The organism is Vibrio sp. D173a (genome assembly GCF_030248475.1).
Genome location: NZ_JAHGAH010000093.1, coordinates 1 through 53,026 on the forward strand (window position 1 = coordinate 1; position 53,026 = coordinate 53,026).

The 53,026-nt window shown below is 45.9% G+C and carries 45 protein-coding genes and 1 riboswitch; of the genes, 20 read left to right on the forward strand and 25 right to left on the reverse strand.

What is annotated here, in order from left to right; translation table 11 throughout:
• Positions 1-218: 218 nt before the first annotated feature.
• The 9 genes from nqrM to bolA all read right to left on the reverse strand — a co-directional run bounded on the left by nqrM (position 219) and on the right by bolA (position 8,269).
• Positions 219-452 (reverse strand): (Na+)-NQR maturation NqrM, encoded by a 234-nt coding sequence (nqrM, locus tag KIV40_RS10535; protein ID WP_005427386.1) that lies wholly within the window; start codon positions 450-452, stop codon positions 219-221.
• Positions 453-474: 22 nt separating this feature from the next.
• A complete protein-coding gene (locus KIV40_RS10540; protein ID WP_285349070.1) occupies positions 475-1,479 on the reverse strand; it encodes an FAD:protein FMN transferase in 1,005 nt (334 codons plus the stop codon).
• Positions 1,480-1,635: 156 nt separating this feature from the next.
• On the reverse strand, positions 1,636-2,859 hold the full coding sequence (gene nqrF, locus KIV40_RS10545; RefSeq protein WP_005427299.1) for an NADH:ubiquinone reductase (Na(+)-transporting) subunit F: 1,224 nt from the start codon (positions 2,857-2,859) through the stop codon (positions 1,636-1,638).
• 33 nt (positions 2,860-2,892) lie between these two features.
• Entirely contained in the window at positions 2,893-3,489 is a 597-nt protein-coding gene (gene nqrE, locus KIV40_RS10550; RefSeq protein WP_005427385.1) for an NADH:ubiquinone reductase (Na(+)-transporting) subunit E, read from the reverse strand.
• A 7-nt stretch (positions 3,490-3,496) separates the two neighbouring features.
• Positions 3,497-4,129, reverse strand: coding sequence for an NADH:ubiquinone reductase (Na(+)-transporting) subunit D (locus tag KIV40_RS10555; RefSeq protein ID WP_012128720.1), 633 nt, complete (start codon positions 4,127-4,129; stop codon positions 3,497-3,499).
• The gene (locus KIV40_RS10560) at positions 4,129-4,914 is read right to left on the reverse strand and encodes a Na(+)-translocating NADH-quinone reductase subunit C (RefSeq protein WP_012128721.1); all 786 of its coding nucleotides are present in this window, start codon (positions 4,912-4,914) and stop codon (positions 4,129-4,131) included. The genes KIV40_RS10555 and KIV40_RS10560 overlap by 1 nt, the downstream gene beginning before the upstream one ends.
• The gene (locus KIV40_RS10565; RefSeq protein ID WP_012128722.1) at positions 4,904-6,145 is read right to left on the reverse strand and encodes an NADH:ubiquinone reductase (Na(+)-transporting) subunit B; all 1,242 of its coding nucleotides are present in this window, start codon (positions 6,143-6,145) and stop codon (positions 4,904-4,906) included. The genes KIV40_RS10560 and KIV40_RS10565 overlap by 11 nt, the downstream gene beginning before the upstream one ends.
• Before the next feature lie 3 nt (positions 6,146-6,148).
• A complete protein-coding gene (locus KIV40_RS10570; RefSeq protein ID WP_285349074.1) occupies positions 6,149-7,489 on the reverse strand; it encodes a Na(+)-translocating NADH-quinone reductase subunit A in 1,341 nt (446 codons plus the stop codon).
• A 471-nt stretch (positions 7,490-7,960) separates the two neighbouring features.
• Positions 7,961-8,269 (reverse strand): transcriptional regulator BolA, encoded by a 309-nt coding sequence (bolA, locus tag KIV40_RS10575; RefSeq protein WP_285349076.1) that lies wholly within the window; start codon positions 8,267-8,269, stop codon positions 7,961-7,963.
• A 205-nt stretch (positions 8,270-8,474) separates the two neighbouring features.
• Between bolA and KIV40_RS10580 the strand changes: the two genes are divergently transcribed.
• From KIV40_RS10580 to KIV40_RS10595, 4 genes are all read left to right on the forward strand, one after another.
• Positions 8,475-9,632 (forward strand): methyltransferase, encoded by a 1,158-nt coding sequence (locus KIV40_RS10580; protein WP_285349078.1) that lies wholly within the window; start codon positions 8,475-8,477, stop codon positions 9,630-9,632.
• Between the two features lie 39 nt (positions 9,633-9,671).
• Positions 9,672-10,241: a YajG family lipoprotein gene (locus KIV40_RS10585; protein ID WP_285349080.1), complete on the forward strand. Its 570-nt coding sequence runs from the start codon at positions 9,672-9,674 to the stop codon at positions 10,239-10,241.
• Positions 10,241-10,786 (forward strand): peptidylprolyl isomerase, encoded by a 546-nt coding sequence (locus KIV40_RS10590; RefSeq protein WP_285349082.1) that lies wholly within the window; start codon positions 10,241-10,243, stop codon positions 10,784-10,786. The genes KIV40_RS10585 and KIV40_RS10590 overlap by 1 nt, the downstream gene beginning before the upstream one ends.
• Positions 10,787-10,857: 71 nt before the next feature.
• On the forward strand, positions 10,858-12,210 hold the full coding sequence (locus KIV40_RS10595) for an MFS transporter (RefSeq protein WP_285349083.1): 1,353 nt from the start codon (positions 10,858-10,860) through the stop codon (positions 12,208-12,210).
• A 62-nt stretch (positions 12,211-12,272) separates the two neighbouring features.
• Here KIV40_RS10595 and KIV40_RS10600 read toward each other — a convergent pair whose 3' ends face one another.
• The 4 genes from KIV40_RS10600 to KIV40_RS10615 are packed head-to-tail and all read right to left on the reverse strand — an operon-like array spanning position 12,273 to position 15,511.
• Positions 12,273-12,932 carry a ChrR family anti-sigma-E factor gene (locus KIV40_RS10600; RefSeq protein ID WP_285349085.1) on the reverse strand — a complete coding sequence of 220 codons (660 nt, stop codon included), beginning with the start codon at positions 12,930-12,932 and terminating at the stop codon, positions 12,273-12,275.
• Positions 12,929-13,513, reverse strand: coding sequence for an RNA polymerase sigma factor (locus tag KIV40_RS10605; protein WP_005529413.1), 585 nt, complete (start codon positions 13,511-13,513; stop codon positions 12,929-12,931). The genes KIV40_RS10600 and KIV40_RS10605 overlap by 4 nt, the downstream gene beginning before the upstream one ends.
• A gap of 46 nt (positions 13,514-13,559) precedes the next feature.
• Entirely contained in the window at positions 13,560-14,918 is a 1,359-nt protein-coding gene (locus KIV40_RS10610) for a DUF4397 domain-containing protein (RefSeq protein ID WP_285349086.1), read from the reverse strand.
• Positions 14,915-15,511, reverse strand: coding sequence for an LON peptidase substrate-binding domain-containing protein (locus KIV40_RS10615; RefSeq protein WP_285349087.1), 597 nt, complete (start codon positions 15,509-15,511; stop codon positions 14,915-14,917). Before KIV40_RS10615 ends, KIV40_RS10610 begins: the two co-directional genes overlap by 4 nt.
• Positions 15,512-15,834: 323 nt before the next feature.
• Here KIV40_RS10615 and KIV40_RS10620 point away from each other — a divergent pair, with 323 nt between their 5' ends.
• From KIV40_RS10620 to csdA, 4 genes are all read left to right on the forward strand, one after another.
• Positions 15,835-16,656 (forward strand): outer membrane protein OmpK, encoded by an 822-nt coding sequence (locus KIV40_RS10620; protein ID WP_012128732.1) that lies wholly within the window; start codon positions 15,835-15,837, stop codon positions 16,654-16,656.
• Between the two features lie 107 nt (positions 16,657-16,763).
• The gene (gene panE, locus KIV40_RS10625) at positions 16,764-17,654 is read left to right on the forward strand and encodes a 2-dehydropantoate 2-reductase (protein WP_012128733.1); all 891 of its coding nucleotides are present in this window, start codon (positions 16,764-16,766) and stop codon (positions 17,652-17,654) included.
• Positions 17,651-18,250 carry a DJ-1 family glyoxalase III gene (locus KIV40_RS10630; RefSeq protein WP_285349090.1) on the forward strand — a complete coding sequence of 200 codons (600 nt, stop codon included), beginning with the start codon at positions 17,651-17,653 and terminating at the stop codon, positions 18,248-18,250. The genes panE and KIV40_RS10630 overlap by 4 nt, the downstream gene beginning before the upstream one ends.
• Entirely contained in the window at positions 18,250-19,461 is a 1,212-nt protein-coding gene (gene csdA / locus KIV40_RS10635) for a cysteine desulfurase CsdA (RefSeq protein WP_285349091.1), read from the forward strand. The genes KIV40_RS10630 and csdA overlap by 1 nt, the downstream gene beginning before the upstream one ends.
• A 101-nt stretch (positions 19,462-19,562) precedes the next feature.
• On the opposite strand, the gene csdE is transcribed toward csdA, so the two are convergent.
• From csdE to KIV40_RS10655, 4 genes are all read right to left on the reverse strand, one after another.
• Positions 19,563-19,991, reverse strand: coding sequence for a cysteine desulfurase sulfur acceptor subunit CsdE (gene csdE / locus KIV40_RS10640; RefSeq protein ID WP_134976471.1), 429 nt, complete (start codon positions 19,989-19,991; stop codon positions 19,563-19,565).
• Positions 19,992-20,012: 21 nt separating this feature from the next.
• Positions 20,013-20,822, reverse strand: a complete 810-nt coding sequence (gene tcdA / locus KIV40_RS10645) for a tRNA cyclic N6-threonylcarbamoyladenosine(37) synthase TcdA (RefSeq protein WP_012128736.1) — start codon at positions 20,820-20,822, stop codon at positions 20,013-20,015.
• A 102-nt stretch (positions 20,823-20,924) separates the two neighbouring features.
• Entirely contained in the window at positions 20,925-22,037 is a 1,113-nt protein-coding gene (gene mltA, locus KIV40_RS10650) for a murein transglycosylase A (RefSeq protein WP_285349093.1), read from the reverse strand.
• Positions 22,038-22,302: 265 nt separating this feature from the next.
• Positions 22,303-22,758 (reverse strand): DUF2850 domain-containing protein, encoded by a 456-nt coding sequence (locus KIV40_RS10655; RefSeq protein ID WP_285349094.1) that lies wholly within the window; start codon positions 22,756-22,758, stop codon positions 22,303-22,305.
• 164 nt (positions 22,759-22,922) lie between these two features.
• Between KIV40_RS10655 and argA the strand changes: the two genes are divergently transcribed.
• Both argA and KIV40_RS10665 read left to right on the forward strand, forming a co-directional pair.
• Complete coding sequence (argA, locus tag KIV40_RS10660; protein ID WP_285349096.1) at positions 22,923-24,260, forward strand: amino-acid N-acetyltransferase; 1,338 nt, start codon at positions 22,923-22,925, stop codon at positions 24,258-24,260.
• Between the two features lie 253 nt (positions 24,261-24,513).
• A complete protein-coding gene (locus tag KIV40_RS10665; RefSeq protein WP_005427310.1) occupies positions 24,514-24,699 on the forward strand; it encodes a hypothetical protein in 186 nt (61 codons plus the stop codon).
• 40 nt (positions 24,700-24,739) lie between these two features.
• On the opposite strand, the gene KIV40_RS10670 is transcribed toward KIV40_RS10665, so the two are convergent.
• The 5 genes from KIV40_RS10670 to recC form a co-directional block, all read right to left on the reverse strand.
• Entirely contained in the window at positions 24,740-25,111 is a 372-nt protein-coding gene (locus KIV40_RS10670; protein ID WP_285349099.1) for a hypothetical protein, read from the reverse strand.
• On the reverse strand, positions 25,099-26,115 hold the full coding sequence (locus tag KIV40_RS10675) for a LysM domain-containing protein (RefSeq protein WP_285349101.1): 1,017 nt from the start codon (positions 26,113-26,115) through the stop codon (positions 25,099-25,101). Before KIV40_RS10675 ends, KIV40_RS10670 begins: the two co-directional genes overlap by 13 nt.
• A 162-nt stretch (positions 26,116-26,277) precedes the next feature.
• Positions 26,278-28,455 carry an exodeoxyribonuclease V subunit alpha gene (gene recD / locus KIV40_RS10680; RefSeq protein ID WP_285349103.1) on the reverse strand — a complete coding sequence of 726 codons (2,178 nt, stop codon included), beginning with the start codon at positions 28,453-28,455 and terminating at the stop codon, positions 26,278-26,280.
• Positions 28,455-32,093, reverse strand: coding sequence for an exodeoxyribonuclease V subunit beta (gene recB, locus KIV40_RS10685; RefSeq protein ID WP_285349105.1), 3,639 nt, complete (start codon positions 32,091-32,093; stop codon positions 28,455-28,457). Before recB ends, recD begins: the two co-directional genes overlap by 1 nt.
• Positions 32,094-32,414: 321 nt before the next feature.
• Positions 32,415-35,888 (reverse strand): exodeoxyribonuclease V subunit gamma, encoded by a 3,474-nt coding sequence (gene recC / locus KIV40_RS10690; protein WP_285349141.1) that lies wholly within the window; start codon positions 35,886-35,888, stop codon positions 32,415-32,417.
• A gap of 366 nt (positions 35,889-36,254) precedes the next feature.
• On the opposite strand from recC, the gene KIV40_RS10695 reads away from it, so the two are divergent.
• The gene (locus KIV40_RS10695) at positions 36,255-38,078 is read left to right on the forward strand and encodes a DUF3413 domain-containing protein (RefSeq protein ID WP_285349107.1); all 1,824 of its coding nucleotides are present in this window, start codon (positions 36,255-36,257) and stop codon (positions 38,076-38,078) included.
• Between the two features lie 254 nt (positions 38,079-38,332).
• Here KIV40_RS10695 and KIV40_RS10700 read toward each other — a convergent pair whose 3' ends face one another.
• Positions 38,333-39,307, reverse strand: a complete 975-nt coding sequence (locus KIV40_RS10700; RefSeq protein ID WP_285349109.1) for a TDT family transporter — start codon at positions 39,305-39,307, stop codon at positions 38,333-38,335.
• A 111-nt stretch (positions 39,308-39,418) separates the two neighbouring features.
• Here KIV40_RS10700 and KIV40_RS10705 point away from each other — a divergent pair, with 111 nt between their 5' ends.
• The 5 genes from KIV40_RS10705 to dapD all read left to right on the forward strand — a co-directional run bounded on the left by KIV40_RS10705 (position 39,419) and on the right by dapD (position 44,339).
• Positions 39,419-40,336, forward strand: coding sequence for a LysR family transcriptional regulator (locus KIV40_RS10705; protein WP_012128747.1), 918 nt, complete (start codon positions 39,419-39,421; stop codon positions 40,334-40,336).
• Positions 40,337-40,501: 165 nt separating this feature from the next.
• Entirely contained in the window at positions 40,502-40,801 is a 300-nt protein-coding gene (locus KIV40_RS10710) for a YebG family protein (protein WP_012128748.1), read from the forward strand.
• 156 nt (positions 40,802-40,957) lie between these two features.
• Positions 40,958-41,032, forward strand: a riboswitch (Fluoride riboswitch).
• 260 nt (positions 41,033-41,292) lie between these two features.
• Positions 41,293-41,985 carry an iron-sulfur cluster assembly scaffold protein gene (locus tag KIV40_RS10715; RefSeq protein ID WP_041853471.1) on the forward strand — a complete coding sequence of 231 codons (693 nt, stop codon included), beginning with the start codon at positions 41,293-41,295 and terminating at the stop codon, positions 41,983-41,985.
• Between the two features lie 23 nt (positions 41,986-42,008).
• Positions 42,009-42,992: a GGGtGRT protein gene (locus tag KIV40_RS10720; protein ID WP_285349112.1), complete on the forward strand. Its 984-nt coding sequence runs from the start codon at positions 42,009-42,011 to the stop codon at positions 42,990-42,992.
• A 324-nt stretch (positions 42,993-43,316) separates the two neighbouring features.
• Entirely contained in the window at positions 43,317-44,339 is a 1,023-nt protein-coding gene (gene dapD / locus KIV40_RS10725; RefSeq protein WP_285349113.1) for a 2,3,4,5-tetrahydropyridine-2,6-dicarboxylate N-succinyltransferase, read from the forward strand.
• 125 nt (positions 44,340-44,464) lie between these two features.
• Here the strand turns inward: dapD and glpQ are convergent, their stop codons facing one another.
• Together glpQ and glpT are read right to left on the reverse strand one after the other, a co-directional pair.
• On the reverse strand, positions 44,465-45,535 hold the full coding sequence (gene glpQ / locus KIV40_RS10730) for a glycerophosphodiester phosphodiesterase (protein ID WP_285349114.1): 1,071 nt from the start codon (positions 45,533-45,535) through the stop codon (positions 44,465-44,467).
• A gap of 54 nt (positions 45,536-45,589) precedes the next feature.
• The gene (gene glpT, locus KIV40_RS10735; RefSeq protein ID WP_005427324.1) at positions 45,590-46,957 is read right to left on the reverse strand and encodes a glycerol-3-phosphate transporter; all 1,368 of its coding nucleotides are present in this window, start codon (positions 46,955-46,957) and stop codon (positions 45,590-45,592) included.
• Positions 46,958-47,829: 872 nt separating this feature from the next.
• On the opposite strand from glpT, the gene KIV40_RS10740 reads away from it, so the two are divergent.
• The 4 genes from KIV40_RS10740 (at position 47,830) to glpD (ending at position 52,980) form a co-directional block, all read left to right on the forward strand.
• Positions 47,830-48,684: an MIP/aquaporin family protein gene (locus tag KIV40_RS10740; protein ID WP_285349117.1), complete on the forward strand. Its 855-nt coding sequence runs from the start codon at positions 47,830-47,832 to the stop codon at positions 48,682-48,684.
• A 58-nt stretch (positions 48,685-48,742) separates the two neighbouring features.
• A complete protein-coding gene (glpK, locus tag KIV40_RS10745) occupies positions 48,743-50,260 on the forward strand; it encodes a glycerol kinase GlpK (protein ID WP_005450894.1) in 1,518 nt (505 codons plus the stop codon).
• Positions 50,261-50,449: 189 nt separating this feature from the next.
• The gene (locus KIV40_RS10750; protein WP_005536115.1) at positions 50,450-51,241 is read left to right on the forward strand and encodes a DeoR/GlpR family transcriptional regulator; all 792 of its coding nucleotides are present in this window, start codon (positions 50,450-50,452) and stop codon (positions 51,239-51,241) included.
• 179 nt (positions 51,242-51,420) lie between these two features.
• Positions 51,421-52,980 (forward strand): glycerol-3-phosphate dehydrogenase, encoded by a 1,560-nt coding sequence (gene glpD, locus KIV40_RS10755; RefSeq protein ID WP_285349139.1) that lies wholly within the window; start codon positions 51,421-51,423, stop codon positions 52,978-52,980.
• Positions 52,981-53,026: the final 46 nt, after the last annotated feature.

The following is a 53,026-nucleotide window of genomic DNA, read 5'->3' on the forward strand; positions in this document are numbered from 1 at the left end:
TGTTCTTCGAGGGTCTTTAAGTTGTGCTTGTCCAAATTGTTCTTGTGCCCAAAGTTTAGCGTCTGAGTGTGTCATCTTAGTGTTTCAGTAATGATTGCTAAGTGTTCAGATCACACACACTTGAAAGAGTTCAAAAAAATCCCCAAGCTACAAGCTTGGGGATTTGTGTATAAGAGACAGGCCGCTGGCTGGGTTTTTTCATTCTGACTATAGCTCAATTAAGCAATACGGTCTTTTTCCCACGCAGCTAGCTTTTCAGCGCGCAGTGCTTCACGTGCCTCACGCTTTTTACGTGCATCACATGGTTCTGGGCAGTTACATACTTTTTCAATACCAACCGCACCAAGGCCGCCGCAGCTACCTTTTACGACCTTCTTTTGGAAGATGTAACCCACTGCCATCGCTGCAATTACCGCAACAAAGACAGCAAAAGTAATTAGAAATGTACTCATAAGGACATGCTCACTTTTGTTGTTATTTCTTCATGAACGGCTTGTATGCTTCCGAAGCCAGCTCTTTAAAACCATCGTCCGTTTTCACAATCATGAAAACTGGGATGTTATTTTCATTCGCGATTTCCATGCCTTTGTCTTCACCTAGCACCATAATACCAGTAGCAAGGCCATCAGCCGTCATCGACGATTTATCCAGTACCGTTACAGACACTACCTTATGATGAATAGGTTTGCCTGTTTGAGGATTGATGATGTGAGAGTATCGCACACCATTGCTCTCAAAGTAATTACGATAGTCACCACTTGTTGCAATTGCCATGTCGCCAGGCTCAATAATTTCTTGAATTGAGCGCTCATCAACGGTCGGCTTTTCAATGGCAATACGCCATGGCACACCTTCACGGTTAATGCCTTTCAAACGCATTTCACCGCCAACTTCTACCATGTAGTTGTGAATGCCTTGTGATTGTAGATAATCCGCAACCACATCAACCCCCCAACCTTTTGCGATAGTCGATAGGTCAACGTACAAGTTTGGAATGTCTTTCGACATTTTATTGCCTTCAACCGAAAGGTGGTGAATACCAGTGTTTGCTTTACGAGCTGATAACTCCTCATCCGTCGGAGCCACATCTGGACGAGCCTCTGGACCAAAGCCCCATAGGTTCACTAGGGGACCAACGGTTACGTCTAGTGCGCCTAGAGTAAGACCGTTCAAGCGAATCGCTTCTTTCACTACCGTTGCCATTTGCGGTGATACTTCAAATGGCTCACTGGTTTGATGCTGGTTGAAACGGCTAAGCTCTGAGTCTTCGCGGTAAGTCGACATCTGATCGTTCACTTCCTCAAGCAAGCGATCGATTTCTATTTGCAACACTTCAGGCGATGGCAGGCCATCTTGCTCGATGTATTTAATGTTGTATGTGGTGCCCATTGTTGGGCCACTTAAATGAACTTGATCTGCTGGCTGTTCACAACCAGCTAAAACCAATAGAGAAGCGAATGCAACAAGCCACTTTTTCACTTGTTTACTCCTATTGTCGTTAAATTGATATGGAAAATGGGTTCTTTCAAGACAAACCGATTTCCTATAGCAACTGTTGAATATGGTTTTTATTTCTACAAAAAAATAATGGCTAGCTCTTAGAGAGCTAGCCATAGATTCAATCACTTGCGGGGATTAACCACCGAAGTCATCTAGAAGGATGTTTTCATCCTCTACACCTAGATCTTTCAGCATGCCGATTACAGCAGCGTTCATCATAGGTGGACCACACATGTAGTATTCACAGTCTTCTGGCGCTTCGTGATCACGTAGGTAGTTCTCGTAAAGAACGTTGTGAATGAAGCCAGTGTAACCATCCCAGTTATCTTCTGGAAGTGGATCAGACAGTGCACAGTGCCATACGAAGTTATCGTTGTCAGCCGCTAAGCCGTCGAAGTCTTCTACGTAGAACATTTCACGCTTAGAACGTGCACCGTACCAGAATGACATCTTACGCTTAGAGTGCAGACGTTTCAGCTGGTCGAAGATATGAGAACGCATTGGAGCCATACCTGCACCACCACCAACGAATACCATCTCAGCGTCAGTATCTTTCGCGAAGAACTCACCGAATGGACCAGAGATCGTACACTTGTCGCCTTCTTTTAGAGACCAGATGAACGATGACATGATACCAGGTGCAACGTCTGGGTTGTTCGGCGGCGGAGTTGCGATACGAACGTTAAGCATGATGATACCGTGCTCTTCTGGGTAGTTAGCCATAGAGTATGCACGAATTGTCTCTTCATTAACTTTAGACTCGTAGCGGAATAGGTTGAACTTCTCCCAATCCTCACGGTATTCCTCAGGAATATCGTAATCCGCGTATTTAACGTGGTGAGCTGGCGCTTCAATCTGGATGTAGCCACCAGCACGGAAAGGTACTGATTCGCCATCTGGGATTTGTAGCTTAAGCTCTTTGATGAATGTTGCTTTGTTATCGTTAGAGATAACTGTACATTCCCACTTCTTAACGCCGAAGATTTCTTCAGGAAGTTCGATGTCCATGTCAGTTTTCATTGCAACCTGACACGCTAGACGCTCACCTTCACGCGCTTCACCTTTAGTAATGTGGTCAAGCTCGGTAGGTAAGATGTCACCACCACCTGATTTAACTTTTACGCGACACTGACCACAAGAGCCACCGCCACCACAAGCAGAAGATACGAATACGCCAGCGCCCGCTAGCGCAGATAGTAGCTTACCACCTGGTTGTGTAACGATCGCCAGTGATGGGTCATCGTTCACAGAAATTGTAATGTCACCTGTTGGTACAAGCTTAGACTTAGCGAAAAGAATCACTAGTACTAGCGCAAGTACGATCAGAGTAAACATCACTACACCAAGAATAATGTCCATTGACTATTCCTTAATTGTTGCGGTTTACCCGACTTACAGTTGAACACCAGAGAAAGACATAAAGCCTAACGCCATTAGACCTACAGTGATGAACGTGATACCTAGACCACGTAGACCAGGAGGTACATCTGAGTACTTCATCTTCTCACGGATACCTGCAAGAGCGACGATCGCTAGCATCCAGCCCACACCAGAACCGAAACCGTAAACGATAGATTCAGCAAAGTTGTAGTCACGTTGTACCATGAAAGATACACCACCGAAGATCGCACAGTTTACTGTGATCAGCGGTAGGAAGATGCCAAGCGCGTTGTACAAAGGTGGGAAGAAACGGTCAAGAACCATCTCTAGAATCTGTACAAGTGCAGCGATTACACCGATAAAGGTGATGAAGTTTAGGAAGCTAAGGTCTACGCCCTCAACTAACGCGTTCTCTTTCAGAACTAGGTTGTAAACTAGGTTGTTCACAGGAACCGCGATAGTTAGTACTACCACAACTGCAACACCCAGACCGAAAGAGGTCTTAACTTTCTTAGATACGGCAAGGAAAGTACACATACCTAGGAAGAAAGACAGTGCCATGTTTTCGATGAAAATCGATTTAACTAGCAGACTGATGTAATGTTCCATGACGCCCTTACTCCTTCGCTTCTACTTGTTCTGGCTTCAGAATACGGATTACCCAGATCAGGAAGCCGATTAGGAAGAATGCAGATGGTGCTAGTAGCATTAGACCGTTTGGCTGGTACCAACCACCGTTGCTCACTAGTGGTAGAACTTCCATACCGAATAGCTTGCCTGAACCAAATAGTTCACGGAAGAAGCCTACAGTGATAAGAACGAAGCCGTAACCTAGACCGTTACCGATACCGTCGATTAGCGATGGTACTGGTGCAGATTTCATTGCGAATGCTTCAGCACGACCCATTACGATACAGTTCGTGATGATAAGACCTACGAATACAGATAGCTGTTTAGAGATATCGTATAGGTAAGCTTTAAGCACTTGGTCTACCACGATTACTAGCGATGCGATGATTGCCATCTGTACGATGATACGCACACTGTTAGGAATGTGGTTACGGATTAAAGAAACAGAGAAGTTAGACAGTGCAGTTACGAAAGTTACCGCTAGTGTCATTACAAATGCTGTTTCTAGTTTAGTTGTTACTGCAAGAGCAGAACATACACCAAGAACCTGCAGCGCGATCGGGTTGTTGTCCAACACCGGCGCCATAATGCTCTTTTTAATGTTTTGTGCGCTAGACATTAGTTCAGACCTCCGTCACGAACTTTTGCTAGGAAAGGACCAAAGCCCATATCACCTAACCAGAAGTCAAATGTACCTTGAACACCGTTACCAGTTAGTGTCGCACCAGATAGGCCATCAACGCCGTGTTCAGAACCTTCTGGAGCACCACCTTTAACAATCTTGATTGCTGGTTTGTGGTTCTCGTCGAATAGTTTCTTACCAACGAATTGAGCACGCCATACTGGGTTTTCTACTTCACCACCAAGTCCAGGAGTTTCACCTTGCTCGTAGTAAGTAATACCAGACACAGTGTTACCGTCAGTTTCAACCGCAACGAATGCGTACATCATTGACCATAGGCCGTTACCGTGAACTGGGATGATAACTTTAGAAATGTCATCACCGTTTTTCACTAGGTAAACGATACCTGTGTTAGCACGACGTAGGATCTTAGCTTTGTCTTCATCAGCCGTTAGCTTGATTGACTCTGCTGGATCTTTCGCTGCTTTACGTTGGTCGTAGTTAGCTGCTGTCGAGCCGTCTTCAGCCTTCTCGACAAAATCACCAGTTTTGAAGTCAACTAGACGAGGTTCGATGTACTCAGCAAAAAGCTCAGGAACTTTCTTACCTTCAGCGTCGATACCCGCAACTTCTACAATCTTTGATTGCTTATCTAGTACAGCGTTAGCTTTTTGCTGGTCACGCAGACCTACTGCTGCTGTTGATACGATGATTGAACAAACAAGGCTCAACCCGACAACAACACCCAGCGTCTTTTTAATGCTGTCGTTATTACTTGCCATAGCGTGCTAGTCTCCGCTTGATGTTCTTCTCGATAACTACATGGTCGAACAGAGGTGCGAATAGGTTCGCGAATAGAATCGCCAGCATCATACCTTCTGGGTAAGCTGGGTTAACTACACGGATCATCACACACATTGCACCGATTAGGATGCCGTACCACCATTTACCGCTGTTGGTAAATGAAGCTGATACTGGGTCTGTTGCCATGAAGAACATACCGAATGCAAAACCACCTAGTACTAGGTGCCAGTGCCATGGCATGTTGAACATTGGGTTGGTGTCAGAACCGATCACATTGAATAGTGTCGATACTGCAATCATACCGATCATTACACCTGCGATGATGCGCCATGAAGCGATTCGCATGTAAACGATCATCGCTGCACCGATCATTAGAGCAAGCGTTGATACTTCACCAATTGAGCCAGGGATGTTACCGATGAATGCATCCATCCAAGTGATAGGAGCGCCAGTGATGTTGTTGATCAACGCGCCGCTACCGCCGTGAGCCCATTGGCTAAGAGCAGTTGCACCAGAGAAGCCGTCAGCCGCAGTCCATACTACGTCACCCGAGATTTGCGCTGGGTAAGCGAAGAATAGGAAAGCACGACCTGCAAGAGCAGGGTTCAGGAAGTTACGACCTGTACCACCGAAGATCTCTTTAGCTACAACAACACCAAATGTGATACCTAGTGCCGCTTGCCACAGAGGTAGCGTTGGTGGAACGATAAGTGCGAATAGAATAGAAGTTACAAAGAAACCTTCGTTAACTTCGTGCTTGCGCACCATACAGAAAAGCACTTCCCAGAAACCACCAACAATAAATACTGTTGCGTAGATTGGTAGGAAGTAAGTCGCACCTAGTAGCATCATACTGCCAACGCCCGCTTCTGCACCGATGGTGCCGCCAAGCATTTCTGTTAGCCAGTAGTGCCAGTTACCTGCGATAACTGTCGCTAGTTGATCACCAGCGTACATGTGGTTAAGTGCTGCAATAGCTTGGCCACCCGCGTTGTACATACCCCAGAACATTGCTGGGAATACTGCGAACCAAACCATGATCATGATACGTTTTAGGTCAACGCTATCACGAACGTGCGAGCTACGTTTTGTTACTAGACCTGGCGTGTAGAATAGTGTCGCTGCTGCTTCGTACAGTGCAAACCACTTTTCGTGCTTACCGCCTGGTTCAAAATGATGCTCGATATCCTCAATGAATTTCTTAAGCATGGATTACCCTTCCTTCACGATGGTATCTAGGCATTCACGAAGTAGCTGACCGTACTCGTATTTACCAGGACATACAAAGGTACACAATGCTAGATCTTCTTCATCCAGTTCAAGCGCACCCAGTGTTTGAGCACTGTCTGTATCGCCTGCACATAGATCACGAAGTAGCAAAGTCGGTTCCATATCAAGCGGCATTACGCGCTCGTAGTTGCCGATTGGAACCATTGCACGGTCACTACCGTTGGTCGTTGTTGTCATGTTGAACAACTGACCCTTGAAGATGTGACCAAGGAAAGATTTCGTGATTGAGAACTTGTTTTTACCAGGTGTAGCCCAGCCAAACAGTTCTTTGTCACGACCTTCGCGTAACACAGAAACTTGTTGGTGGTAACGACCTAGGTAGGCATGTGGACCAGACGCTTGAGTACCAGAAAGTACCGAGCCTGAAATCACACGAACTTCACCAGGCATCAACTCGCTGTCAGTTAGGTCTTCAAGAGAAGCACCTACAACTGTACGAAGAAGGCGTGGGTTGTTCACAACAGGACCAGCTAGAGACACAACACGATCAGTGTAAAGCTCACCCGTTAGGAAAAGCTGACCGAACGCGATAACGTCTTGGTAGTTGATGCTCCACGCCACATTTTCTGCATTCACTGGGTATAGGAAATGCATGTGGGTGCCAGCAAGACCTGCTGGGTGAGGACCATCGAAGACGTGTTCTTCTACGTTTGACTGAGAAGAGCTTGGCAAGCTAGTGCCAGACTTACATACGTAAACCTTGCCTTCTGTCAGGGCTGAAAGAATGTCTAGACCTGCAACGAATGCTTCTTGTTGTTCAGTGATGATCAACTCAGGCTGTGCTGCTAGTGGATTAGTATCCATCGCAGTTACGAAAATAGCCTTAGTAGCAGACTCGATTGCTGGAACCTTGCTGAACGGACGAGTACGTAAAGCGGTCCAAAGGCCAGATTCAACCAATTGAGTCTTGATCACTTCGCGATCTAGACCTGCTAGTTGAGCTGCTTCGAACTTATCAAACGTAACCTGCTCTTCGCCTGCTACTTCAATCACAACTGATTGAAGTACACGCTTAGCGCCACGGTTAATTTCGATCACTTTACCGGCTGCTGGAGCAGTGAACTTAACGCCAGGGTTCTTTTTGTCTTCAAAAAGAACTTGCGCTTTTTTCACTTCATCGCCAACGCGGACATGCATGGTAGGACGCATGCCAACGTACTCTTCGCCAAGCAAGGCGACTTTTTTGATGGTCTTACCATCATTAATCACCTGGGATGGAGCTCCTGCGATAGGAAGATCCAAGCCCTTCTTTATTGTAATCATACGCACTTGCACTACTTTTATCGGGAAAAAGATTCTTTTGATTGCGTAACTTTTAGACACGACATCAGTGTCCGGTTTTGATGCTGTTTAAAACATCAAAATCGCAACATCCTATTAATTATCTCGTCACAAATATTAGGCGAGATTTATCAGGTGCCGTAGTCTAGCATTTTTTGGGAACTTGATGCCATGACCAATCTTAGGAAAGGAGGGTTTATTTTGGAAGAACGAGCTCTAAAAGGTTAAAGAATAGTCATAAGTTTGACCGAACGCACAAATGCCAAATCCCATATATTCGCTATGGAAATAAAACACTCACACTTTGAAATATGCATTAATTTTCAGTCATTTGTTGAAACACTGTTAACACATTTTTTAACCTTTATTTGTGCCACATTGTTGTCCCGAAAATATGTAAAACAAAAAAAGATGGCCGAAACCATCTTTTTAAATCAGTGTTTTAATCGCTTTCTAGCGACCGCCCCCCATACACATAGGGCTATCTGGAGCACCATCTTGTTCTTGTTTCCACTCTTCATTGGTATAAGTGTGAATCGCCAAGGCATGGATGTGATTATCAAGCTCGTCGGCCAGTACAGTGTGTACCTGACGGTGACGTCCAATGAGGCGCTGACCAGCAAATGCATCACTGACCACAATCACTTTGAAGTGGCTCTCAGAACCCGGCGAAACATTGTGCATATAGCTCTCATTGATCACTTTCAAATAGTTAGGTTGCAGCTCACTATGCAGTTTCTTTTCTATGATTTCTTGTATCATATTCAGTCCTCATTAATACTAATCAGGTAAGTATATACTCTAGTTCAGCAAATGAAATCAACGAAACGTCCCTGCTCCCTCTTTCACAATCCACACAGTTCGCTGAAAGCCGGTGAAAATCAGTAAATTTGACAGCTTTTTGTATCTTGAGCCTTCATCATTTGCGACAATAATCACTAATTTCCAAATCGACTTACGTTTAGTTATGAAAACCGAATTAGACCTTCACGATCGTAGCCTCACACTGCATCGTTTCCCAAAGCGATCCAACGAAACTCTTCAAGCATGGGATGCGGGTGACGAGTACCTTATCAATCACGTAGAAGAATTAGCGCTGCCAGAGAATCAAAACATCGTGGTTATCAATGATAACTTCGGTGCGTTGGCATGCTGGTTTTCAGACAAGCACAATGTAACGTTGATAAGTGACTCTTTCATCTCCCACAAGGGTGCGAAACAAAACCTTGCAGATAATCGTTGTAAGCCTATTTCTTTTCTTTCTACGATGGATGACATTCCTACCAATACTGATTTAGTTTTGCTGCAACTGCCAAAAAGTAACCGCCATCTAGTTTGGTTGCTCAGTCAACTGCGTAAAGCGTTGCCAGCATCCTGCCCTATCGTTGCGGTCAACAAAGCGAAAGAGATCCATACGTCGACACTCAAACTGTTTGAGAAGTACTTAGGCGAGACTAAAACCTCTCTGGCGTGGAAAAAGCATCGTTTGGTATTCTCAAGTGCCAATGCTCAACCAGTAATAGATGTCGACCCAATGCCGATTTGGGGCGTTGAAGGTGAGAGTATTCAACTGAAAAACCTACCAAATGTATACTCAGGCGAAAGCTTAGATCTCGGCGCACGTTTTATGCTGCAACACCTTCCTCAAGATCCAACGTTGAAACACGTCATCGACCTTGGCTGTGGTAATGGTGTGTTGTCAGTAAAAATGGGGCAATTAAATCCTCAAGCTCGCTTAACCAGCGTGGATGAGAGCTTTATGGCTATCGAGTCAGCAAAACAAAACTTGATCGATAACCTAGGCGACGCCCGCGATATTCAATGTATTGTGAACAACTGCTTAGATGGTTTCACACCAGAGTGTGCAGACATAGTTATGTGCAACCCACCGTTCCATCAGCAGCAGGCGATCACTGACCACATTGCGTGGCAAATGTTCTGCGATGCTAAACAAATACTGAACCAAGGCGGTAAGTTATTGGTCATAGGTAACCGTCACCTTGGTTATGATGCGAAGCTGAAACGTCTGTTTGGCGACAAAAATGTTAAATTAGTCGCTTCTAACAATAAGTTCTTGATTTTACAGGCAACGAAAAATCCTGCTAAATTAGGCGCCAAGCAATAAAGTCCTGACTTTAGCAATATGTTTAAAAGGAATAATAAGATGAAAAAACTGGTACTCGCGGCTTCGCTTGCTTTGCTTGCTGCATGTTCGGCGCCACAACAGCCTCAACTGAACCTGATGCCTGAGACGACGCTAAGTACGAACCCGATCGTACAAGGCAAGAGCTACAGTCTAACCAGTAAAGACGTACGTGCGGCTCAGTATGTTGCTCTTGTCGATAACGGTCGTTCAAATATTTTGCCTCTTCATGCGAAACAAAATCTACGTATTTCTCTTGAAGAAGCATTAGAGAAGCAATTCTCTTCTCAAGGTTTCCATTCAGATCTGAACAGCGATAACTCGATTGAGCTTGAAGTGCAAGAAGCATTGGTAAACGTGAAGCACTCTGTAATGGAAAACGAGATGGATGCGAAAGTCGTTCTAGAAATTACCGCAGAAACTCCGCAAGGTAAGCTTGTTAAGACCTATACTGGTACTGCTAAACGTTCAGGCACACTAAGCGCTTCAGACTCTGACATTGAAGAAACATTGAATGATGTCGTGGCTCTAACTCTAAAAGAGATCGCGAATGACCCTGAACTTCGCCAATACATGCAGGAGCGATTCTAATGCTACGCAAAGCGATTCTTTCTCTCGCACTTCTAAGCTGCAGCGTTTTTGCTGGTCCTAAAGTGGCGTTTGAAACTACGTTAGGTAACTTCACCGTAGAGTTAAATGAAGAAAAAGCGCCCGTAACGGTCGCGAACTTCCTTAAATATGTGGAAGATGGTAGCTACGAAGGTACGATTTTTCATCGCGTGATTCCTGGTTTTATAGCGCAAGGTGGTGGCTTTAACCAAGACATGCAAATGGTTAAGACCTACGCACCAATCAAAAACGAAGGGAATAACGGTTTGAACAATGACCGTGCCACTATTGCAATGGCGCGCACCAATGCTCCTGATTCGGCAACACGTCAGTTCTTCGTAAACTTAGTCGACAATGACTTCTTAAACTACGGTTCTCGCCCACCGGGTTATGCAGTATTTGGTGAAGTCACCGAAGGCTTCGATGTCATTCAAAAAATGGCGGCTCAGCCAACCAAATCCATCGGTCGCATGCGCGATGTCCCAGAGACACAAATCGTCATCACCAAAGCAGCACTACTGAAGTAGCCAAAATCATAAGCCCTTTGAATATTCGAAGGGCTTTCTCTTTTAGTGGCTCTATTTTAACGGATTGATTTATGTCTTCATTACCTTCCATCACTTGGTTGGAAACGGTAAAAAGTTACCTCGATAAACGCTTACTTTGGGTTTTCATGCTTGGCTGCTCAAGTGGCTTTCCCTGGGTGCTTATTGGTTCAAACATGTCAGGCTGGCTGAAAGATGCTGGTTTGACGTTATCAGCAATCGGCTATTTTGGTAGTGTGTTTGCTGTTTATGCGATCAACTTTTTATGGGCGCCATTGGTCGATCGCGTCAAACTGCCTGTGTTGCACCGCTTACTTGGGCAACGTCGTAGCTGGATTTTCCTATGCCAGAGTATCGTGCTTGTTGCTACTCTGTTTATTGCCGGTGTGAACCCCGCTGAAAACCTGATTTTCACATCACTTCTCGCATTGTGTATTGCAACAGCCTCAGCGACACAGGATATTGCGATTGATGCGTTCCGTATTGATACCTTTCCTAAGACGGAAGAATCGAAACTTCCGCAAGCTTCTGCTATGGCGGTAATTGGTTGGTGGACAGGTTATTCACTACCAGGTTATTTAGCGTTCATTAATGCCGATGGCATAGGCTGGAATAGTGTCTATTACGGCATGGCTTTTATCGTTGTGCTCTTGATGATTTTCACTCTTTTAGTGGGAGAGCCAAAAACACAACGTGAACAACTGCAGTTGGAAGCAGAACAACGTCATAAAGAGGTCGTGGGCTCCAAACTGCTGGCTTGGTTTACCGTTACCGTTGTGGAACCTTTCTTGGACTTCTTCAATCGTAATGGCGTTCGTGTTGCCATCACGCTTTTGTTATTTGTTTTCCTATTCAAAATTGGCGAGGCGTTCTTAGGACGCATGTCGATTGCCTTCTATAAGGAGATAGGTTTTAGCAATGAACAAATTGGCTACTACTCGAAACTGATTGGCTGGGGCGCAACCATGCTGTTCACCTTTGTTGGCAGCATGTTTAACGTTAAGTTTGGTATTGTGCGCGGCCTGATGATTGGCGGTATCGCGATGGCAGCGAGCAACTTGATGTTTGCTTGGATTGCGAAAGTCGGCCCGAATGAGCATCTGTTTTTAGCAACGATCATTGTCGATAACTTCACAACCGCTTTCTCGACCGTCGCTTTTGTTTCGTTCTTGACTATCCTGACTGGACAAGCTTTCTCAGCTACTCAATATGCGTTACTAGCTTCACTGGGTAACTTTGGACGAACGACGATAGCATCATTCAGCGGCGAGTTAGTTGTTTATCTAAATGACTGGACAACATTCTTTGCGATTACCGCAGTTATGGTCGTTCCGAGTTTAATCATGCTTTATTCATTGCGACATTATTTCACTGACTTGCTAGAAAAAGCGAGACAGAGAAACTAAGAAAAGAAATGAAAAAAACCACCGCTATGTGGTGGCTTTCTGCTGCTGAACCTGGACACTCGTTAAGGGTACATACCTTTACCAAACATATTAAATATTCTGGCTACACCTTGTGTGAAGATCATTGGCTCTGTCAATACAGTTAGGCATAAGCAGTCTTCGCCAGGCTTGGTGAATGGGCTATGTTTTGCAGATGCATCTCGTACAAGTACATCTCCAACTTCGTAATGCCCGTCCTCATCACTGAAGCCACCTTGTAAAACTAGCGTTGATTCCTGGCCTTTGTGCGTGTGCTGCGGAATCCTTACGTCTTCGCTTATATACATAAGGTTGACGCGCGCTTCTTCCCCTAGATCAATCTGTGCACTGTAGACTTTGCCCCCATAGCTCTTCCACTCGCCCACCAAGTCTGAGAAACGGCTCAGTGTTTTCGGTAGTTTGAAATCTTTGCCTGCGACCATAACTTTGGCGACATCTCTAATAATGATGCTGTCAGACGTTGGTTCTGAGGTGATTATGTCGTTGAACATACTATCAAACTCAGCGTCATAAATAGACGGTATATCGTTCACCAAACTGGCCTGAGCCGCTTCTAGTTGATTGACATAAGCTCGGCATTTGGGGCAGGTTTCTAGGTGAGTGGCAACCACCAGGCCAGAAACTGCATCAATACTTCCGGAAGCATATGCCTCTAACAATATTTTGTCTGGATGTTTGTTCATAATTGCTCCGTGTGCATCGAATGCCTTAGCTTTTCTACCGCTAGCCTCAAGCGAGACTTCACGGTGCCCAAAGGTATGTCGAACAACTCTGCGACCTGTTGGTGTGGAAGTTCTTGAAGGTACACCGCTTGGAGTACTTCTCTTTGGTTTTTCGGCAGTATGTCTAAAAATTTGACTACCTGTTCTTTGAGCATGTCTTGCTCAGGTGAATAATGGTCAACCAAATCAGGTGGATAGTAGTCTGACGGCCAAATGTCATCAGAATGAATGTGTAAGTCCTTACCTTTCTGTTTCCTTAAAAGGTCGAAGCAAAGGTTACGGATGATGGTATAGATCCATGTCGACAAGGCACTTTTTGTGCCGTCATATAAATGAGCTTTTTGCCAAACAGTCGCCATGGTTTCTTGCACCATTTCCATTGCAACTTGCTCATTACCAACATGTTTGTAGGCGAACTGCTTAAGCTTTGGTGCATAAAAACGAAATACGAAGGCAAAAGCGTCTTTGTCTCGCGCTTTCACTTTGTCCATATAATCGTTCCATTCGCTTCGCCCGAGCTTTTGTGGGCTTTCACTCATCATAATCAGCCTTAATCATTGGGAGGAGCTTCCCCCTCCCCCTTTCGTCCTAGTCGGTGATGTCACCAACAATAAGATTGAAGCCACCGTTATTGCCATCATCGATGGCGACTACTTGATATACGACGCCGTTCATTACCGTTACAGGCGCAGAATCGATCGCTACCGTATCTGCGTCTCCCGCCACTGTCACAGTGACAAAATAAGAACCTTCGGCAACGTAAACGCCTTGCACACTATCTTTATACGCGAAGTTTGCTATTGCTGGATCACTTCCGTCAATTCCTGCGCTAGTTGTGAGATAGATGTCTACCATTTCAGCCACTGGATTCGCTGCTGCGTGCGTAACATTTAACGTTGCGCTGGTTGCGACTGCACGACGCATGTCTTCGACTACCAGCGGTTCAATTGCGATTGCAGGTGCGACAACGCCAACAGCATAGATGCTGTAATCCATACCACCTTTCACTTCTAAACCGTCAACGTCGATAATTGGATCCGTCGTTGTACCATCAACATACACATCAATATCGTATGCTTTTGGCGCAAGGTCCAAGTACCCGCGAATTTGTTTGAATTCCAAATCCGCAAGCGGAGCAAACGCAGCACCGTCGACATGAACATCAACAACAGGTGCACCATCGACTAAATGACCAACGCGCACTTCTGCTTTGCTTCCCTTATCTTCAAGTATAGAAGAGCCAGAACCATTCAATACCATTAACTTCACCGGAGAAGTACTGTTGGAATCCCCTGTCTTAATAGCGGCGATCGTCAAGTTAGCATTGGCTGGTAGAGGGATAGTGCCCGAATCAAACGCTACTGTGTCACCGACAGCTAGTCTCACTTGATAATCGCCTGCAGGAATGTTCAGCACATCCGTCGACGCTTTATAAGCCAGATTAGTAATCGGTGATGAGTCTGCCAACGCCACTCCAGGCTCAGTGACGTAAAGATCTACAGCTGGCACGCCAGAAGCAGCATGTACTACCTGAACATCTAAACTGTTTGCATCAGCCATGGAAGTCGCGCTTCGAGTCACGATAAGAGGCTCAACAGGGTTTGGTGCTCCAGAAGCGTCACCCACGACAAATGCGGTGTAATAAAGATCCGAGTCCAGATCGAGCGTTGTTTTATCTACGACTGTCGCGACATCTCCACCGGGCAACTGCACATCAACTTGAACTGAGTTTACCCCTTCAGGTAGCCTCACGTAACCAGAGCCAACGCCATAATCGACGTCCGTCAAAGCGGCTTGGTCGTTAATCCATACATTTGCAAGAGGCGCATCAGAAGAAGCATGTACCGCTTGCAAATTCGAATACTCAATCGAATCACTGTCTGACCCGCACGCAGCAATCCCTAGCACAGCAACCAAAGTTACTGCGGTTTTTGTAAGTCCTTTCATATCCTAGTCTCTCTTTGAAGTGGGGCTTCTATAGCATCATTGAGAAAATGCAATGCAGGAAGACAATCCTCTGCTCCAACCAACTGCTCAAACAGCTCACAATCTAGTGGAAGAAGTTCAAGCCATCTTTGAGCGACCCATGATGGATCGTCGTAAAAGCGGTGTTGGTAAAGCGTCCCTAATTGAGGAAATTGTTCGTACACATGAGCGAGTTGATGACTTAGATAGAGGAATTCGGGATGAGACCTTGGCTCTTGCCAATTGTCTAACCACTCGACTTCAGCGTGGCGAAGGCCATCAGAATCAGCCCTCACCCTTTTGACAATAAAACGTCTCTCTCCCGCCACGGTAATACCAAGAAGCCCATCACTGAGTGTTTCAAAATCAACGATAGTGACCAAGGTTCCGATGGATGACACGTTTCCCACAGCTTTCGGATCGACGTCGTTACCAACGAGACAAACGCCAAAACCTGAATCTTGGAGGCTGCATTCTTTCACCATGCGTTTGTATCTAGGTTCAAAAATACGCAGATTCATTTTGCCTTCTGGTAAAACGACTGAGGTTAATGGGAATAACATGACTTCTTTCATTCAAACGTCCTCTTTGGTTCATCATTTGATACGAATGGCCTATTAGTCAGATCACTAACGATTTGTGTTGGTTAATCGACTGGCTTAAAAAGTCATAAAAACGATTACGAAAAGGACATTCGTCACATATTTATTGCAAATCAATGCAACAAGCAAAAGGTTCCGTGAAATAAACTTGTTTCGTGACAAACCTCACGAAAAACCTTCATTTTTGCATCCTTTATCACTTTCATTTGGGATTTTTATCGCTATTATTCCCGCCAATTGGAAAGCGCAGCACAGATTGCGTGTTCTGAATCATTACAAACATAGAGAGTCCCCTTATGCGTAAATCACTTTTAGCTCTTAGCCTTCTAGCGGCTACTTCAGCTCCAGTTATGGCTGCTGACTACTCAGATGGCGACATCCACAAGAACGATTACAAGTGGATGCAATTCAACCTAATGGGTGCATTCGATGAGAAAGGTGCAGGTCCAGAATCTAGCCACGATTACCTAGAGATGGAATTCGGCGGTCGCTCTGGTATCTTCGACCTATACGGTTACGTTGACGTATTCAACCTAGCTTCTGACCCAGGCAGCGACAAAGCTGGCGCAGAAAAAATCTTCATGAAGTTCGCTCCACGTATGTCTCTGGACGCACTAACTGGTAAAGACCTGTCTTTCGGTCCAGTTCAAGAGCTATACGTTGCAACTCTTATGGAATGGGGTGGTAACTCTGGCGTAAACAACCAAAAAATCGGTCTAGGTTCTGACGTAATGGTTCCTTGGTTGGGTAAAGTAGGCCTAAACCTATACGGTTCATACTACGGCAACAACAAAGATTGGAACGGTTTCCAAATCTCGACTAACTGGTTCAAACCATTCTACTTCTTCGAGAACGGTTCATTCATTTCTTACCAAGGTTACATCGATTACCAATTTGGTATGGAAGACAAAGAAGGCAACAAGTTCAACACTAACACGTCAAACGGCGGTGCTATGTTTAACGGTATCTACTGGCACTCTGATCGTTTCGCAGTTGGTTACGGCCTGAAACTATACAAAGACGTATACGGCTTTGAAGATGGTAAAGCACTACCATGGACTCAAACTGTTGACTCTTCAGGCGTAGCACACTACGTTGCTGTAACTTACAAGTTCTAATAGAACCGATAAGTTCCCCAAAAATGGCGCCTCTTGGCGCCATTTTTATTTGCTTTCCTTTTTTCCCTCATTATCCTTGCAGCAAACCTTTTTAATGAGAGCGTTTGGTGAATATTCTCATCTTAGGTCCAGGAGCCGTTGGCTCACTTTGGGCGACTAAATTCAAACTTGCTGGGCACAATGTCTCCCTATGGGGAAGAAGCTCAAACAGCGAGCAATTGCTCCAACTTGATGACCATCCAGCAATCAGTTTTTCTAATCAACACATCTCTTCTGTTCAAAGTGCAGATCTGATTGTTGTGACAGTAAAAGCATGGCAAGTGGAAACCGCGATTGAGCCTCTTCTTCCGTATATCAGCACCGACACCATCATGGTGTTGATGCACAACGGAATGGGCACTGCACCGCTACTGGAAGTAAAACTGCCTGATAACCCATTAATCGTTGCCACAACAACACACGGTGCTTACAAACCAAGTAAAGAGCAGGTTCTTCACACTGGTCTGGGGAATACTCAACTGGGTGGTTTTAATGCTAAAGGTGCTCAATGTGACTTCTTAGCAGATGTGATGAACCACGCTTTGCCCGAGGTAAATTGGAACCCAAACATCAACGCTGCCTTGTGGACTAAACTCGCGATCAACTGTGCTATCAACCAACTGACAGCCATCCATCAATGCAAAAATGGTGATCTCGCTGCTCCTGAGTTTGCAGTGACATTAAAAAGCATCACTTATGAGTTGGTAGCAGTCATGAACAAAGAAGAGATAAAGATCGATTTTGACTCTTTACATGCCACAATTATGCAGGTGGTTAACGCTACAGCTGCAAACTATTCTTCTATGAGACAAGATGTCCTTCACCAACGTCGTACCGAGATAGACTTTATTACTGGTTATTTGCTGCAAGCTGCCGAAAAACACCAAATTAGTACGCCAGAGAACGCAAAACTCTATCAACACATCAAACAGATTGAACAAAGCTGGACAGAACAATGAACAAAAAGATCTTAGTACCTATCGCTCCGGGCACAGAGGAAATGGAAGCGGTAACCGTTATCGATATGATGGTTCGTGCGGGCTATGACGTAACGGTCGCAAGCGCAGATTTCGATGGTGCACTGACTATGAAAGCGTCTCGAGGCGTGACACTTACCGCGGATTGCAAGCTGGTTGATATTGCCGATGACGAGTTTGATGCGATTGTTCTGTCTGGTGGCGTTGGAGGCGCAGAAACCTTCCGTGATAGCACCATCATGATTGAGATCCTGAAACAGCACATGTACGAAGGTAAGCTGGTTGCGGCAATTTGTGCAGCTCCTGCTTTGGTTTTGCAACACCACAACCTTTACCCTGAGGCCTTGATGACATGCCATCCAAGCTTCCAATCTCATATTCCTGAAGACAAATGGCGAGCTAAACGTGTCACCATGGATGTGAATCACAACCTACTGACAAGTCAGGGACCAGGAACCGCACTTGAGTTCGCGATGGAAATCATTATCAAACTTTCTGGTAAAGAGCATGGGTGGATGGTCGCAGAGCCGTTAGTCACAATCCCAACACTGCATTATCACGAGTTCGGTGACGAATAATGTTTGACGTAAACGCTGTACGCGAACAGTTCCCCGCCCTAAATCAAGACGTCAACCAATCGCCTTTGGTTTACCTTGATAGCGCAGCAACAACACAAAAGCCACAGTGCGTGATCGATGTGATTAGCCGTTACTACAGTGCACAAAATGCTAACGTGCACCGTGGCAGTCACAGCTTAACAGCCAACGCGACCAGTCAATTTGAAGCGGCTCGTGAAACCGTTGCGAAGTTCATAGGAGCAAGCAGTTCAAAAGAAATCATTTGGACTAGAGGCGCAACCGAAGCACTAAACCTAATCGCACAAACTTATGCTCGCAGCACACTCCAAGCAGGTAATGAAATCCTGATCAGTGAAATGGAACACCACGCGAACATCGTGCCTTGGCAAATTGTCGCGGAGCAAACGGGCGCGAAAATCGTTAAAGTTCCGATGACCTCCGATTGCCAATTCGACATCAATGCATTTGAAGCACTGTTGTCGGAGCGCTGTAAAATCGTAGCATGCGCACAAATCACCAATGTGACAGGCTCTCGTCAACCTATCGAGAAAATCATCGCCATGGCACATGCGGTAGGCGCTGTTGTTGTTGTCGATGGTGCACAAGGTATTGTTCATGAACCGTTGAACTTGGCAGAGCTCGATGTCGACTTTTATGTCTTCTCTGGCCACAAGCTGTATGCACCCGCTGGGATTGGCGTTCTGTATGGCAAGCTTGAACTTTTAGAAGCGATGCCACCATGGCACGGCGGCGGCAAAATGGTTGAAAGAGTCTCGTTCGAGAAAACCACCTTCTCTGCCTTGCCGGGTAAGTTTGAAGCGGGTACACCGAACGTCGCCGGCGCAATTGCCCTAGCGAAAGCCATCGATTGGTACCAAGGCTTTAACCAAACCGAAGTAGAGGCACATCTGCATTATCTGCAGGACAAAGCTTACCAAGCACTGACTCAGCTCGACGACATTCAAATCCTCGGTTATCAGCCGAACGCTTCAGTGCTTACTTTTGTGATGGACGGCGTTCACCACCAAGATATTGCTACACTGCTTGATCAACAAGGTATCGCTGTTCGTGCAGGGCATCACTGTGCTCACCCTCTGATGGATGCGCTCAGGGTTAAAGGCACGGTGCGTGTTTCTTTTGGTATCTACAATACGTTAGAAGATGTTGAGAAGCTGATTGCTGCCGTCGAGAAAGCGGTCGATATGCTTTAACAATAAAAATACCACTATAGATTTATAGAAAAAGGGTTGAAACCGTTTGGCTTCAACCCTTTTCTTTATTCTGTTCTTTGCGCAGTGTTAACTAATCGCTATTACAGAGCCTGTGTTTTTATCTGCTCAACAATCGCTTTCAAACCATTGCCACGCGATGGGCTTAGGTGAGCAATTAAGCCCAGTTTTTCAAAGTAAGCGTCAATATCAAACGCTTGTATTTGCTCTGCCGTTTTACCGTCGTAAGCCGCCATCACCAAGGCAATCAGACCACGAACGATGCGCGCGTCAGAATCAGCACAGAAGTGCCATACGCCTTCTTGCTCTTTGCTCACCAGCCACACTAGGCTCTCACAACCAGATACCGTAACTTGCTCTGATTTAAGCTCTTCAGGCATTTGAGGCAGCTTTTTACCCCATTGAATCACCTGACGGTAGCGGTCTTCCCAACCTTTAAATTGCTGCATGGTTGCGGCGATGTCTTCACTGGTGATGTCAGTGCCAAACGGCGAGACAGGAAAATCAGTCATTGGTGCGCTCTCTTCTTTGAACTACTTCTTATGCTTTTGAATCAGCTTTTCAACGATGCGTGATACCGCAACAAAACCGAACGTTGCTGTTACGACCGTCGCCGCACCAAAACCACTCGCACAGTCCATACGTTTTGGGCCTTCTGCTGTCGATTTCACGCCACATACTGAACCATCGGCTTGTGGGTACTTCAATTGCTCCGTAGAAAAAACACAATCAATACCAAACTTACGCGCTGGATTTTTCGGGAAGTTATGATGACGACGCAATGTATCTTTGATCTTTTTAGCCAGTGGATCTTGGATAGTCTTGGTCAGATCCGCCACCATGATTTGAGTTGGATCGATTTGACCACCAGCACCGCCGGTTGTGATCACTTTGATCTTGTTGCTACGACAGTAAGCCAGAAGAGACGCTTTTGCTTTTACGCTATCTATCGCATCCAATACGTAATCGAACTCTTTGCTCAAGTACTCGTGCTGGTTATCTGACGTGATGAAATCGTCAATCAGATTGACCTTACACTCAGGGTTAATCAGCTTAACGCGCTCTGCCATCACTTCAATTTTGCTTTGACCAACCGTGCCAGTCATCGCGTGGATTTGACGGTTAATGTTAGTCACACACACGTCATCCATATCAATCAGCGTCAGCTCACCAATACCAGTACGTGCCAGCGCTTCTACCGCCCAAGAACCTACGCCACCAATACCAATCACACACACGTGTGCAGCACGAAGAATTTCTACTTCGCTGTTGCCGTAGAGACGACGAGTGCCACCAAAACGTTGGTTGTAGCTGTCAGATGCCGGAGTATCGAGTTCACGCATATTGAAGTTCCAGATGATCGATAGAAAAACAAAGAGTGCGATTTATACGCACTCTTTGAGGAAATGTCTAGATGATGAGAGGCGATTCCTCTCGCTAGGCGCTTATTGTAACTTCTCTGGCGGCAAAGCCCAAGGTGCTTGCGTTGGCGTGTTTTCTAAGCCCAACTTCCATACTCGACCAAAGTGCTTGTAGTGACCCGCATCTGTACCCGCGCGTGGTCCCATACCATGGTATAGGTCAAGATGGTTTTGTTTCACCGCACCGCCAGTGTCTAACACAATAAGAAGACGAAGCTGGTGTGCTCCACTCCATGTACCATCTTTATTAAGTAGCGGCACTTCCGCCAAAATTGGCGTACCCATAGGCAGAATCGAACGATCGCCTGCTACCGATGCCATTGGCAGTAAAGGAATGCCCGCAGAGCCCGTTACTGGTGCGTCGGCTTGTGGCGCAAAGAAGACATAAGAAGGGTTCTGCTCTAACAACTCGCGAACCGTTGCTTCATCATTCTTCATTACCCAATCTTTGATAGCTTTAAGTGACATCTCTTCACGTGGCACTTCACCACGCTCAATTAGAATTCGACCAATACTCACGTACGCTTTGTTGTTCTTGCCTGCGTAAGCGAAGTATTCCAGCGTATCGTCATCTTCAAAATGAACAAAGCCGCTGCCCTGCACTTCCATCATAAACGGGTCAATCATATTAGGTGCATAGCCAAGCTCGAGACCTTGTCCCTCTAGCGCACCGTTATAGATCTCGGCACGTGTCGGACAGTTTGAGCTGCAAACCGGCTTGCCATACACCGGGTATTTAAACGTTTCGTTTGGTTCGTGACGCAATTCCATCACTGGTGAGAAGTAACCGGTGAACAACACGTTACCCTTCTTGTCACCGCCACCAAGCTGCGCGGCTTGAATGCCGTAAGCACTGAGCGCAGTCGTATCACCACTCTGCAATGCCCATTCACTCAACTTCTCGTAAAGTGGCTGGTACATTTTTGCCATTGAAGGCGACTTAATCACAACCTGTTCTGCTTGTTTGTTGAACTCTGTGAAATCTTGTGGCTTGTTCGATTCAACGACATCGGCTTTATTCAAAATATGCGAAAACTCGCCATCATAATCTTGCTTGGCAAGTAGGTTTTGTTCTGGCTCAGCCGCACAACCGAATAGCAGACTTAAAGAGACAATAGGAAGGAGTTTTTTAAACACGTGTTTTTTCCGTAAAAGAAGATAGCAAAAGGATGGCAAACAAATGCAAACGACGCAATTGAAAAGCTGCGACAAAGTGTATCAGCGTTAAGGCAAAGACTTGGTTCGCTGCCAATTTATCCATTTAAACTGGGTTGAGGATAATAACAGCAATGGAATCAAACGATTGTCCGGAAAATGTTTGTGAAAAGTCGCAAGAACATAAAGATGTGACAAAACGCGATCCCCTGCCACACGCAACGAATCACGCTTTGAGAAACAGGGGTTAGCGAACCGCTAAATTAGAATGACCTTCCAGACGAAACACGGGAAGGTAATGAGCATTTGAGTCCAGTTTTATCTCAGCGTAGTGCTGATCTGTAAACTCAAATGTGCGTACCGTAGAGCCCACTTTATATGACAACGTATCACCATCAAACTTAAAGTCCGTCGCAACAGTTGATCCGCGTACCGTTACTCCTCTCTCACTCAGAACAAACTCTTCTCGAGCATAGGGAGCAACATCTTGCTCGACCCATTTTCCATAAATCACTGACCTAGAAACTGGTGGATTGATATAGCGCGTAATCAAATCACTGTACATCATCAAAACGGCAAAAGTACCAATGAGCGCCGTCAGCATAAGTGAACGTTCGACCCACTTTCGAAGTGTCGATTTGGTTGAGGAGTTTTGCTCGGTTTGAGCAGCGATCGCAGCATTCTTATTTACAACTGAAGACATGAGGCTCACGTGGTTGAACTAGACCCATGCATTGTACCCCCATCGACCAAACACAACCAAGCACCACGCTCACGATGTTTGTGCTTTATTCCAAAAAATTGGCTTGCCAACAATTGAATAAGAAGACAATATTAAAGCATAAATAAACACAAGGAATGGCTGTAGTGAAAATTCGTAGTACTGCTCTGGTTAAAGGATTCCGTCAATCCACACCCTATGTGAATGCACACCGTGGAAAAACCATGGTATTGATGCTTGGGGGCGAAGCGGTTGCTGATAAAAACTTTGGCAACATTATCAACGACATTGCTTTAATGCATAGCTTGGGCATTAAAGTGGTTGTGGTGTATGGAGCTAGACCTCAGATCAATCAACTACTGGAGAAACAGGACCTTACCACGCCATACCACAAAAACGTTCGTATCACAGATGAAGCAGTCCTTTCAGTAGTTATGCAAGCCGCAGGGCAGCTTCAACTGGCCATTACTGCACGCTTATCTATGAGTCTAAATAATACGCCAATGGCAGGTACTCAACTAAACGTCGTGAGCGGCAACTTTGTCATTGCTCAACCGCTCGGTGTTGATGATGGCGTCGACTATTGTCACAGCGGCCGCATTCGTCGAATCGATACTGATGCTATCCATCGCACACTCGATCAAGGTTCCATTGTGTTACTTGGCCCAATTGCCAGCTCAGTCACAGGCGAATGCTTCAATCTGCTTTCAGAAGAAGTGGCCACCCAGTTGGCGATAAAGCTTGGAGCCGACAAACTGATTGGCTTCTGCTCAGAACAAGGTGTGATTGACGATAACGGTAACGCCGTCGCTGAACTGTTTCCTATCGAAGCAGAGCATGTCATTAAGAAGCTTACTGAGAACACCGCACCAGACACCGACTATAACTCCGGTACATTACGTTTTCTTAAAGGCTCTATTGCAGCTTGCCGTGCAGGAGTGCCACGAAGCCACCTTATCAGCTACAAAGTGGATGGCGCACTCATCCAAGAATTGTTCTCTTTCGATGGTATCGGTACACAAGTAGTGATGGCCAGTGCCGAACAGGTACGTGAAGCGGACATCGACGATATTGGCGGTATTTTAGATCTAATTCGCCCATTAGAAGAGCAAGGCGTGCTAGTAAGGCGTTCTCGCGAACAACTTGAGCAAGAAATTAATAAATTCACCATCATCGAGAAAGATGGTCTGATCATCGGTTGCGCGGCTTTGTACCCATATATTGAGGAGCAAAAAGCGGAGATGGCTTGCGTGGCGATCCATCCAGACTATCGCGACGGTAATCGTGGATTATTGCTACTCAATTACATGAAGCACCGCTCTAAGTCAGACGGTATCAATCAGATTTTTGTCCTGACGACACACAGTCTGCATTGGTTTAGAGAACAAGGTTTCTATGAGGTGAGCGTCGATTATCTACCTGGGGCAAAGCAAGGGCTGTACAACTTCCAGCGTAAGTCGAAAATCCTCGCGTTAGACCTATAGGGAGGAACGAAACTCAGTACGTTCTACGACTAAATAATTATGCAAAGCTTTACATTGACATTGGTCGCAATTTAACCTTTTCAATATACATGCTGTTGGTTATACTCTGCGCAACAAACGGTCGTATTTCAAACAATCGACAAATGGATCTAGGTGAATAACTATCACCCTAAAGTGCGGAGCAAGCTTAGCTGCTTTGCATGACGCATCAAGGACAGTTGTTACTCTTACAATGAATAAGATGAGCACTGTTATGAAAACCATTATTTGTAACTCACTTCAAAGCTTCTGGGATATGGCGGATAACCATTTTCTGGAAGGGCTAGACGTCCATTGCGTATTCCCCGTCAATGACGCCATTAAAGATTTTATCTTGGCTTACCAACAGCAGTACAAAATTCGCAGCGTGTCATTTACCAATGCGTTTACACAAAATTAAAAAAGACCGAGCATCGCGCTCGGTCTTTTTGTATGTATGTTCAATAAAAGGCCATAATTAATAACGTCGAGAATATAACGAATAGAATGATTAGCAGTATCAACCAATAAACCAAGCTAACTTTAATCAGCCATTGAGGACTTATACTGCGTACATCGCTCAGTCCTCTTTTTCGAACAAGTCGAGGAAACGCGATGGCAGCAAGCAATGCAAGGCCATGTATCAAGGCTCCAAAATGGAAGCCAGAAACCAAAGCCAGCTCTACCGCTGTATAGTGCTTACCTGTGTAAGCGTATTCTTTAACCTGATCTGGTGTAACGTATATCAGAAATATGCCTACAACTAGATACCAAAAGACTAGCAAACCACCTGCGATAAAAAATGCAATAAAAGATAACTCTAATAACTGCATACTTCTCCAACCCTAGTTTTCTTGACCAAGTCGACATCGCTATATAGTTCTTTATATACATTAGCGACAACTTTGCCGGAAGCGTAACTCGCAATACCAGATGTAACACCTAACGCAAGGGCACCAATCCAACCAACCGGAGTCGCCAGTACGACTAGCGATATAACAGCACCTCCAGCTAGACCAACCACAGTGCTTACCGCGGTATCTAGTAATATTTCATTTTTCTCCACATCAGTTTTCGCACGCGCTATTTGGTTACAAGCCAACCCAAGATTCACAGCAGTAAGAACTGTGCCACCTTTAGCAGCCGCTTTTGACAACTTAGCAAGTTTGTCTGTATTTTTCTTTATAGCAGATGTTGCTGGAACTCCACCCCTCCTTGAAATCCTCATTGATTCTCGTGCTTTCTGACCGTTAAAGAAGAGCTTTTCTGTGGGACCTAGATTTTTTGCGACCGTCTCCAACAGCTTTCTTCTGCGATAGTCATACTGACCTTTTGTTAATCTACCGGCTTTATAGTCTTGATAAAGTCCATCGAGCTTTTTGAGTTCTGATATGTTCCCTTTGGATTCACTCCCTAACAAAAATCCCATTGAAGCAAAACTAGCACCTATTCCAGCACTTGCAGGTCCCCAGTTATCATCTAACCAAGACAGCGCCCAAAAAGCTTCTCGCTCAGGTATAGATAATGCTTTAACTGTAGAATCAAACTGTTTTTGGTCTGCTTCAGAGAGAGTTTGGGCATTTGCACTAATAGGTCGACTTTCAACACTAGTTTGAGTATCTAACTTTCTTAGAATGAGCGATTGTCCAATCTTTATCTTATCGGGGTCATTGACTTGAGGGTTATCTGAGGTAATTTGCTGAAGTGCAGCTTTATATTCATTACTTCCATATCTGACTTGATAAAACTTGAGTATTATTTTTGATAAGGTATCGCCTGGTTTTACGCTATAGACCGAAGTGTATCGATTAACGCTATTGAAGTGAGTTGTATTCATGGAAAGCCTCATAATGCACTAAAGTGCATAAAATGATATCGCCAAGAATTCCAACACTTCAATTTTGAATAAGACTTGCAGACATAAAAATGGCGGGATTACGACCCGCCACATAAAAACATATTCAGCTCATGAAAACTTCTCATTTTTGAATGAGTAAACTCAATTTCTAACTCGCTCAACCAACCCACTCGCTCGAGTAGTTTTTACTTTAATACCACGCTTGAGAACATTCATCTCGGCGTACATCGCAAGGCGTTTCTTTGCACGAGTAATACCTGTGTAGATCAGCTCGCGAGTGAGGATTGGACTGAAATCTGGCGGCAAAATCATTAGCGTGTATTCAAACTCACTGCCCTGTGATTTATGAATGGTCATCGCATATGCGGTTTCATGCTCAGGGACTCGGCTTGGCAGCACCGACTTCACGCTGCCGTCTGGCAGTTCGAAGAACACTTTGAGACGCGGTTCGCCTTCGCTGTCATCTCGCATGCAAATGCCGATATCACCGTTATACAATCCCAAGCCATGATCGTTACGCGTGACCATCACTGGCCTGCCGTGATACCAAAGTTCATCTTGGGTTTGAATCAGCTTACGTGCTGCTAGTGCTTTTTCAATACGTTGGTTTAAACCTGTCACACCAAAATCACCTTCACGAATAGCACACAACAAGCGGCATTGATTAAAAGTATCCAGCACAGCTTTGGCTTTGTGGGTCAGCGTTTCTGGTTCCCCAGTCTTCTGGTCAATCTCTTGCTGTCCGATGCGTTTTAAATAACGACCATATTCGGCAACCAAAGTCTGCATCATCTGATTGTAATTTTGACTACTCAGTGCGAAATGCTCGATATCAGCAAAATCACGACTCCAAACGTCGTCTACTTTTGCAGCTGAGCCAGCGTTGACCGCTTTTGCTAGCTGGCCGATACCAGAGCGAGCATCGAATCGGTAACTCTTTTGCAGCATACATAAGCTATCGGCAATCGAAGCATTACTATTGGTGCTGTACGCCAAAGTGTCAAAGCCTGTCAACTTCGCGACCGCAGACGCCTGCTCTTTGCCAAAGCCAAATGCATGGAACGAACAGATATCACCTAGCACCGCACCAGCTTCTACCGATGCCAACTGGTCTTTATCTCCCAGTAGAATCAAACGCGCATGCTTTGGTAGCGAATCGACGACTTTGTACATCATCGGCAGATCGACCATAGAGGCTTCATCCACTACTAAAATATCGAGGTGCAGCGGATTTTGCTTATTGTGACGAAACTCTGCACTGTTCGGGATCGCGCCCAACAGGCGATGCAAAGTGCTCGACTCGGTTGGAATTTTCGCTTTAAGCTCAGGCTCCACTGGCAACTCTTGAATCGCTTTACCAATAGACTCCGTCAAACGTGCTGCGGCTTTACCTGTTGGCGCCACCAGCTTGATGGTGAGGTTTTTCTCTTGTCCTGCTTGCTCAATCAATGCGGCAAGCAGTTTGGTTACCGTAGTAGTTTTACCCGTACCCGGACCACCGGAAATCACCGCAAAACGACGCGTCAGTGCTACCGCTGCCGCGACCTTCTGCCAGTTAACACAAGCCGATAATGGTACAAGCTTGTCCAGCACTTGTAGATCGTGAACTTGTTTCGCTTGGTTGACTGCCGTATCAATGGCCGCCCAATCGAGGCTGTCTACGGTAACCACATCCAAATGGTCACAGACTAGCTGCTGAGGTAACACTTGGTTGCTGGTTCCTGCCTCTACCACTTTGGCTAATGCATTGAACAGAAAGTGGTACTGACGAGCGAATAAATGGTTAAGCAACTCAGACAAACGTGTAAAATCTTGAGGCTGAAGGTTTACAGCTGCACTGAGTTGATTGAGCTTGTCCGCCAACGTCACTTCATAGTGCCAGTAACGATGCAAGTAGAGACGCTCACCATCAAACATCATTGGCAAGGCTTCACCTTGAGCACCAACCAAAGGCGACGCTTGCAGAAGCTCCAACCAATTGACGCCCTGCAGTTGAGTATTAAGCGCTAACGCAGACTCCCCAAACAGACCGAGCTTACTGGCAAGATCTACTGGTTGCCCTTGGCCATCAAACAGAAGCAAACAGATGTGTCCTTTGCCTAATTCACTGCTGACCACACCAGCAATAAATGCCAGTTCTTGGCTGTTCTCTTGTTGCTCAACTTGCGAATAGATAAAGCGCGCGAACTGGAAATCCAATTGGCGAATCGCCCCTTTATTTGCTAGCGATTCTAACGTTGCCAATAGATCTGGCGTTGCCGCTAGATCTCGTGTTGCCACAGGGCTGCTTTGCTCAGAAAGAAGATCATTGGTTTTCATCAAATTAACTCCATCTGACCCGATTCACTGGATCGTGTGTCAGGTGCCTGACCATCAATCAAGTGATCCATTTCTTGTAAAAATTCGAAAGTTGGCTTGGCAGAAAAAATACCGTGATCACTCTGCCCATCCATACCACGCAAGAACAGGTAATAAACACCACCAAAGTGCTGTTCATAATCATAATTTGGCAATCTGCTGCGTAAGAAACGATGCAGCGCCAAGGCGTAGATTTGGTATTGCAGATCGTAGCGATGATCCGCCATCGCCGACTTCAACGCATCGCCATGATAATGGAACACATCATCGCCTAAGTGGTTCGATTTCCAGTCGAGGACGTAGTATTTACCTTGGTGCTCAAACACCAAGTCAATAAAGCCTTTCAACATGCCTTGCACGGTTTGGAAACCCAGGTCGCCAGCTTTAGCAGACAGCGGATCATGACGTTGAATCACACGATTCAATGCTGGTGCAGATAGCACTTCAATCGGCAGTAAGAATTCCATCTCAACCAAACGTTGTGCGGGGCCTTTTTGATTGAGCAGCAGTGCTTTGCTATCCAAAGGCGTTGCCAGCACGTTATCAATCAACTGTTGCAGGATTGGTAGCCACTCTTCATCAAGCTGCTCACTTTCCATCAAGCCGAGGATGATTTGGGTGTTCTCTTCCGTTGTCGCGGGTTGAGTAAACTCAATTTCCTCAAATAAGCTGTGCAGAAAAGTACCCGGACGTGCGCCACGCGGGAAGTTGAAGATAGAGCGTTCTGGCTCAACCAATTCCGCCTCATCTTGCTCTTCTGAAGAATCGATATCAAAGCCGGTAATTTCAATCGTCGCGTCATGCTCAGCATGATGAGAACCTTGTTTAACCAAGCCCGAGTAACTGGTGATTCGCCAGTTTCTATCAATTGGGGTTTTCAGCTCTTTAGCTGTCAACGCTTCTAACTCGGTTTGCTCCGCAGCATACATCTCGTCGTGTTGCTTTGGAGGATCACAAATCACCACGTTATCGAAACTCTCTTGTTGCTTCTTCAACCCAACAAACAGGTCGTTGATGCCACCCTCTTGACCATTTTGCACCAAGTAACCAATCGCACTGTGATGCACGCCGGTTGGCTCTTTGGTTGAGCGACCATTGCGCAGCGGTGAAGCACCAATAAAGCAGGCATACACGGCACGCGTTAACGCTACATAGATAAGGCGTAAGTCTTCAGCAAGGCGTTCTTTATCTGCCTGTTTTAACGACGCATCGTTACCCGTGATATCAAGTACGGTGCGATCGTTCTCAGCGTCGTAGTATTTGGCCTCACTCGCTTCTCGGTAGCCAAACACAAATGGCAGGAAGACCAAGTCATATTCCAGACCTTTGGATTTGTGAATGGTAACGATTTGCACCAAGTTACGCTCTGATTCCAAACGCTGAATTTGGCCATCGCGGCCACCCAACCCGTGCTCTGCATCGCTGATGGATTGCGCTAACCAACGTAGCAAGCCGTGGTCGCTGTCTAATTCGTTACTTGCTTGCTGCAATAATTCACCAATGTGCATCAGATCGGTAAGCACTCGCTCACCGTTTTCGCTTTGTGAGCTCGTCCCTTCTTCTAGTAGACGCTCAGCAATATGACGCTTACTGATCACTGCACGCAGCATAGGTAGCACACCACGTTGCACCCAAAGCTTACGGTATTCTTTGAACTCGTTAACCGCATTTTCCCACACGGTTTCATCGTTGTTGAGGGCGTCTAAGCTGGCTGCATCAAGAGCGAACAATTCTGATGCTAGACTGGCGCGTAATGCTCTGTCGTTTTCTGGCGTTAACACCGCTTGCAGCAAACGCTGTAGATCTTGTGCAACGGAACTGGTAAACACGCTATCGCGGTTAGAAAGGTACACGCTGGCAATGCCTTGGTCGGCTAACGCCTGTTTGACCATGCGACCTTCGCTACCCGTTCGCACCAACACTGCAATGTCGCCCGCTTTAACTGGCTTCTGCTTTTCGCCATTAACCAGACAGGCTTGACCTTGTTGCGCTGCGGTCAAAATGGTTTGAATTTGGCTTGCTGTCGCCTCAGCCATAGCGGTCAGGTATTCACCTTTTGGCAGAGGTTTATCTTCCGCTTCTTGCAGCCAATAAGTCAGTGCAGGCTGCTTTTGACCACCCATGGTCCAAACACGTTTGTCTGCACTTGGGCTGTAATCCACTGAATGGAATGGAATGTCGGAGTCATAAATAAACGGGCTATCTGGCAGAGCAAAAATCTGGTTCACTGCCAATACCATATCGGCACTTGATCGCCAGTTGGTGCCAAGCGTGTAGTGAGCACTAACTTGGTTACGAGCCTTGATGTAAGTGAAGATGTCCGCTCCACGGAAACCGTAAATCGCCTGTTTCGGGTCACCGATCATAAACAAACCGCACTCAGGATTATCCAAATAAATGCGACTGAAAATGCTGTATTGCAGTGGGTCGGTATCTTGGAATTCATCGATCATCGCAACCGGATAAAGCGTGCGAATGCGCTCTGTCAGTAGTGCGGTTTCATCGGTATCAATCGAGGCAGAAAGCTGAGTCAGCAAGTCATCGAATGACAACCATTGTTTCTGATTTTTTGCTTTTGCCAGCATCACGCGACAATGCTCAATCGCATGAGCTAACAATGGCGCTTTTAAGCTGATTGGGTTGGCAATGAAGGCTTCTATCGCCTCAAACACGGGGTGTTGTGGTGCAGTGCCTTTCGGGGTTTTCTCAAGTAACACATTCTGGGCGAACTTCTCCAGCTTATCTGGATAGTCATAGCCCGTGGTTTCTGTCGAAGCCCATACGTTGACCGCTTCTAACCAAGTCGGTAGAGACTTTTTGGTGTAGCTGCGCTTGTTGACGTCGGAATCAGAAATCAGTGCGAGGAAATCATCTTGGCTATCACGCCAATGGCCTTTCAAAGCATCAATTTGCTTTAAGTTTTGCTCATGCAAATCGGCAAGGCTACCTTGCATTGCTGGAACAGAGAGACTTAGCGGCGCGCCTGTGAGGTAGTTGCTGATGTCATACAACAGATCCGATGGCGAGCCCCATAGTTGACGCACTTCTCCAGCCAAAGCGAATGGCAGAGGATAGAAATTACGACGCCAGTAATCGGCAACCACTTGCGCTTTGAGATGGCTTTCGTCTGTCACAAACTCATTGTTGAAGCGACTACCGGATTCGAATGCGTTTTGCGTCAGCATGCGTTGGCAGAAACCGTGAATGGTGTACACCGCGGCTTCATCCATTTGGCGTTCCGCTTGCAAGAGGATCTCAGCGGCTTGCTTATGATCCTCGATTTCTCCCAACAAAGGTTGAATCACAGGATCTGAGCTTTTCCCGCGAGCGAATGCGATCCTCGCGTCGTGAATACGCGCACGAATACGATCACGCAGCTCCGCCGTTGCAGCTTCGGTAAAGGTCACGACCAGAATTTGATCCACGGTCAACGGCACGCGATGTTTGGTATTGGCAGTGCCATGCCCTAGTAGAAGTCGCAGATACAAACCCGCGATCGTAAAGGTTTTACCTGTACCTGCCGATGCTTCAATTAGCCTTGCACCATGCAGCGGAAAAGTCATGGTTTGCAGTGGAGTTGGAACTGACATTTGCGCCATAACGCTGAATCTCTCCGGATTATCGACTGACCGAACTGTGATCTGTCGTTAAAAATTCTATTTATATGTCTAACAAGTTGGAATATTTAAAGGTTAGTGGGATCTCACTCACGGTTATCCTGATCTTCAACCGCTAGTATGCGCGTCACGAGATGAGTACTGATAACAGAGCAATCACTTTAACGTATTGATAAATGATCAGGCTAAACACTCAAACGAATCATGGTCCCTCTGACCTTGTGGCCGTACAGCGAACGCCCTACAAAAAATAATGATTTTCTGGCGGCCACCCTACTCTCTTCTTTATCTAAATAATCCAACTTACTTTTCATCATCGGCATCCATCGCCGCCAGTCTTGCGCCTTGAAGAACCAATGCGGTCAGCATGCGAACTTCTGCTGCAAGCTCGTCATTCCAAGTAGACCAAATACGCGAAATATACGCGTTATTTCCCTCACCTGGACTCATATAGCCATCATTGAATGCATCCGCCATTTTCTTCAGCGATTTCTCTTCGTCATCAGCCCAGTGGCCACGACTAAAGCCCGCCTCAACACACGCCAGTGCTGTTTTCGGGAAGTATGGTAATGGCTTGGTCATGCCTTCAAAAAACAGACGTACTAATTCAGCAAGTAGTTGTTTCGCTTGCGCAGCGTCTGCCATTGCTGGGTAAACTAAATGCACCGCGCCTTCCTTGCGGTCATAACCGATAACGTGGGTCTTTCTAGGCTGACCAGAGGCAGACATAGCAAGATGATCAATCCATGCAGCAAGGTAATCCTGCGCACGAATTTTACCGCTGCGGTAGCGAATCAAACCGGACTGATAGCACTGAGTTAGCCAACCAGTTAGACGGATGTTTTTTCCTTCACCAAGCACATCGAAGGTAAGATCGATTTCTAAATCGTCTTGCGGAGCACCAGATAAAAACGCCAACTTATCCACCAGCTCTTCCGCTTGCACGCGGTTGGTCTCAAACTCGATATCACCAAATGCACCAACCGGTAATTTGCCTTGCGCGCGTTGCTCACTCATAAAGTGCTTGAGCACGTCTGCTTTTACCGATGGTTGAGTAATGGCGGTTTCAAGCAAGGTTTCCAGTAGCTCATCACGCATTTGATAGCTTTCTAGACCACCTAATACGAATGGCTCATCATCTTCCATCACAGGCAATGGCGGCTCGAACATCACTTTTAAACGGCGGTTAAAGAAATACTGTACCGGCAAACGCCAGAAGCGTTGTAATTCCACCAAATCCAACTCGATTGGGAAGGTTGCACCGAGTAAGTAATCATCCAATGCGCGGTTAAACTCGCCACGCGCATGACCTTGTGATTGGTTGCTTTGGGTCAACGCCGCTGGAATCCACTCTTTGGCATAGCTTGAATGAGAACCTTGGAATGCACTTGGGCTAAATGGCACCATGGCATGCATATTCACTAACTCGTTGAGTAGTTTATCTCCGGAGTCATCAACAGGTTGATCTTGATCGCCCTCTAGGCAATAGTTCTGATGGCAATACTCCATCAATTCAGACACCAGAACAGACGGCACGCGCTCAGTGTTATCTTGGATAGAACGCCCAACGTAACTGATGTACAAACTTTGCTGTGCAGACAGCACGGCTTCTAAGAATAGGTAACGGTCATCGTCTCGACGTGAACGGTCGCCCGGTTTAGTGCGCCCTGTCATTAAGTCAAAACCTTCTGGTGGCATTGAGCGCGGGTACACACCATCGTTCATACCCAGTAGACACACGGTTCTAAATGGGATCGAACGCATCGGCATTAGAGTACAGAAGTTCACTTGTCCGGCAAGGAAGCGCTGGCTGACCCGTGTTCCTGACAGCTTGTTTTGTAGATACTGGCTAACAATAGAAGGCGACAAGGCATCATCAAATGCCGCATCGGTTAGCTGTTCTTTCAGTTGGCTTAAGGTATCTCGAATCGACTTGAGCGCCATTTCCCCTTCTAGCTCAACAGAGAAGAAGTCATCCAACATTGCCACCAAGGTTTCACGCCATGCATCAATCGACTGAACATTGGAAAGTTTGCGGCGATATTGGCTAATTTGTTGAATAAAGTGAGCTAACTTACCGGCAAGTTCTGCGCCCATACCTTGCACTTCATTGTATGGCGAGAGGCTACCTTCTTGCGCTTCAAACAAACCGGAAGATTCTGGCATCGCGTAACCTAACAGCATACGCTGGATACCAAATTGCCATGTATTTTGGCGTGTTTCTGGCAGTTCAAATTCGCTGCCGGTATGGCTATCTAGCCCCCAGCGAATACCAGATTCTTCCACCCATAGTTTGGCTTGAAGGAAGTCATCTTCGCTTAAGCCGAATCGCTTCAAAATCGCCGGCGTTTCTAACAGCTCAAGTAATTCAGAAGCCAAACAACGTGTATTCGGTAAATTAACAAGTTGCATGAAAGCCGCCAAAACTGGGCTTTCTTGATCGGCCGTTCGGTCTGAAATCGAGTAAGGAATGAAACGCTCACCCGGCGCATTGCCGAATACCGCCTGAATCGCAGGGCTGTAGGCATTGATGTCTGCCACCATGACAATAATATCGCGCGGTTTCAGTGTCGGATCGGCATCGAACATCGCCAGAAGCTGGTCGTGTAGCACTTCCACTTCTCGCATTGGGCTGTGGCAAGAGTGCAAGCTCAGAGATTTGTCACCCAAACTCACCACTTGTTTGTGCTGGCTGCTGTCGATTTGCTCGTCGTCTTGGTGCTCTTCTAAATTAAGAATGTCAGCTTGAAGTTGATGAAGCAGACTGTCGCGCTCGACATCAACAAAAGCTTCAATCTCATGGGATTCGAGCTGCGACAACAGATACATGTTATCGCGCCCAAGTTTACCCATCGACGCCAACAAGCTGTTACCCACCACATCAGTATGCAGCTCATCCACTACGTTTTCTTCTAGTGAACCTTTTAACTGCTCACTCTCACCTTGCACTTCAGAATGGTCTTCTTGCCACACCACGTGCTGACGATGTTTTGCTGCTAAGCGAGCTAGGAATTTACGGTCACGTACTTCACCCCAGTAATAACGACAAGGGTTGGTAAACATCAAATGCACATCAATGTGTTCACCAATGGCTTTGAGCGCATCCATATAACGTGGCGGCAGTGAAGAGATACCAAACACAAACAGACGCTTCGGCAGATGATCAAAATTGCCGTTGAAGTTTTCTAGCGTATCAATGAAGTGTTCGTACAAATTGGCACGATGATAAGGCGATTGCCCAAGGGTAACTGTGTGATCGTACAACGCTTGCCACAAAACCGGTTGCCATGGGTGCTCGTCTTCAAGTTCGGGCACCGTTTGCCCTGCTTCCCAGCTTGCAATCCATTCTGGACGATACACCAAATAGCCATCGAAAATATCGGCAATTTTCTCTGCCAATTGATAAAGCTTGGAGTTGTCACTGTCGTCCTGAAGATAACGTGCCAAAGGTTCGAATGACGCTTCGTTCAACAAACCCGGTAGCAAGTGCATCAGCTTCCACGTCATGGCTTCTTTGTTGAAGGCACTGCGCTTAGGCACATCAGCCAATACTTGGGTGAACATGTCCCAAATAAAAGTCGCTGGCAGCGGAAATTCTAAGTTTGCCGCAACACCAAACTCTTTCGCCAATTCCATTTTTAACCACTGAGACATACCCGGGCTTTGAACCAGAATTTGCTCTTTTTCGAATGGATTTTCTAATGGATTGATGCGAATCAGTTCAACAAGAAGTGATTTGAGAACATCGACCTGATTGGAGTGATAGACAGTAAACAAAGTAAGTGCACCGAGCGCCAATTGAAACTGCTAGCAAGCTTAGCACAGCCGCATATATTCCTAGAGCGATCTCGATAGCTTAAATAACAAAAGGTTAGAGAACACCCGAACTCTGCGCAAATAACCAGCAACTGACATTTGTAAGTCACGTCTTACACGCAAATACAAAGTGTGACATCAGTCACAACTATTTCATGATAAAAAACACCGTTTTATAATTAACGCAAATATTTACAACAATACTCATCAAATTGAATATTGAGTGGAAAACGAAGAACTGCGGGGGTCAAATCGTTTTGATGTCACGCTAAACCACACTTTGTTCTGATTTGATAGGGATGAGAAAAGCACTGGAATACCAAAACTATGTTGCGCAAATTTTCTTCAAATGGCGCTTGGCTGATTGCATTTTTTGCTTGCTTTGCGCTTTATCTGTCGATCGCTTGTTACCCATTTTTGCTGTCAAACAGCCAAGCAGAACCGCTCACCTTTCTGCAAGAATATTATTTACTTGCCACACAATTTGGCTGGTTGGGTTTAATTGCTCTTCCGCTGATGTTGGGTTGTTTATTGCTGTCCTTTTTGCCGACGCGCATGTTCAGAGTCGTTGTGATTGCCATTGCAATCGCAATCTTGATCATGCTGAAAGTCGATATCCTCGTTTTCCAGCAATACAAACTGCACATCAATGGTCTACTGATCCGCATGTTCTTTGAAGGCGGTCGCGACGTATTTGAAATATCTTGGATGAGTTGGCTAGTTTTTATTAGCGACATTGCACTGCTCGCCATTGGTTTGGCATTCACTGTTTGGTTAGCCAATAAACTGGCTCAGAGCCGAGCAAAGTTCGTGATCGTGGCAGTTTGGTTTGGCTTGTTGCTGAGTACTCAGGTTATCCACGCCTATAAGAACGCGCTCTATGACGACGAAGTCAGCCAGTTCTCTAATAACTGGCCTCTTTACTACCCGTTAACGGCACGTAATTTTATCTATCGCCATCACTTGGTGGATGAAAGTATGGCTTCACAAAACCGAGTGGAGCTAAAGAATATTGAAAGCAGTTCACTGAACTACCCACTCGCCCCTATAAATGTAGAAACGAAAGACAAGCAACCGAATGTGTTATTCATTTTGATTGATGCGTGGCGCTACAGCGATTCAACACCAGAGATCATGCCAAATGTCAGCAAGTTCACCGAAAAAACGGTCAACTTCTCTCAACACATGAGCGGTGGCAACTCTACTCAAGCGGGCATTTTTAGCTTGTTCTACAGCTTACCTGCAACTTACTGGGACAGCTTTTATGCGAGCCAGAAATCCCCTGTATTCATGGATACCCTGCAAAATCAAGGCTATCGAATGGGTATTTTTGGTTCAGCACCATTAACTAGCCCGCCTTTATCGCGCACCGTCTTTAAGAAGGTTAAAGATCTCACCCTTAAGCAAACTGGCGAAACACAAATCAAACGTGACCAGCAGATCACCGATGAGTTTATTCAGTTTCAAAAGCAAGATAACGACAAGCGGTATTTCAGCTTCTTGTTTTACGATTCCGCCCATGGCACCAGTTTTCCAGAACCTGAATTCGCTAAGTTCAAACCTTATTGGGAGCGCGTCGATCATATTCTTCTGAACAACGATTTTGACGCCTCGCTTTACCATAATCGCTATAAAAACTCGTTGTATTTCATCGACAGCTTGAATGCAAAAGTGCTCAAAAATGTCGACTTAGAGAACACTATTGTGGTGATCACTTCCGACCATGGTGAGGAATTTAACGATCATAAGATGAACTACTGGGGTCACACGGGTAACTACAGTGACACTCAAGTGCATGTCCCGCTATACCTTTATCTTCCGGATCATCAGCCAGAGCAGATCAACTATCGCACCACACACTATGACATTGTACCAACCCTAATGAACGAGCTATTCGACGTTAAAGGCGACACCCAATCGTATAGCGTGGGACAAGACCTATTTGAGAATGGTGTTCCGCGTGATTGGTTTATTGCGGGCAGCTATTACAACTATGCGCTGGTAGGGAAAGAAACCATGTTAGTGGTAAATCCTGGCGGGCACTCCCAACAAGTCAATAATCAACTGAAAGTGGATAAGGAACATCAAGTACCAGTGAACGTGATTCAAGATTCTCTCGATGAAATGTCACGTTTCTATAAAAAAGGATAAGAAGAACGCGCGCCTATCAGACAAGTAGGCATACCAGAGGAGAGTAAATTTCGAGTTGCCATCTTCTGCATGAGAACTCTCACTACAATGGCCGCGGTTACTAAAGTTTGATGTATTAAAATTGTATCTAATTTTCCGCCACCCTATTTGGGTGGCATTTTTTTATCTTCAGATAAGCTTTAGAACCCTCCCTACCGATACAAAAAAAGCCTCTTGGCGAGAGAGACCAAGAGACTTTGCTTTACGAGTAAGGCTTATGCGTGATGTGTTGTCACTAAACGCGGTTGAATCAGTAAGTTATTGATGTATTGCAAACCTACGTAAGTCACCACAATCGTTGCCACAATCAATTCGATACCTGCTAGACCGCGAACTTGTTGTACATAGTGCGCTGCTAGGCCATTTGCTTCCATCCAATTTGCTGTTTTGAACAGAGCTGTCGCACCAATCACCATTGGGAAGGTAAACGCTGCGTAACCTGGGCTAAATGGCAGTCTTAGCAATTTAAAGAAGGCTAAGTAGATGATGGCTGTCATCAATACCGCGATACCAAACAACAGAGCAATAATCACTGGCGAAGGCGTCGCTGTTACAGTTAGGTAACCAGCCAACGACAGGCTCGCTGGTGCCGCCATGATTGCCATGGTTGGTTTTGCTGCATCTGGAATTTCATGGGTGAACATGAAACGGTAGATCATCATTGGCAACATCACCGCGTAAGCCACCATACCGAAGACCAACGCACCGTGTGCAATTGGTGCAAGCACTGGGTTACCAGAAAAAGACACGTCTGCAACGATAATACCCACTGGTGGTACGAACCAGCTTGGCACCATGTGGTGTAGTTCGAAGTCTTTCGCGCGGTGGTAGAAGAAGCTCACTAGGAACACGATATGTAGAGCTACCGCCACTAACCAAAGCACGTCACCTGCAACAGGGAAAAAGTGCCCTAATGAGTTTGAAACCACCATGGTTCCCATCGCAAAAGTCGGAACGACACTACCTACCACAGGGTGTGCAAGATCTTGTCTCAACAAATGATTGTGAAAAAGAAACTTAATCGCCAAGATTGCTAATAATACGCTTGCAATACCCGCGCTAATCCACTGTCCATAGCCATTTAATTCGGCGAAGTTTTCCCAACTCCAACCTAAGCTCGCAATACCAAGAGCCAGACCCGCCATTGGGGTTGGTGCTCCCATTACTTTTGCTTTTGTTCTTTGAATCATTACGACCTCAAATCTAGGCTAACTTTCTATGGGATGTATATTACTCTTGCACTTCGTTCCAATATATCTAATTATTTAAAACTAACGTTCAGATTTACTTAACGGAATATCATGCCTAGTCATATCTCTCTTAAACAACTGAAAGTTTTTACTACGATCACTCAGCACAAGACGCTAACTGCGGCTTCGGAAAGTCTGTTTCTTTCTAAGGCGGCCGTGAGTATGGCGTTGTCTGAACTAGAGAAACAAATTGGTCATCACTTATTTGATCGAGTGAACAACCGTTTGATTCTCAACCAAGAAGGACAAAAACTTCTGCCCCTCGCAGACGAACTACTCAACCGAGCTCGGGATATTGAGAGTGTGTTCGATGGCGACCAAACTTTATCAGGCTTGCTACGCATTGGTGCCAGCGACACCATTGGCAACCAAGTCGCACCTTACCTGTTAAGTGATTTTCGTGATGAAACGAATCACCAGTCGCAGAGTTTGTTCATCTCCAACTCTGCCCAGATTTGTGACATGTTGATCGCTTACGAACTCGACATCGCGCTCATTGAGGGCAAGACCATACACCCAGAGTTGGAATCAACGCAATTCAGTGAAGACGAAATGTGTGTGATTTGTCCGCCGGACTACCCTAACTTCGACGCAGGGCCTATCAGCCTAAACGAGCTCGAAGACACAGAATGGATTCTGCGTGAGGCGGGTTCTGGTTCTCGAGAGTTCTTCATGCGCGCCATCGCTCCGCGTCTAGAACACTGGCATGAGGCTTTTCAGCTCAACACCACCGAAGCGCTGATCAATTCTGTATCTGCCGGACTTGGCCTAGGTTGTTTATCACGCCTATCTGCAGAACCTGCAATTCGTGATGGTCGTGTGAAAATGCTCAACATGCCACTGGACATGAAGCGTCGCTTCTGGCTTTTGATCCACAAAGAGAAGTATCAAAACCCGCTTCTGCGTACATTCATTGAATTCTGCCAAGATTGGGAGCGACCAGAGAACCCTCATCTTAAAGATGGCTAGTTCGAGATGGGTCGTTCACGGGAGATCGTTCAAGGCAGATAGTTCAAATGCTGGTCACTTAGTTGTACACGGCTCTCATTCTGAGGCTTGTCGCTAGACTTAATTGGTCAAAAACTGTATAAAAAGCCAGTATAAAATTTAACAAATTAACTTAGAGGACCAACCATGGCTGTAATCGTCAAGTACGTGGTAGAACGCAATGGAGAAGAGAAAATGACTTTTACCTCTAAAGCGGAAGCTGACGCATACGACAAAATGCTGGATATGGCGGACGAGTTATTCTCACTGCTAGGTAAGAGTGAACTTCTAGAAGACGAAGGTAAGCAAGAAGATCTTGCAATGTACCTTGCGCAAAACAAAGAAGAAGTGCTTTACGCTCTAGGTGCAAAACGTAAACCTGCACCAAAAAAAGCAAAGAAGCTTGAAGCTGTTGAAGAAGAAAGCGAGCAAGAAGACGCTGCATAAGCCTCTCATTTGTTTAGAAAAAACGTCGCATTATGCGGCGTTTTTTTATGCGTTGTATTTATCGCCATATATCTCTGAGAATATAAAGAACCGATTTAATATCCCAAATTGCTATAAATTTCATGTTGCAGATTAGTGTGACTTAGATCTAATCTAAATGGGCACGGTGATGGGGTGCCACCGGAATCGAAAGATTCGAACCGCTTTAAAGCTAATGACTCCTACAGAAACGAAAACAGGTCAGCCCTGTTGGAAATGCTTTCACCTATATTGTGAGAGCAAGAGTTCTGTAGTGAGCAATTCAACTCTTCTCCAACCCCGCTCCTGTTTTCTCAAAAATTAAAAAGATATCCAAAATAGTTGTTAACTCAACAAGGCCACAAACGCGTAAGCCTCCTGAACATAGTTTTCCTATTTGATGGAGCGAATAAGAGCAGTCAACGCCGTTGAGTCTGACCAATATGCTGGATATCGTACACTGGGAAAACATTATGCAATACTCACACGAAATCCAATCAATGTGCCCGATTCAACGCGGCGATCTTCATGCATCTGCACCGATCCCTGTTGAAGGCGCAATGATCAATCCAAAAGACGTTATCGCGATTTCTGGTCTTAGCCACGGCGTTGGTGCTTGCGCTCCTCAACAAGGTGCAGCAAAACTGACCCTCAACGTCAAAAACGGCATCATCGAAGAAGCTTTGATCGAGACGATCGGCTGTTCTGGCATGACTCAATCCGCAGCGATGGCCGCAGAAATCCTAACAGGCAAAACCATTCTTGAAGCACTGAATACCGACTTGGTGTGTGATGCTATCAACGTCGCGATGCGCGAAATTTTCCTTCAATTTGTTTACGGTCGTACTCAATCTGCTTTCTCTGAAGGCGGCTTAGAAATTGGTGCGGCACTGGAAGATCTTGGTCAAACTCAACGCAGCCAAGTGGGTACTAGCTACTCAACCAAAGCAAAAGGCGTGCGTTACATGGAGCTGGCTGAAGGCTACGTAACAAAACTCGCACTAGACGAAAACAAAGAAGTGATTGGTTACCAATATCTCAACCTCGGCAAGATGATGAAAGCCATCAACGAAGGCGTATCTGCTGCTGAAGCCGCAGACAAAGCAACGGGCACTTACGGTCGTTTTGGCGAAGCCGTAACGACCATCAACCCACGCCAACAATAATTGCCACCAAGAGGAAAGAGATTATGAACACTCCAATTACTGAATCTGTACGTCGCACATTAGACGAAATGCAACTTTCTTCTATGGAAGAGGCTTACCAATACTGTATGGATCGTGGTATCGACCCTAAAGCACTGGTGATGGACACTCAACCTATCGCGTTTGAAAGCGCTGCCGATGCCTACACACTGGGCACTGCTTTGGCGATTTTCCGCGGAGCAAAAACAGCAGAAGAAGCTGCAAACATGATCGGTGAAGGTCTTCAGGCGTGCACTAAACCCGGCAGCGTGGCAGAGCAACGCCAAGTAGGTATTGGTCACGGTGCATTGGCGGCTCGTCTATTAAATGAAGAAAGTGGCTGTTTTGCTTTCCTTGCTGGTCACGAGTCATTCGCAGCGGCAGAAGGCGCAATCAAAATCGCATTGAACGTGAACAAATCACGCGAAAATCCGTTGAAAGTGATCCTAAATGGTTTGGGTAAAGACGCCGCTTACCTCATCTCACGCATTAACGGTTTCACTTACGTACGCACGCAATACAACTACCAAACTGGTGAGTTAGTGGAAGTAGAACGTCGTCGATTCTCGCAAGGTCCACGTGGTGAGATCCTTTGCTACGGTGCAGACGATGTGCGTGAAGGCGTGGCTATCATGCACAAAGAGCAAGTGGATGTGAGCATCACTGGTAACTCAACCAACCCGACTCGCTTCCAACACCCTGTAGCAGGCATCTACAAAGCAGAACGTAACCATGAAGGCATGCTTTACTTCTCTGTGGCATCAGGCGGTGGTACTGGTCGTACTCTACACCCAGACAACGTGGCGGCAGGTCCTGCCTCTTACGGTATGACCGATACCATGGGTCGCATGCACGCCGATGCTCAGTTCGCAGGTAGCTCTTCAGTACCAGCGCACGTTGCAATGATGGGCTTCATCGGCATGGGTAATAACCCAATGGTAGGTGCAACTGTTGCACTTGCAGTAGAGGTCAGTGAGCTAAGCCTTTAATTCGATTTATCGCTTTACTATCCAAAGCCAGTAAATCCAACAAACCCAGTGTAGGGGGAGTGACTTCGGTCCTCCCCTTATTTTTTGCGATGCCCTCTTCTCCAACTTCACTGTGTCTCTGCCCAAAACCGGTCTGATAAGGCTTTTGCGACACATTTCTCATCAGAAAAACATATCTCTAAAAAGACAAAAGGTATCCATCTACAGACTTTCTCCATTTCCTCTCTTTAAACTCCCCAACACTCTCTTTATGATGACTGACAACCTAATTATTTCTTGTCAGTGAACAGACGAGACACAAGACTCAACACATGGAGATCAACTATGGCTTTCTTCTCTCTAGCCCTTGGTACGGCAACTAAAAACCGCGACGGCAAAATCATCGAAGCGTTTTTCCCAAACCCAGTTCTTAACCCAAGCGAAGCGCTTGTTAACGCAGTAGCAGGTTACGAGCAAGGCAACCAAGCTATCGAGATCTCTGCAGCACAAAGCGCAGAACTGGCAGCAGCATTTGAAGCAAACGGCGATGCGGCAAACGCATCTTTCGCAGCAAAAGCAGCAGAATCAGCACAGCCACTTGTACTGGTTATTCTTGCCACTGACGAGCAGCCACAAAGCGTTGCTGAAGGTTTCCTAAAACTTCAACTTATCTCTAACCGCCTAGTTCAACCACACGGCACGGTACTAGACGGCATCTTCGGTCTACTACACAACATCGCATGGACTAACGAAGGTCCAATCGACCTACCTGAACTAGCAGAGCGTCAAATCGAAGCTCGCCTAGCGGGTCGTGCACTAAGCGTAGATTGCGTAGACAAGTTCCCTAAAATGGTGGACTACGTGGTACCAACTGGCGTTCGTATCGCTGACACTTCTCGCGTACGTCTTGGCGCACACGTTGGCGAAGGCACAACGGTAATGCACGAAGGCTTCATCAATTTCAACGCAGGTACGACTGGCGTGAGCATGGTTGAAGGTCGTATCTCCGCTGGCGTAGTGGTTGGTAACGGCTCTGACATCGGCGGCGGCGCATCTATCATGGGTACGCTATCTGGCGGCGGTAAAGTTGTGGTTTCTATCGGTGAAAACTCTCTACTAGGCGCGAACGCAGGTCTTGGCTTCCCAATGGGTGACCGTTGTACTATCGAATCAGGTCTATACGTAACTGCTGGTTCTAAAGTGCGCATGCTAGATTCTGCAGGCCAAGAAGTAGAAGTAGTGAAAGCACGCGATCTTGCTGGTGTGTCTGACCTACTGTTCCGTCGTAACTCTGTAACAGGTCAAATCGAGTGTCTTGCAAACAAGAGCGCGGTTGAACTGAACAGCGAACTGCATAAAAACAACTAATTCATTCGTGAATAAGCCCTACGAAAAATCCCCCTGCAGGAAACTGTTGGGGGATTTTTTATTGCCTGATAGATGGCACATTGTTACGACATGGCGTGTGACGTAATACTGAGCGTTTCAAACTCTCAGTTTTTAGAACTTTGCTTGTTTAGAAAGCTCACCGCTTTATCTGGGAAGTCAGTAAACAAACCATCCACTTTCACCTGATTGTAGAAGATATCCATTATGCCATCGAAGCTGTCGGTGTAAGCAGGAATACGTCCAGGGTCCGCTCGGAAAGTGTAAGAGTGCACTTGCAAGCCTGCGTCTTTTGCTGCTTTCATCAAAGGTTTGATGATGATGTTATCCTTGGTTGATTTGTCATCCACCAACATTGGCTTCCAAGGACCAATTCCTTCCGCGTACTGGGCTACCTTCTTCATACCATTGGCTTCAAACATCCAGTCATAACTGTATGGTGTTGCTTTGTCGCCTTTGTACTCCATGGTCTCGTTCCAGTCGGTGTAAGCCATGAGCTGAACGAGCTTTAAATCCATGTCCATTGCAGGCATAAGCTCACTGTTGATGCGCTGAAGTTCATTGGCATCAAAACACTGAAGGTACACTTTGTCGTCTTGTGAGTCGTAGCCGTACTGCTTTAAAACTTTCAGTACTGCTTTTGAGATGTCTTTACCTTCATGGCGATGGAACCACGGCGCTTTGATCTCAGGATAAATACCGATGTCATAGCCCAGTGTTTTGTTTAAGCCTTGGATCAGCTCAATCTCTTCAGCAAAGGTAGGTACGGTGAAGTCTGATTTCCACATTGGGAATCGAGTCGGGTAACCTGCTACCTTGTCACCCTTATCATTGATTTTGAAGCCTTCTGTCACGCGCAGTGATTTGATTTCTGCCAAGGTAAAATCAATCGCGTAGTAACGACCATCTTTACGAGCTCGATCTGGAAAACGCTCAGCTACATCGGTCACGCGATCGAGATAGTGGTCATGCAGCACGACCAATTGATCGTCTTTAGTCATCACCACATCTTGCTCGATGTAATCTGGTTTCATTGCGTACGCAAGGGCTTTGGCTTCCAATGTATGTTCAGGTAAGTAACCGGATGCGCCACGATGAGCGATAACAAGGGGCTGGGCAATAGCTCCGGCAGATAGGCTACACGCCAAAAAAGTAATGCATACTGACTTTATTTTCATTGTTATTTCCTTAACTTATTTGAAGGGGCAGTATTCCACTGCCCCTTTAAGGTTTTATGACGCCAATGCTTCTTTCTCACGCGCTTTTTGTTCGTGGTGAGCACGCTCGCCAAGAAATGCGTAAGTCAAACAAACGATGGACGTGATACATGAACCGATAAGGATGATAAAGCCGCCATCCCAGCCAAAGTGGTCTACGGTGTAGCCAAGAATCGCGTTTGCCGCTACTGCACCACCTAAGTAACCAAATAGACCCGTTAGACCCGCAGCCGTACCTGCCGCTTTCTTCGGAGCAAGCTCCAATGCGTATAGACCAATCAACATTACCGGACCGTAAATCAAGAAGCCGATTGCAACCAGCGCCATCATATCGACTGCTGGATTACCTGCAGGGTTAAACCAGTAAACCAGCACAGCTACGGTGACTAACGCCATAAATAGAATACCGGCAGGAGCACGACGACCTTTAAACAGTTTGTCTGAAATCCAACCACACAATAGCGTACCTGGGATGCCCGCCCACTCGTACAGGAAGTAAGCCCAAGACGATTTATCGACCGAGAAGTCTTTCGCTTCTTTTAGGTATACCGGCGCCCAGTCCAGCACACCGTAGCGGATCAGGTAAACAAACGCGTTCGCAATCGCGATTGACCACAACAACTTATTAGAAAAAACATACTTGAAGAAGATTTCCTTCGCCGTCATTTCTTTTTCGTGTGACTTGTCGTAATCGTCAGGGTAATCGTCTTTGTACTCTTCAATCGGTGGAAGACCACAAGACTGCGGTGTATCTCTTACCGTGAACCAAATAAAGACAGCAACGAGCGTGGCAAAAAATGCAGGAACATAGAAAGCGGTGCGCCAATCGTCGTTAAATGCCCAAAGGCCAAGAATGAACATAGGGCCGATCAAACCGCCACCTACGTTATGTGCCACGTTCCAAACCGACACTATCTCGCCACGTTCTTTACGTGACCACCAGTGAACCATGGTTCGACCGCAGGCAGGCCACCCCATACCTTGGAACCAACCGTTTAGGAACAATAGAATAAACATTGCGGTAATGCTGCCAGTCGCCCAAGGCATAAAGCCGAAGCAGAACATCACAAGCGCTGACATTAATAGACCGCCACTTAAAAAGTAACGAGGGTTAGAGCGGTCAGAAACACTGCCCATTAAGAATTTTGATAAACCATAAGCAATAGATACTGCAGCTAAGGCAACACCTAGATCACCACGGCTAAAGCCTTGTTCAATTAGGTAAGGCATCGCCAAGCTGAAGTTTTTACGGACCAGATAGTAGCCTGCATAGCCAACAAAAATGCCGATAAAGAGTTGCCAACGTAAGCGAGAATAGGTGCTATCGATCTTGTCGGACGACAAGCGATCAATGTGCGCCTTGGGTTTGAATATTCCAAACATAGGAACCTCATAATTATATTGAGCGATGGTAAGGAGTCTTAAATCGCGAACGAGCAAAAAGGAGTTTCGTTCGAAAGTTGGTGCATTTTATGAAATTCGATTTTTATTTCTGTGACAAATGTTGCACAAGAATTAAATTTCAGTAAATACAGAAAATTAGAGACTTTAAATTAGACTGCGCTTCCACTTTAACCAAATTTCGTTACTATTCGCATACAACATTAAATGCGAAAACGAACAAATTAACCGCAGTTTTAAGCAAACCAAGCACTCAAACAACCACAGAATTAGGATAAACGGTTGAGTTTGAGCAACTGGACACACTTAACGCCAGTCATCAAGGCTAAATACGGGGTGTTGCCACAATGTCATTCCATTAACAACTGAGGTTGATGTCGCTATCCCACTCACTAAAGCTCATTGAGGCATGCTTTCGACGTTAAAGCTTACTGACCAGCCCTAAGGAAGGCCCCCTTCTCTTAGCCGTGTATGAAAGTAGAGTATCGAGTCAATAAGTATCAGCAATCCCTTATCATCATTAGTGTTAGCTAGCTCTTTAGGGTTAGTTTTCAACCAGTAATCTGAACAATTTACCACCATTCACGAAGCAGCTTCACAAAACTCCTCTTACCAGTTTGTGCATTGATTTTCACATCGGTAGTTTTAAGCCGAAGAATCGAAGTTGAAGCTTCTAAATCGTTTTACCGAGTTTCTTTTTTGAGCAAAAGATGTGTCAATTAACAAAAACGAAGAGTTTGATTAACAATTCCATGCTCAAACGCTCACTTTTAACGCTCGTTTGTTTTCGCAAACGTTTATATATGCACAATAGAACCGTGCTAGATAAGCATAAATATTAAAGGACTCTTAACATGACAACGAACAAACACCCCTCACTGCTCGGAGAATGTTTGGCCGAGTTTATCGGTACAGGATTACTTATCTTTTTTGGCGTAGGCTGTGTTGCTGCATTAGTGTTGACCGGAGCTCAATTTGGTCAATGGGAAATCAGTATTGTATGGGGCTTTGGCGTCGCCATTGCTATTTACTGTACTGCGGGCGTATCCGGTGCACACATCAACCCTGCCGTTACCATCGCACTAGCCATGTTCCATGGTTTCGATAAGGCGAAAGTGGTGCCTTATATCATTGCGCAAATGCTCGGTGCTTTTTGCTCTGCCGCTTTGGTTTACAGCCTGTACAGTAACCTGTTTACTGATTACGAAATCGCACACAATTTCGTTCGTAGCAGCAAAGAGGCTCTCGCCACAGCAGGCATTTTCTCGACTTACCCACACGCTTCTCTCTCTTTCTTTGGCGCTTTTGCTGTGGAATTCGTGATTACTGCAGTGCTGATGTTTGCCATTCTTGCTCTTGGTGATGAGAACAACGGCGCACCTCGCGGCGCGATGAACCCATTACTTATCGGTATTCTCATTGCGGTTATCGGTAGTTCTTTAGGCCCACTTACTGGCTTTGCGATGAACCCTGCTCGTGACTTCGGCCCTAAACTGTTTGCTTACTTTGCAGGCTGGGATTACGCACTGACCGGTGCACGCGAAATCCCATACTTTATTGTTCCAATTCTTGCTCCTATCGCAGGTGCTTGTTTCGGTGGTTGGTTGTACCCGAAAGCAATTGCTGCGCATCTGCCACAACAAGGTCATGGCTGTACTATTCCTAATCAGTGCGAGACCGAAGAAGAAGCAGAACAAGCTCAAGCTTAAAACCAACTCATTCGAACATTTACTAAAATATAAATAACGAAACAAAAGGATTCTTACCATGACTGAGCAAAAATACATTGTTGCCCTAGACCAAGGCACGACAAGCTCTCGTGCTGTCATTCTGGATCATGACGCGAATATCGTAAGCGTCGCTCAGCGAGAATTTACTCAGATTTATCCAGAGGCTGGTTGGGTTGAACATGACCCAATGGAAATCTGGGCAACTCAAAGCTCTACTTTGGTTGAAGCACTTGCGAAAACCGGTATCCGTAGCGACCAACTTGCAGGTATCGGTATTACCAACCAACGTGAAACGACGATTGTATGGAACAAAGAAACAGGCAAACCGGTTTACAACGCAATTGTATGGCAATGCCGCCGTACTGCTGATATTTGTGAAGAATTAAAAGCGCGCGGACTAGAAGATTACGTTCGCGACAATACAGGTCTGGTGCTAGACCCTTACTTCTCAGGTACAAAAGTGAAGTGGATTCTAGATAACGTTGAAGGCGCACGTGAAGATGCTGAAGCAGGCAAACTGCTGTTCGGTACCGTTGATACTTGGCTGGTTTGGAAGATGACACAAGGTCGCGTTCACGTAACGGATTACACTAACGCATCTCGTACCATGCTGTTCAACATCAACGACCTATGCTGGGATCAGAAAATGCTGGATGAGATGGGCATTCCTGCATCCATGATGCCTGAAGTTAAACGCTCATCAGAAATCTACGGCCAAACCAACATTGGTGGTAAAGGCGGTACTCGTATCCCAATCGCGGGTATTGCAGGTGACCAACAAGCTGCGCTTTACGGTCAGATGTGTGTTGAAGCTGGCCAAGCGAAGAACACCTACGGTACAGGTTGTTTCTTGTTGATGAACACGGGTCAAGAAAAAGTCACATCGAAAAATGGCCTGCTGACTACCCTAGCATGCGGTCCAAAAGGCGAGCCTGCTTACGCTCTTGAAGGTGCGGTATTCATGGGTGGCGCGTCCATTCAATGGCTACGTGATGAAATGAAGATCCTGGCTGGCGCTGAAGATTCAGAATACTTTGCGACCAAAGTAGATACTTCAAATGGCGTTTACGTTGTACCTGCATTTACTGGTCTGGGCGCACCATATTGGGACGCTTACGCTCGCGGTACGATTGTCGGTCTAACTCGTGGCGTAAACTCTAACCACATTATCCGTGCAACTTTGGAAGGCATCGCTTACCAAACTCGTGATGTGCTAGATGCAATGCAAGCAGACTCGGGCATCAAGCTCGCGAACCTTCGTGTAGATGGCGGCGCAGTAGCGAACAACTTCCTTATGCAGTTCCAATCTGATGTTCTTAATACCGAAGTTCACCGTCCTCAAGTAACTGAAGTAACCGCTTTGGGTGCAGCCTACCTAGCCGGTCTAGCGGTGGGTTTCTGGAATAGTATTGATGAACTGCAAGACAAAGCAGTGCTCGATCGCACATTCGAACCACATGATGATGAAGAGAAACGCAACCGTCGCTACAAAGGTTGGAAGCGCGCAGTTAAGTGTGCTCAAACCTGGTCTGAGCTTCACGACGAAGACGATTAATTTCTGATAAACGATTATTTTCCCCTGATTAATCGTAAAGAGCGCCGAGTTGGCGCTCTTTTTTTGCGTTCGATCGCGGATTCCACACTCCCACAGCTTCTCACAATGCGCTAATTCGAGCACAATAGAGCAAGTTTCTATTTTCGATTTTGAAGCATTGGCGATTACCAGTGCACAAGGGAGTGCTAAGTGAAGCAAATACCAAGACACCAACAGATTGTTGAGTTGGTGAAAAAACAAGGCTATGTCAGCACGGATGAGCTGGTAGAAAAATTTAATGTTAGTCCTCAAACTATTCGCCGCGACCTAAACGACCTCGCAGATGAAAACAAAATTCGTCGCTACCACGGTGGTGCAACCATTCCTCTCAGTTCAGAGAACACCTCATACAACACGCGTAAAGCGCTTAACTTCAATGAAAAAGATGTCATTGCGGAAGAACTCGTAAAACACATTCCAGATGGCGCAACCTTGTTTATTGATATTGGCACGACTCCAGAAGCCGTCGCTCGAGCGCTCAATAAAAACCACAAACAGCTTCGCGTGGTGACCAATAACATTAATGTTGCCACCATTCTTTTACCGAACCCGGAAATCAAAGTGATTTTAGCGGGTGGTGAAGTTCGCAACCGAGACGGCGGCATTGTCGGTGAAGCGACGCTCGATTTCGTCAAACAATTCCGCCTCGACTTCGGTATTTTAGGCATCAGTGGTATCGATTTTGATGGCTCACTGCTGGACTTTGATTACCATGAAGTTCGCGTTAAACAGGCGATTATCGATAACAGTCGCAGCGTATTCCTTGCCGTTGACCATTCGAAGTTTGGCCGTAATGCGATGGTGAAACTGGGCAATATCGCGCAATTGAACATGGTATTCACCAACAAACAACCACCAGAAGAGATTCTCGCAATTCTAAAAGAAGCCGCAGTTCCGCTCGAAGTGATTGATACACAAATAGAAAGAGTCGCAACCGAATAGCGTTTACACTCACTATTTACGCGCATAAATGACCTCTGTCTTAATTAGGCAGAGGTTTTTTTGTGCCCAAACCACACAAAACACTCATAAACGAAAATAAATAATGATCAAAAACGAAAGCTAAGCTAGGATTAACCCATATTCCAAAATGCTCGTTCGCTCACCAAGAGGTCAAATTTATGAGTATCCAACAAAATGCTTCCACGACGAATTCATCCCCTACTCTAGATATGATCGTGATCGGCGGCGGCATTAACGGGGCCGGTATTGCTGCTGATGCTGCTGGCCGTGGTCTAAGCGTCGGTTTGTACGAAGCTAACGACTTCGCATCAGCAACCTCTTCTGCAAGTTCAAAACTGATCCACGGTGGATTACGTTACCTTGAGCACTATGAGTTTCGTTTGGTTTCGGAAGCGCTCGCTGAACGAGAAGTACTCTTACGTAAAGCACCACACATCGCATGGCCTATGCGTTTTCGTTTACCTCATCGACCATTTTTACGCCCAGCTTGGATGATCCGCTGTGGTTTGTTCCTCTACGATAACTTTGGTAAACGAACCACTCTTCCAGGCAGCAAAACCATCAATCTTGCAAAATCTGGTCTTCTAAAACCGGAAATGAAAACTGGTTTCGAATATTCAGATTGCTGGGTAGATGATGCGCGTCTAGTGTTACTTAACGTTCTGGCTGCAAAAGAGAACAATGCCGAAGTTCGCAACTACTGCCGCGTAGAAAAAGCACACCGTGAAGGCGGTATTTGGCATGTCACTATTCATGACGTCACCACAGACCAACGTTTCGAACGCAGAGCGAAGGCCCTAGTAAACGCCGCGGGTCCATGGGTGAAGCAATTCTTTGATGAAGGATTGGATCAAACTTCTCCTCGTAACATTCGTTTGATCAAAGGCTCACACATCGTTGTTCCTCGTATCCATGACGAGCCACAAGCCTACATCCTACAAAACAAAGATAACCGTATCGTGTTTATGATCCCTTACTTAGATAAGTTCTCGATCATCGGTACAACGGATGTAGAATACAAAGGCGACCCTCGAAAAGTATCTATTTCAGAGGAAGAAGTCGATTATCTAATCGATGTCGTCAATCAGCATTTCGTCCAGCAATTAAACAAGGATGATGTTGTGTGGTCGTTCAGCGGTGTACGTCCGCTGTGTGATGATGAGTCTGATTCACCGCAAGCCATTACACGCGATTACACTCTAGAGCTGGATGCTGAATACGATCAAGCACCGTTACTTTCTGTATTTGGCGGTAAACTCACGACTTACCGTAAGCTTGGTGAGGCAGCCCTCAATAAACTTGCTCCTTTCCTACCTGAAATGGGTAAAGACTGGACGGCAAACCAAACGCTTCCTGGCGGTAACTTCAGCTGTAGCCATGAGCAGCTAGTGAAGATGATTCATGCGAAATACTCATGGGCATCAGAAGCGTTGCTGCTGCGCTACGTGACTCAGTTTGGTACCCAAACTTGGGACCTGATGGCAGGCACTAATAGCATAGAAGACCTTGGTCATTGCTTCTCAGAGCAAGCAAGTGGCGTATATCAACGTGAAATTGATTACTTGATGAATCACGAAATGGCGCTCACCGATGAAGATATCTTATGGCGTCGTACAAAACTTGGTTTATACATGAACGAAGAGGAGAAAATCGCACTGGCAGAATATCTACAAGAGAAGCTGCAACAGAAAGTCGTTAGCCTCTCACAAGTAAGTTAAATTGGACTCTCCTAATACAAGCCTGCACCCCGCCTGTCTCTTATAC

Excerpts from the sequence above, each read along its gene's own strand:
- KIV40_RS10595 (WP_285349083.1), top strand. The coding sequence starts at position 10,858 with ATGTCTTCATTACCTTCCATCACTTGGTTGGAAACGGTAAAAAGTTAC.
- KIV40_RS10605 (WP_005529413.1), bottom strand. The coding sequence starts at position 13,513 with ATGATGAGTGAAAGCCCACAAAAGCTCGGGCGAAGCGAATGGAACGAT.
- KIV40_RS10600 (WP_285349085.1), bottom strand. The coding sequence starts at position 12,932 with ATGAACAAACATCCAGACAAAATATTGTTAGAGGCATATGCTTCCGGA.
- KIV40_RS10570 (WP_285349074.1), bottom strand. The coding sequence starts at position 7,489 with ATGATTACAATAAAGAAGGGCTTGGATCTTCCTATCGCAGGAGCTCCA.
- nqrF (WP_005427299.1), bottom strand. The coding sequence starts at position 2,859 with ATGGACATTATTCTTGGTGTAGTGATGTTTACTCTGATCGTACTTGCG.
- KIV40_RS10585 (WP_285349080.1), top strand. The coding sequence starts at position 9,672 with ATGAAAAAACTGGTACTCGCGGCTTCGCTTGCTTTGCTTGCTGCATGT.
- KIV40_RS10695 (WP_285349107.1), top strand. The coding sequence starts at position 36,255 with ATGTTGCGCAAATTTTCTTCAAATGGCGCTTGGCTGATTGCATTTTTT.
- csdA (WP_285349091.1), top strand. The coding sequence starts at position 18,250 with ATGTTTGACGTAAACGCTGTACGCGAACAGTTCCCCGCCCTAAATCAA.
- KIV40_RS10560 (WP_012128721.1), bottom strand. The coding sequence starts at position 4,914 with ATGGCAAGTAATAACGACAGCATTAAAAAGACGCTGGGTGTTGTTGTC.
- glpQ (WP_285349114.1), bottom strand. The coding sequence starts at position 45,535 with ATGAAAATAAAGTCAGTATGCATTACTTTTTTGGCGTGTAGCCTATCT.
- KIV40_RS10565 (WP_012128722.1), bottom strand. The coding sequence starts at position 6,145 with ATGCTTAAGAAATTCATTGAGGATATCGAGCATCATTTTGAACCAGGC.
- KIV40_RS10555 (WP_012128720.1), bottom strand. The coding sequence starts at position 4,129 with ATGTCTAGCGCACAAAACATTAAAAAGAGCATTATGGCGCCGGTGTTG.
- recD (WP_285349103.1), bottom strand. The coding sequence starts at position 28,455 with ATGAAAACCAATGATCTTCTTTCTGAGCAAAGCAGCCCTGTGGCAACA.
- nqrE (WP_005427385.1), bottom strand. The coding sequence starts at position 3,489 with ATGGAACATTACATCAGTCTGCTAGTTAAATCGATTTTCATCGAAAAC.
- KIV40_RS10620 (WP_012128732.1), top strand. The coding sequence starts at position 15,835 with ATGCGTAAATCACTTTTAGCTCTTAGCCTTCTAGCGGCTACTTCAGCT.
- csdE (WP_134976471.1), bottom strand. The coding sequence starts at position 19,991 with ATGACTGATTTTCCTGTCTCGCCGTTTGGCACTGACATCACCAGTGAA.
- glpD (WP_285349139.1), top strand. The coding sequence starts at position 51,421 with ATGAGTATCCAACAAAATGCTTCCACGACGAATTCATCCCCTACTCTA.
- tcdA (WP_012128736.1), bottom strand. The coding sequence starts at position 20,822 with ATGCGTGAACTCGATACTCCGGCATCTGACAGCTACAACCAACGTTTT.
- bolA (WP_285349076.1), bottom strand. The coding sequence starts at position 8,269 with ATGATACAAGAAATCATAGAAAAGAAACTGCATAGTGAGCTGCAACCT.
- glpT (WP_005427324.1), bottom strand. The coding sequence starts at position 46,957 with ATGTTTGGAATATTCAAACCCAAGGCGCACATTGATCGCTTGTCGTCC.
- KIV40_RS10610 (WP_285349086.1), bottom strand. The coding sequence starts at position 14,918 with ATGAAAGGACTTACAAAAACCGCAGTAACTTTGGTTGCTGTGCTAGGG.
- KIV40_RS10740 (WP_285349117.1), top strand. The coding sequence starts at position 47,830 with ATGACAACGAACAAACACCCCTCACTGCTCGGAGAATGTTTGGCCGAG.
- recB (WP_285349105.1), bottom strand. The coding sequence starts at position 32,093 with ATGGCGCAAATGTCAGTTCCAACTCCACTGCAAACCATGACTTTTCCG.
- KIV40_RS10675 (WP_285349101.1), bottom strand. The coding sequence starts at position 26,115 with ATGAATACAACTCACTTCAATAGCGTTAATCGATACACTTCGGTCTAT.
- nqrM (WP_005427386.1), bottom strand. The coding sequence starts at position 452 with ATGAGTACATTTCTAATTACTTTTGCTGTCTTTGTTGCGGTAATTGCA.
- KIV40_RS10705 (WP_012128747.1), top strand. The coding sequence starts at position 39,419 with ATGCCTAGTCATATCTCTCTTAAACAACTGAAAGTTTTTACTACGATC.
- KIV40_RS10580 (WP_285349078.1), top strand. The coding sequence starts at position 8,475 with ATGAAAACCGAATTAGACCTTCACGATCGTAGCCTCACACTGCATCGT.
- KIV40_RS10720 (WP_285349112.1), top strand. The coding sequence starts at position 42,009 with ATGAACACTCCAATTACTGAATCTGTACGTCGCACATTAGACGAAATG.
- KIV40_RS10630 (WP_285349090.1), top strand. The coding sequence starts at position 17,651 with ATGAACAAAAAGATCTTAGTACCTATCGCTCCGGGCACAGAGGAAATG.
- KIV40_RS10670 (WP_285349099.1), bottom strand. The coding sequence starts at position 25,111 with ATGCAGTTATTAGAGTTATCTTTTATTGCATTTTTTATCGCAGGTGGT.
- KIV40_RS10710 (WP_012128748.1), top strand. The coding sequence starts at position 40,502 with ATGGCTGTAATCGTCAAGTACGTGGTAGAACGCAATGGAGAAGAGAAA.
- KIV40_RS10665 (WP_005427310.1), top strand. The coding sequence starts at position 24,514 with ATGAAAACCATTATTTGTAACTCACTTCAAAGCTTCTGGGATATGGCG.
- KIV40_RS10700 (WP_285349109.1), bottom strand. The coding sequence starts at position 39,307 with ATGATTCAAAGAACAAAAGCAAAAGTAATGGGAGCACCAACCCCAATG.
- KIV40_RS10715 (WP_041853471.1), top strand. The coding sequence starts at position 41,293 with ATGCAATACTCACACGAAATCCAATCAATGTGCCCGATTCAACGCGGC.
- KIV40_RS10590 (WP_285349082.1), top strand. The coding sequence starts at position 10,241 with ATGCTACGCAAAGCGATTCTTTCTCTCGCACTTCTAAGCTGCAGCGTT.
- dapD (WP_285349113.1), top strand. The coding sequence starts at position 43,317 with ATGGCTTTCTTCTCTCTAGCCCTTGGTACGGCAACTAAAAACCGCGAC.
- KIV40_RS10615 (WP_285349087.1), bottom strand. The coding sequence starts at position 15,511 with ATGAAAGAAGTCATGTTATTCCCATTAACCTCAGTCGTTTTACCAGAA.
- glpK (WP_005450894.1), top strand. The coding sequence starts at position 48,743 with ATGACTGAGCAAAAATACATTGTTGCCCTAGACCAAGGCACGACAAGC.
- KIV40_RS10655 (WP_285349094.1), bottom strand. The coding sequence starts at position 22,758 with ATGTCTTCAGTTGTAAATAAGAATGCTGCGATCGCTGCTCAAACCGAG.